Annotated in this window: 61 protein-coding genes, 2 tRNA genes and 1 pseudogene (1 of these 64 running past the window's edge); 40 read left to right on the top strand and 24 right to left on the bottom strand. The window is 64.6% G+C overall.

Annotation, left to right across the window (positions count from 1 at the left end; translation table 11 throughout):
• The 3 genes from BMX43_RS02325 to BMX43_RS02315 form a co-directional block, all read right to left on the bottom strand.
• Positions 1–883: the 5' portion of an LLM class flavin-dependent oxidoreductase gene (locus tag BMX43_RS02325; RefSeq protein ID WP_091296195.1), read on the bottom strand. Its footprint begins 140 nt before the window's first position; 883 of the gene's 1,023 nt are visible here — the first part of the coding sequence; its start codon is at positions 881–883; its stop codon lies beyond the left edge, outside the window.
• 119 nt (positions 884–1,002) lie between these two features.
• Positions 1,003–1,899: a DMT family transporter gene (locus BMX43_RS02320; RefSeq protein ID WP_091296193.1), complete on the bottom strand. Its 897-nt coding sequence runs from the start codon at positions 1,897–1,899 to the stop codon at positions 1,003–1,005.
• A complete protein-coding gene (locus BMX43_RS02315; RefSeq protein ID WP_091296191.1) occupies positions 1,896–2,777 on the bottom strand; it encodes a LysR family transcriptional regulator in 882 nt (293 codons plus the stop codon). Before BMX43_RS02315 ends, BMX43_RS02320 begins: the two co-directional genes overlap by 4 nt.
• Before the next feature lie 341 nt (positions 2,778–3,118).
• Between BMX43_RS02315 and ffh the strand changes: the two genes are divergently transcribed.
• The 11 genes from ffh (at position 3,119) to rpmE (ending at position 10,473) form a co-directional block, all read left to right on the top strand.
• On the top strand, positions 3,119–4,627 hold the full coding sequence (gene ffh, locus BMX43_RS02310) for a signal recognition particle protein (RefSeq protein ID WP_091296189.1): 1,509 nt from the start codon (positions 3,119–3,121) through the stop codon (positions 4,625–4,627).
• A gap of 148 nt (positions 4,628–4,775) precedes the next feature.
• On the top strand, positions 4,776–5,309 hold the full coding sequence (locus tag BMX43_RS02305; protein WP_091296187.1) for a GNAT family N-acetyltransferase: 534 nt from the start codon (positions 4,776–4,778) through the stop codon (positions 5,307–5,309).
• The gene (locus tag BMX43_RS02300; RefSeq protein WP_091296185.1) at positions 5,306–5,602 is read left to right on the top strand and encodes a chorismate mutase; all 297 of its coding nucleotides are present in this window, start codon (positions 5,306–5,308) and stop codon (positions 5,600–5,602) included. Before BMX43_RS02305 ends, BMX43_RS02300 begins: the two co-directional genes overlap by 4 nt.
• A gap of 57 nt (positions 5,603–5,659) precedes the next feature.
• Positions 5,660–6,013 (top strand): 30S ribosomal protein S16, encoded by a 354-nt coding sequence (gene rpsP, locus BMX43_RS02295; protein ID WP_091296183.1) that lies wholly within the window; start codon positions 5,660–5,662, stop codon positions 6,011–6,013.
• Positions 6,014–6,025: 12 nt separating this feature from the next.
• Positions 6,026–6,658 carry a 5,6-dimethylbenzimidazole synthase gene (bluB, locus tag BMX43_RS02290; protein ID WP_091296181.1) on the top strand — a complete coding sequence of 211 codons (633 nt, stop codon included), beginning with the start codon at positions 6,026–6,028 and terminating at the stop codon, positions 6,656–6,658.
• Positions 6,655–7,164, top strand: a complete 510-nt coding sequence (gene rimM, locus BMX43_RS02285; protein WP_175481999.1) for a ribosome maturation factor RimM — start codon at positions 6,655–6,657, stop codon at positions 7,162–7,164. The genes bluB and rimM overlap by 4 nt, the downstream gene beginning before the upstream one ends.
• A gap of 9 nt (positions 7,165–7,173) precedes the next feature.
• Positions 7,174–8,145 (top strand): hypothetical protein, encoded by a 972-nt coding sequence (locus BMX43_RS02280; RefSeq protein ID WP_139201511.1) that lies wholly within the window; start codon positions 7,174–7,176, stop codon positions 8,143–8,145.
• Entirely contained in the window at positions 8,129–8,962 is an 834-nt protein-coding gene (locus tag BMX43_RS02275; protein ID WP_091296176.1) for a hypothetical protein, read from the top strand. The genes BMX43_RS02280 and BMX43_RS02275 overlap by 17 nt, the downstream gene beginning before the upstream one ends.
• 9 nt (positions 8,963–8,971) lie before the next feature.
• On the top strand, positions 8,972–9,817 hold the full coding sequence (gene trmD / locus BMX43_RS02270) for a tRNA (guanosine(37)-N1)-methyltransferase TrmD (RefSeq protein ID WP_091296174.1): 846 nt from the start codon (positions 8,972–8,974) through the stop codon (positions 9,815–9,817).
• Positions 9,818–9,865: 48 nt separating this feature from the next.
• The gene (gene rplS / locus BMX43_RS02265; protein ID WP_091296172.1) at positions 9,866–10,240 is read left to right on the top strand and encodes a 50S ribosomal protein L19; all 375 of its coding nucleotides are present in this window, start codon (positions 9,866–9,868) and stop codon (positions 10,238–10,240) included.
• 11 nt (positions 10,241–10,251) lie between these two features.
• Complete coding sequence (gene rpmE / locus BMX43_RS02260; RefSeq protein WP_091296170.1) at positions 10,252–10,473, top strand: 50S ribosomal protein L31; 222 nt, start codon at positions 10,252–10,254, stop codon at positions 10,471–10,473.
• A 212-nt stretch (positions 10,474–10,685) separates the two neighbouring features.
• Here rpmE and BMX43_RS02255 read toward each other — a convergent pair whose 3' ends face one another.
• Positions 10,686–11,966: a glycosyltransferase family 4 protein gene (locus BMX43_RS02255; RefSeq protein ID WP_091296168.1), complete on the bottom strand. Its 1,281-nt coding sequence runs from the start codon at positions 11,964–11,966 to the stop codon at positions 10,686–10,688.
• A gap of 197 nt (positions 11,967–12,163) precedes the next feature.
• Here BMX43_RS02255 and BMX43_RS02250 point away from each other — a divergent pair, with 197 nt between their 5' ends.
• On the top strand, positions 12,164–12,973 hold the full coding sequence (locus tag BMX43_RS02250) for a division plane positioning ATPase MipZ (RefSeq protein ID WP_091296166.1): 810 nt from the start codon (positions 12,164–12,166) through the stop codon (positions 12,971–12,973).
• Here the strand turns inward: BMX43_RS02250 and BMX43_RS19690 are convergent.
• Positions 12,942–13,103, bottom strand: coding sequence for a hypothetical protein (locus BMX43_RS19690; RefSeq protein ID WP_175481998.1), 162 nt, complete (start codon positions 13,101–13,103; stop codon positions 12,942–12,944). The two genes, BMX43_RS02250 and BMX43_RS19690, sit on opposite strands and share 32 nt — an antisense overlap.
• Positions 13,104–13,288: 185 nt before the next feature.
• On the opposite strand from BMX43_RS19690, the gene BMX43_RS02245 reads away from it, so the two are divergent.
• The gene (locus BMX43_RS02245; RefSeq protein WP_091297089.1) at positions 13,289–14,800 is read left to right on the top strand and encodes a malonate--CoA ligase; all 1,512 of its coding nucleotides are present in this window, start codon (positions 13,289–13,291) and stop codon (positions 14,798–14,800) included.
• A gap of 85 nt (positions 14,801–14,885) precedes the next feature.
• On the opposite strand, the gene BMX43_RS02240 is transcribed toward BMX43_RS02245, so the two are convergent.
• On the bottom strand, positions 14,886–15,218 hold the full coding sequence (locus BMX43_RS02240) for an ArsR/SmtB family transcription factor (protein WP_091296163.1): 333 nt from the start codon (positions 15,216–15,218) through the stop codon (positions 14,886–14,888).
• A gap of 215 nt (positions 15,219–15,433) precedes the next feature.
• Here BMX43_RS02240 and BMX43_RS02235 point away from each other — a divergent pair, with 215 nt between their 5' ends.
• The 5 genes from BMX43_RS02235 (at position 15,434) to BMX43_RS02215 (ending at position 18,018) form a co-directional block, all read left to right on the top strand.
• Positions 15,434–15,796 (top strand): AtpZ/AtpI family protein, encoded by a 363-nt coding sequence (locus tag BMX43_RS02235; RefSeq protein ID WP_091296160.1) that lies wholly within the window; start codon positions 15,434–15,436, stop codon positions 15,794–15,796.
• Positions 15,780–16,562, top strand: a complete 783-nt coding sequence (locus tag BMX43_RS02230; protein WP_245749344.1) for a F0F1 ATP synthase subunit A — start codon at positions 15,780–15,782, stop codon at positions 16,560–16,562. The genes BMX43_RS02235 and BMX43_RS02230 overlap by 17 nt, the downstream gene beginning before the upstream one ends.
• Positions 16,563–16,607: 45 nt before the next feature.
• Entirely contained in the window at positions 16,608–16,853 is a 246-nt protein-coding gene (locus BMX43_RS02225; RefSeq protein WP_091296151.1) for a F0F1 ATP synthase subunit C, read from the top strand.
• A gap of 78 nt (positions 16,854–16,931) precedes the next feature.
• A complete protein-coding gene (locus BMX43_RS02220) occupies positions 16,932–17,465 on the top strand; it encodes a F0F1 ATP synthase subunit B' (RefSeq protein WP_091296147.1) in 534 nt (177 codons plus the stop codon).
• 4 nt (positions 17,466–17,469) lie between these two features.
• A complete protein-coding gene (locus BMX43_RS02215; RefSeq protein ID WP_091296144.1) occupies positions 17,470–18,018 on the top strand; it encodes a F0F1 ATP synthase subunit B in 549 nt (182 codons plus the stop codon).
• A 56-nt stretch (positions 18,019–18,074) separates the two neighbouring features.
• On the opposite strand, the gene BMX43_RS02210 is transcribed toward BMX43_RS02215, so the two are convergent.
• The 3 genes from BMX43_RS02210 to BMX43_RS02200 form a co-directional block, all read right to left on the bottom strand.
• The gene (locus tag BMX43_RS02210; RefSeq protein WP_091296141.1) at positions 18,075–18,842 is read right to left on the bottom strand and encodes a FadR/GntR family transcriptional regulator; all 768 of its coding nucleotides are present in this window, start codon (positions 18,840–18,842) and stop codon (positions 18,075–18,077) included.
• A 109-nt stretch (positions 18,843–18,951) separates the two neighbouring features.
• Positions 18,952–19,599, bottom strand: a complete 648-nt coding sequence (locus BMX43_RS02205) for a YiaD family glycine zipper/OmpA-like lipoprotein (protein WP_091296138.1) — start codon at positions 19,597–19,599, stop codon at positions 18,952–18,954.
• Positions 19,600–19,709: 110 nt separating this feature from the next.
• On the bottom strand, positions 19,710–20,567 hold the full coding sequence (locus BMX43_RS02200; RefSeq protein ID WP_091296133.1) for a methylated-DNA--[protein]-cysteine S-methyltransferase: 858 nt from the start codon (positions 20,565–20,567) through the stop codon (positions 19,710–19,712).
• A 103-nt stretch (positions 20,568–20,670) separates the two neighbouring features.
• Between BMX43_RS02200 and nth the strand changes: the two genes are divergently transcribed.
• Together nth and BMX43_RS02190 are read left to right on the top strand one after the other, a co-directional pair.
• On the top strand, positions 20,671–21,315 hold the full coding sequence (gene nth / locus BMX43_RS02195; protein ID WP_091296129.1) for an endonuclease III: 645 nt from the start codon (positions 20,671–20,673) through the stop codon (positions 21,313–21,315).
• Positions 21,312–22,295 carry an adenosine kinase gene (locus tag BMX43_RS02190; protein ID WP_091296125.1) on the top strand — a complete coding sequence of 328 codons (984 nt, stop codon included), beginning with the start codon at positions 21,312–21,314 and terminating at the stop codon, positions 22,293–22,295. Before nth ends, BMX43_RS02190 begins: the two co-directional genes overlap by 4 nt.
• 216 nt (positions 22,296–22,511) lie before the next feature.
• Here BMX43_RS02190 and BMX43_RS02185 read toward each other — a convergent pair whose 3' ends face one another.
• Positions 22,512–23,150 (bottom strand): ribonuclease T2 family protein, encoded by a 639-nt coding sequence (locus BMX43_RS02185; RefSeq protein WP_091296121.1) that lies wholly within the window; start codon positions 23,148–23,150, stop codon positions 22,512–22,514.
• Between the two features lie 127 nt (positions 23,151–23,277).
• On the opposite strand from BMX43_RS02185, the gene BMX43_RS02180 reads away from it, so the two are divergent.
• On the top strand, positions 23,278–24,033 hold the full coding sequence (locus tag BMX43_RS02180) for a DUF1013 domain-containing protein (RefSeq protein ID WP_091296120.1): 756 nt from the start codon (positions 23,278–23,280) through the stop codon (positions 24,031–24,033).
• Between the two features lie 185 nt (positions 24,034–24,218).
• Complete coding sequence (locus BMX43_RS02175; protein WP_091296118.1) at positions 24,219–26,585, top strand: Hint domain-containing protein; 2,367 nt, start codon at positions 24,219–24,221, stop codon at positions 26,583–26,585.
• Between the two features lie 21 nt (positions 26,586–26,606).
• Here the strand turns inward: BMX43_RS02175 and chrA are convergent, their stop codons facing one another.
• The 3 genes from chrA to BMX43_RS02160 all read right to left on the bottom strand — a co-directional run bounded on the left by chrA (position 26,607) and on the right by BMX43_RS02160 (position 29,890).
• Positions 26,607–27,956, bottom strand: coding sequence for a chromate efflux transporter (chrA, locus tag BMX43_RS02170; RefSeq protein ID WP_091296116.1), 1,350 nt, complete (start codon positions 27,954–27,956; stop codon positions 26,607–26,609).
• 80 nt (positions 27,957–28,036) lie between these two features.
• Positions 28,037–28,942, bottom strand: coding sequence for an SGNH/GDSL hydrolase family protein (locus tag BMX43_RS19685; RefSeq protein WP_091296113.1), 906 nt, complete (start codon positions 28,940–28,942; stop codon positions 28,037–28,039).
• 99 nt (positions 28,943–29,041) lie between these two features.
• Positions 29,042–29,890 carry a hypothetical protein gene (locus BMX43_RS02160; protein WP_091296109.1) on the bottom strand — a complete coding sequence of 283 codons (849 nt, stop codon included), beginning with the start codon at positions 29,888–29,890 and terminating at the stop codon, positions 29,042–29,044.
• Between the two features lie 188 nt (positions 29,891–30,078).
• Between BMX43_RS02160 and BMX43_RS02155 the strand changes: the two genes are divergently transcribed.
• Positions 30,079–30,864, top strand: a complete 786-nt coding sequence (locus tag BMX43_RS02155; RefSeq protein ID WP_139201510.1) for a hypothetical protein — start codon at positions 30,079–30,081, stop codon at positions 30,862–30,864.
• Between the two features lie 44 nt (positions 30,865–30,908).
• On the opposite strand, the gene BMX43_RS02150 is transcribed toward BMX43_RS02155, so the two are convergent.
• Positions 30,909–30,983, bottom strand: a tRNA-Thr gene (locus BMX43_RS02150).
• 112 nt (positions 30,984–31,095) lie between these two features.
• Here BMX43_RS02150 and BMX43_RS02145 point away from each other — a divergent pair.
• From BMX43_RS02145 to BMX43_RS02115, 7 genes are all read left to right on the top strand, one after another.
• Positions 31,096–31,293 carry a hypothetical protein gene (locus BMX43_RS02145; RefSeq protein WP_091296103.1) on the top strand — a complete coding sequence of 66 codons (198 nt, stop codon included), beginning with the start codon at positions 31,096–31,098 and terminating at the stop codon, positions 31,291–31,293.
• A 9-nt stretch (positions 31,294–31,302) separates the two neighbouring features.
• Positions 31,303–32,571 (top strand): UDP-N-acetylglucosamine 1-carboxyvinyltransferase, encoded by a 1,269-nt coding sequence (gene murA, locus BMX43_RS02140; RefSeq protein ID WP_091296101.1) that lies wholly within the window; start codon positions 31,303–31,305, stop codon positions 32,569–32,571.
• A 37-nt stretch (positions 32,572–32,608) separates the two neighbouring features.
• On the top strand, positions 32,609–33,523 hold the full coding sequence (locus BMX43_RS02135) for a GIY-YIG nuclease family protein (RefSeq protein WP_091296098.1): 915 nt from the start codon (positions 32,609–32,611) through the stop codon (positions 33,521–33,523).
• The gene (locus BMX43_RS02130) at positions 33,516–33,992 is read left to right on the top strand and encodes a DUF2948 family protein (protein WP_091296095.1); all 477 of its coding nucleotides are present in this window, start codon (positions 33,516–33,518) and stop codon (positions 33,990–33,992) included. The genes BMX43_RS02135 and BMX43_RS02130 overlap by 8 nt, the downstream gene beginning before the upstream one ends.
• Positions 33,993–34,274: 282 nt before the next feature.
• Positions 34,275–35,588, top strand: coding sequence for a histidinol dehydrogenase (gene hisD, locus BMX43_RS02125; protein ID WP_091296092.1), 1,314 nt, complete (start codon positions 34,275–34,277; stop codon positions 35,586–35,588).
• Positions 35,581–36,060, top strand: coding sequence for a UPF0262 family protein (locus BMX43_RS02120; protein WP_425431766.1), 480 nt, complete (start codon positions 35,581–35,583; stop codon positions 36,058–36,060). The genes hisD and BMX43_RS02120 overlap by 8 nt, the downstream gene beginning before the upstream one ends.
• Positions 36,061–36,062: 2 nt before the next feature.
• On the top strand, positions 36,063–36,560 hold the full coding sequence (locus BMX43_RS02115; protein WP_281243104.1) for an arsenate-mycothiol transferase ArsC: 498 nt from the start codon (positions 36,063–36,065) through the stop codon (positions 36,558–36,560).
• Here the strand turns inward: BMX43_RS02115 and BMX43_RS02110 are convergent.
• Positions 36,539–36,964 carry a winged helix-turn-helix transcriptional regulator gene (locus BMX43_RS02110; RefSeq protein WP_091296084.1) on the bottom strand — a complete coding sequence of 142 codons (426 nt, stop codon included), beginning with the start codon at positions 36,962–36,964 and terminating at the stop codon, positions 36,539–36,541. The genes BMX43_RS02115 and BMX43_RS02110 overlap by 22 nt on opposite strands.
• Positions 36,965–37,055: 91 nt before the next feature.
• Here BMX43_RS02110 and BMX43_RS02105 point away from each other — a divergent pair, with 91 nt between their 5' ends.
• From BMX43_RS02105 to BMX43_RS02065, 9 genes are all read left to right on the top strand, one after another.
• Positions 37,056–37,901: an SDR family oxidoreductase gene (locus tag BMX43_RS02105; RefSeq protein WP_091296081.1), complete on the top strand. Its 846-nt coding sequence runs from the start codon at positions 37,056–37,058 to the stop codon at positions 37,899–37,901.
• A gap of 91 nt (positions 37,902–37,992) precedes the next feature.
• Positions 37,993–38,391 (top strand): ketosteroid isomerase-related protein, encoded by a 399-nt coding sequence (locus BMX43_RS02100; protein WP_091296077.1) that lies wholly within the window; start codon positions 37,993–37,995, stop codon positions 38,389–38,391.
• Positions 38,388–38,972, top strand: a complete 585-nt coding sequence (locus BMX43_RS02095; RefSeq protein WP_091296074.1) for a GNAT family N-acetyltransferase — start codon at positions 38,388–38,390, stop codon at positions 38,970–38,972. Before BMX43_RS02100 ends, BMX43_RS02095 begins: the two co-directional genes overlap by 4 nt.
• Positions 38,973–39,338: 366 nt before the next feature.
• Positions 39,339–40,220 (top strand): carbon-nitrogen hydrolase family protein, encoded by an 882-nt coding sequence (locus BMX43_RS02090; RefSeq protein ID WP_091296072.1) that lies wholly within the window; start codon positions 39,339–39,341, stop codon positions 40,218–40,220.
• Positions 40,221–40,325: 105 nt separating this feature from the next.
• Positions 40,326–40,544 (top strand): translation initiation factor IF-1, encoded by a 219-nt coding sequence (infA, locus tag BMX43_RS02085; RefSeq protein ID WP_054301515.1) that lies wholly within the window; start codon positions 40,326–40,328, stop codon positions 40,542–40,544.
• Position 40,545: 1 nt separating this feature from the next.
• Positions 40,546–41,124 carry a Maf family protein gene (locus BMX43_RS02080; RefSeq protein ID WP_091296070.1) on the top strand — a complete coding sequence of 193 codons (579 nt, stop codon included), beginning with the start codon at positions 40,546–40,548 and terminating at the stop codon, positions 41,122–41,124.
• On the top strand, positions 41,121–42,173 hold the full coding sequence (locus BMX43_RS02075) for a ribonuclease E/G (protein ID WP_091296067.1): 1,053 nt from the start codon (positions 41,121–41,123) through the stop codon (positions 42,171–42,173). Before BMX43_RS02080 ends, BMX43_RS02075 begins: the two co-directional genes overlap by 4 nt.
• Entirely contained in the window at positions 42,170–42,352 is a 183-nt protein-coding gene (locus BMX43_RS02070) for a DNA gyrase inhibitor YacG (protein WP_091296063.1), read from the top strand. The genes BMX43_RS02075 and BMX43_RS02070 overlap by 4 nt, the downstream gene beginning before the upstream one ends.
• Positions 42,353–42,430: 78 nt before the next feature.
• Positions 42,431–42,506, top strand: a tRNA-Phe gene (locus BMX43_RS02065).
• A 174-nt stretch (positions 42,507–42,680) separates the two neighbouring features.
• Here the strand turns inward: BMX43_RS02065 and BMX43_RS02060 are convergent.
• Entirely contained in the window at positions 42,681–45,281 is a 2,601-nt protein-coding gene (locus BMX43_RS02060; RefSeq protein ID WP_091296059.1) for a DEAD/DEAH box helicase, read from the bottom strand.
• Positions 45,281–47,080 carry a site-specific DNA-methyltransferase gene (locus BMX43_RS02055; RefSeq protein WP_091296055.1) on the bottom strand — a complete coding sequence of 600 codons (1,800 nt, stop codon included), beginning with the start codon at positions 47,078–47,080 and terminating at the stop codon, positions 45,281–45,283. Before BMX43_RS02055 ends, BMX43_RS02060 begins: the two co-directional genes overlap by 1 nt.
• Before the next feature lie 297 nt (positions 47,081–47,377).
• Here BMX43_RS02055 and BMX43_RS02050 point away from each other — a divergent pair, with 297 nt between their 5' ends.
• Entirely contained in the window at positions 47,378–47,830 is a 453-nt protein-coding gene (locus tag BMX43_RS02050) for a hypothetical protein (RefSeq protein WP_139201509.1), read from the top strand.
• Between the two features lie 45 nt (positions 47,831–47,875).
• On the opposite strand, the gene BMX43_RS02045 is transcribed toward BMX43_RS02050, so the two are convergent.
• The 7 genes and pseudogenes from BMX43_RS02045 to BMX43_RS02015 form a co-directional block, all read right to left on the bottom strand.
• Positions 47,876–48,325, bottom strand: coding sequence for a hypothetical protein (locus BMX43_RS02045; protein WP_139201508.1), 450 nt, complete (start codon positions 48,323–48,325; stop codon positions 47,876–47,878).
• 30 nt (positions 48,326–48,355) lie between these two features.
• A complete protein-coding gene (locus tag BMX43_RS02040; RefSeq protein ID WP_091296045.1) occupies positions 48,356–49,702 on the bottom strand; it encodes an RNA-dependent RNA polymerase family protein in 1,347 nt (448 codons plus the stop codon).
• Positions 49,702–50,007: a winged helix domain-containing protein gene (locus tag BMX43_RS02035; protein WP_091296041.1), complete on the bottom strand. Its 306-nt coding sequence runs from the start codon at positions 50,005–50,007 to the stop codon at positions 49,702–49,704. Before BMX43_RS02035 ends, BMX43_RS02040 begins: the two co-directional genes overlap by 1 nt.
• Positions 50,000–50,242 carry a hypothetical protein gene (locus tag BMX43_RS02030; protein ID WP_139201507.1) on the bottom strand — a complete coding sequence of 81 codons (243 nt, stop codon included), beginning with the start codon at positions 50,240–50,242 and terminating at the stop codon, positions 50,000–50,002. Before BMX43_RS02030 ends, BMX43_RS02035 begins: the two co-directional genes overlap by 8 nt.
• Positions 50,243–50,500: 258 nt before the next feature.
• The gene (locus BMX43_RS19415; protein WP_139201506.1) at positions 50,501–51,208 is read right to left on the bottom strand and encodes a hypothetical protein; all 708 of its coding nucleotides are present in this window, start codon (positions 51,206–51,208) and stop codon (positions 50,501–50,503) included.
• A complete protein-coding gene (locus BMX43_RS02020; protein ID WP_091296032.1) occupies positions 51,205–52,404 on the bottom strand; it encodes a tyrosine-type recombinase/integrase in 1,200 nt (399 codons plus the stop codon). Before BMX43_RS02020 ends, BMX43_RS19415 begins: the two co-directional genes overlap by 4 nt.
• A 454-nt stretch (positions 52,405–52,858) precedes the next feature.
• Positions 52,859–54,039: pseudogene (locus BMX43_RS02015) on the bottom strand (IS3 family transposase).
• Positions 54,040–54,085 lie beyond the last annotated feature (46 nt).

Here is a 54,085-nt window from a genome sequence, read left to right as displayed (position 1 = left end):
CAGCGATCTTTTGCGCCACGGTTTCCGGGCTGCCGACATATTGGCTGCCGCGCGCCACCTCGTGCAGGAAGCCGTCCTTGGTGATCGGTGCCCAGCCGCGTTCGCGGCCCAGCCGGTCATGCAGCGCCTTGTAGCCGGTGAAGGCCGCCTCGCGCGCCGCCTCGTCGGTATCGGCGACCAGACCGGGGGAATGCACGCCCAGCGGTTTCGGTGTGCCGCCGATCTGGTGATAGGCGTCGTGATACAGGTCCACGAACGGGCGGAAGCGCCGCGCCTCGCCGCCGATGATGGCCAGCATCATCGGCATGTCATGGCGCACCGCCCGCACCACCGATTCCGGGCTGCCGCCCACGCCGATCCAGGCGGCGATGCCCTGCGGCCCGGCAGGCGGATAGACCGCGCCGACCTTGACCGGGGGGCGATGCGTGCCCTGCCATTTCACCGCGCCGCCGCGGTTGACCGTGGCGAACAGATCCAGCTTTTCCTCGAACAGCGTTTCGTAATCGTCCAGCGCATAGCCGAACAGCGGATAGCTTTCGGTAAAAGACCCACGGCCCAGAATCACCTCGCCCCGCCCGCCCGACAGCGCGTTCAGCGTGCTGAACCGCTGATACAGCCGGATCGGATCATCGGTGGACAGCACGGTGACGCCGGTGCCCAGCTTGATGCGGCGGGTCTGTGCCGCGATATGCGCCAGCAGGATTTCCGGCGCGGAAATGGCGAAATCATCGCGGTGATGTTCGCCCAAAGCGATCACATCGACGCCCACCTGATCGGCCAGCACCCCCTGTGCCACCACATTGCGCAACACCTCGTCCTGCGGCAGCAGCTTGCCCGCCGCATCGCGTGTCACGTCGCCAAAGGTATCGAGACCGAATTCCATGATGCCTCTCCTGTTCTGTTGACGCGAACCTAAGCATCGGGGCCCGGCTTGTCGCCCTGCATCGGGGCACAGTGACTGCGCAAAACCGATGGGGCAAAACCGACGGGGCAAAGCCGCCGTCAGCCCTCGTCCTTCAGCAGCAGAAACAGCGCGAAGCCGGTCAGCGCCACGCCGATCAGCACCCGAGGGCCCGGCACGCCATGGCCCAGCGCGAGTTCCCACAGCAACACCCAGCTTGGCACCAGATAGGTATAGGCCATGACCTTGGCCGCAGGCAGCCGCAGCGAGGCGTATTGCAGCAGAACGAAGGTGGCGGCGCTGGCGGCAACGGCGACATAGATCAGGCAGATCCAGACGATGGCGGGCAGGGCGGCCCAATCGGTGGCCCACATGTCGCGCCAGCCATAGGCCAGCAGCAGGGCAAACCCCGCCACCATCATGCCGAAGGTGAACACCACGGCAGGCTCGCCCCGGTTCAGGCGGCGCACCATCGGGGTGTAAAGCGCATGGGCGACGCAGCCCACGAAATAGATCGCCTCGCCGCGCCCGATCTCCAGCCGCAGGGCGGCGGCCGGATCGCCGCGAAAGATCACCCATGCCGCGCCAAAAGCGCCGATCAGCAGGGCCAGCCCCATGCGCGGCGAGGTGATCTGGCGCAGTACCAGCCAGCCGAACCCTGCCGTCATCAGGGGCGCAAGGGTAAAGACGGCGGCGGCAGAGACGGCAGAGGCGGTTTTCAGCCCCTCGAACATCAGCACGAAATAGATGGCCAGCAGGGCCGCCAGCACGCCATAGCGCCACGGCGCGCGCAGGGCGGATCGGGGGATGCCGGTGGTGGCAAAGGCCACGGCGCCGACCAGCGCCCCGGCCAGCGCAAAGCGTGGCACGGTCAGCGCGGCGGGCGCGATCAGCGGCGCGGCCATCCGGCCCAGCGAAAACGACCCGGCCACCAGCGCCGAAAACACCAGCATGGCCAGATGCCCGCGCTGCGGCGGCGTCAGGCCGACTGCGGTCATACTGTCGTCCAGCCCGCCGCTGCTGCCTTCAGATGGGCAAGGAAGCTTTGCACCTTGACCGTGCGGTGCAGATCGACATGGGTGACCAGCCACAGCGGCGGCGCCCAGTCTTCGCGCGGCGGCATGACCTCGACCAGATCGGGGTCTTCGGCGGCGATGTAATGCGACAGAAAGCCGATGCCCGCGCCTGCCTTCACCGCTGCCTCCAGCACGGCGGGTTCGGTGGCGCGATAGGTGATCTGCTCCATCGGTACAGTATCGCGCAGCCAGCGGTGGAACGGCGCCCGGCTCAGCGCACTGTCGGCGCCGACAAAGCGGTGACCCGCGAAATCCTGCGGCCCGTCGGGCTTGCCATGCGCCGCGATATAGCCGCGCGAGGCGTAAAGCCCGGTGCGGATGCGGATCAGCGGCTGCACCACATTGTCGGGTTCCTCGGGTATGGCCCCGGCGCGGATCGCCACATGCGCCTCGCCATAATCCAGCCGGAACAGGCGCATGTCGGTCAGGAACCGCACGATCAATCCGGGATGCGCCGCCTGAAACCCCGTCAGCACCGGGGTCAGCAGGCCCGAGACGCCCGAGATCGAGGTGACGACAAGCTCACCCGTCACGGTTTCGCCCTGGCCCTTGATGCGGCTGGCCAGCTGGCTGAACTGGTCTTCGGTGGCCTGTGCCACGCCCAGCAGATCGCGCCCCGCCTCGGTCGGGGTGTAGCCGCGCGCGTGGCGCTGAAACAGCCGCGTGCCCAGCCGCCGTTCCAGCGCGTCGATATGGCGGATCACCGTCGCGTGGTGGACCCCCAGCACCTCGGCGGCCCCTGAAACCGTGCCCAGCCGCGCAACCTGAAAGGCGGTGCGGATTTCATCCCAGTTTTCCATCCTGCGCTCCTGTCTGCAGGGGGCAGCTTACCCGCCCCACCGGCGGCGGCAAGGCCGCTTGGCGGGCTTGTGAAGCGGAGCGGCCTGCGGCCGCGCGCCCTGTCTCGCCGCCCCGGCAGGGCCGGGGCCGCTCGGGGTTTTGGGTATTTGGGCAAAGAAGAAAGGGGCTGGCGTTGACTCGGGGCGCGAATTGGCCTAAGCGGGCCAGCAATTCCCCCGGAGGCACCTGCTTCCGGTCCCATCGCTTTTGCGGGGATCGCCATCCGTCAGCGCGTTGCGCCCACGGGTGTCGCTTCGCATTGGCATAACCCCGGGCCGCTGGGCCGCACAAGGAGAAGACCATGTTCGAGTCGCTCTCAGAACGCCTTGGCGGTGTGTTCGACCGTCTGACCAAGCAGGGTGCGCTGAGCGAGGCCGATGTGGACACCGCGCTGCGCGAAGTGCGCGTGGCGCTGCTGGAGGCCGATGTCTCGTTGCCGGTGGCGCGCGATTTCGTCAAGGCGGTCAAGGGGAAAGCCACCGGGCAGTCGGTGACGCGGTCGGTGACGCCGGGCCAGCAGGTGGTGAAGATCGTCCATGACGAACTGGTGCGCATGCTGGCGGGCGATGGCCCGGCGGATGCGCTGAAGATCGACAACCCGCCCGCTGCGGTGCTGATGGTCGGTCTGCAGGGGTCGGGGAAAACCACCACCACGGCCAAGCTGGCCAAGCGCCTGAAAGAAAAGAACGGCAAGCGGGTTCTGCTCGCCTCGCTCGACACCAACCGCCCGGCGGCGATGGAGCAGTTGGCGATTCTGGCGGGCCAGATCGGGGTGGACAGCCTGCCGATCGTAAAGGGCGAATCTGCGGTGCAGATCGCCAAGCGCGCCAAGACGCAGGCGGCGATGGGCGGCTATGACGTGCTGTTCCTGGATACCGCAGGCCGGTTGCACATCGACGAAGTGCTGATGGATGAAGTGCAATCCGTGCGCGACATCGCCCAGCCGCGCGAAACGCTGCTGGTGGTGGACGGTCTGACCGGGCAGGACGCCGTGAACGTGGCGACCGAGTTCGAGGCCAAGGTCGGCATTACCGGCGTGGTGCTGACGCGGATGGATGGCGACGGGCGCGGCGGTGCCGCCCTGTCGATGCGCGCGGTCACCGGCAAGCCGATCCGTTTCGTCGGCCTTGGCGAGAAGATGGACGCGCTGGAAACCTTCGAGCCGGAGCGCGTGGCGGGCCGGATCCTCGGCATGGGCGACATCGTGGCGCTGGTCGAAAAGGCGCGCGAGACCTTCGAGGCCGAACAGGCCGAACGCATGGCCAAGCGCTTTGCCAAGGGCCTGTTCAACATGAACGACCTGCGCGGCCAGCTGGAGCAGATGCTCAAGATGGGCGGGATGCAGGGGCTGATGGGGATGCTGCCCGGCATGGGCAAGATGGCCAAGGCCGCCGAAGAGGCAGGCTTTGACGACCGGATGCTGCGCCGCCAGATCGCGCTGATCAACTCGATGACCAAGAAGGAACGGGCCAACCCCGACCTGCTGCAGGCCAGCCGTAAGAAGCGCATCGCGCAGGGCGCGGGGCTGGAGGTGCAGGAGCTGAACCGTCTGCTGAAACAGCACAAGCAGATGGCCGACATGATGAAGAAGATGGGCAAGGGCGGCATGATGAAGCAAGCCGTCAAGGCCATGATGGGCAAATCCGGGATGCCGGATCTGAAGAACATGAGCCCCGAACAGCTGGAAGATGCCGCCAAGGCGATGAAATCCGGCATGGGGGGCATGGGCGGGATGCCCGGTCTGGGCGGCGGTCTGCCGCGCGGGATGAGCCTGCCGTCCGGCCTGTCGGGGTTGATGAAGAAAAAATGATCCGTCGCGGCGCGCATAGGTCTGTGGCGGGGCAGGGGCCCCAAGCCAACCTTCTCCCCTTCGGGGAGCGGGCGTGCCTTGCCATGGCCGCTGGCGCAACGCCACCCTCTCCCCTCGGGGGAGAGGGCAGGGTGAGGGGGCGCATCGCATGACCATCGCCCTGTCCCCGACGCCGGTGCTGGAAACCGACCGCCTGATCCTGCGCGCGCCGCAGCGCGGTGACATGCCCCATTGGGAGGCCTGCGCCATGTCCGAGCGTGCCCGCTATATCGGCGGGCCGCTGGATGCACAGCAGGCCTGGCGCAGCCTGTGCCACCTGACGGGCCATTGGGTGCATCGCGGCTATGGCATGTTCATCTGGCATCTGAAAACCGATCCGACGCCGCTGGGCATGACCGGGCCATGGTTCCCGGAAACCTGGCCGGAGCAAGAGATCGGCTGGACGGTCTGGACCCCGGCCGCCGAAGGCAAGGGCTTTGCGCATGAGGCGGCGCTGGCCACCCGCCGCTTTGCCTATGATGTGCTGGGGTGGAAAACCGCCGTCAGCTATATCCACCCCGACAATGCGCGCTCCATCGCGCTGGCCGAACGGCTGGGCGCGCGGCTTGACCGCCAGGCCACGCCGGTGGGCACCGACCCCTGCCTTGTCTATCGCCACCCCGCCCCGGAGGCCCTTGCATGACCGACGTCGCGACCCGCGCCAGCGCCCTGCTGAAAGAACACCGCGAAAGCATCGACCGGCTCGATGCGATCCTCGTCTATACGCTGGCCGAACGCTTCAAGCACACGCAGGCGGTGGGGCGGCTGAAGGCCGAACATGATCTTCCGCCCTCTGATCCCGCCCGCGAATCGCGACAGATCGAACGGCTGGAGTGGCTGTCGAAAGAGGCGGATCTCGATCCCGAATTCGCCCGCAAATTCCTGACCTTCATCATTTCCGAAGTCATCAGGCATCACGAGAATCTGCAGAAATAACCAACCCGCAGGGCGCACATCGCCCACCCTGCACCCCGGACTTAAAGGAGAACACCCATGTCCATGAAAATCCGTCTCGCCCGTGGCGGCTCCAAGAAGCGCCCGCACTATGCCATCGTTGCCTCCGACTCGCGCATGCCGCGCGACGGCCGCTTCCTCGAAAAGCTGGGCACCTATAACCCGCTGCTCGCCAAGGACAGCGAAGACCGCATCAAGATGGATGCCGAGCGCGTGAAATACTGGCTGTCGCAAGGCGCCCAGCCGACCGACCGCGTGGCCCGCTTCCTCGAAGCTGCTGGCCTGACCGAGAAGAAAGTGCGCAACAACCCGAAAGCCGCCGTGCCGGGCAAAGCCATGGCCGAGCGTGCGAAGAAGAAAGCCGCCCGCGCTGCCGCCCCGGCGGAAGAGTGATCGCGGGCTGCCATGAACGGCAGCTACGGCCCTGATTTCAGGGCGGAATTACGGGATCTGATGCGGTGGCGGCGCGATGTGCGCCGCTTCCGCACCGACCCGGTCGAGGCAGCGGTGCTGAACCGCTGCCTTCATGCATTTGCGCTGGCGCCTTCGGTGGGCCTGTCGGAACCCTGGCGGCTGATCCGGGTGGAAACGGCCGACGCGCGCGCGGCGGCGATTGCCAATTTCGAGGCGGCCAATGCCACGGCGCTGGCCGGCTATGACGATGAAAAGGCCCGGCTTTATGCGGGGCTGAAACTGTCGGGGATGCGCGAGGCGCCGGTGCATCTGGCGGTGTTCTGTGATGAGGCCACGCCGAAAGGCGCCGGTCTTGGGGCGCAGACCATGGCCGAGACGCGGGCCTATTCCGTGGTGGGGGCGATCTCGCTGCTGTGGCTGGCGGCGCGGGCCGAAGGGCTTGGGCTGGGCTGGGTGTCGATCCTCGATCCCGTCCGGCTGGCGCGCGACCTTGCGGTGCCGGACAACTGGCACCTGATCGGCTATCTTTGCCTCGGCTGGCCGGAAGAATGTTCCGACACGCCGGACCTGGAACGCGCCGGTTGGGAAACCCGCGCCCCTGACCTGATCATGGAGATCCGTTGACGATGACCGAGCGTATCTGTGTGGGCGCAATTGCCGGGTCTTTCGGCGTGCAGGGTGAGGTGCGGCTGAAAAGCTTCTGCGCCGAGCCGACGGCGATTGCCGATTACGGCCCGCTTTATACCGAGGATGGTAGCCGCAGCTTCAAGGTGAAGCTGACGCGCCCGGTGGCGGGCGGGCTGGGGGCCCGGCTGACCGGCATCGCCACCAAGGAAGAGGCGGATGCGCTGAAAGGCACCAACCTTTACGCCGACAAGACCCGCCTGCCGAAACTGCCAGATGACGAATTCTATCACGCCGACCTGATCGGGCTGGAGGTGTGGGATACCGGCGGCGTGCTGCTGGGGCGCGTGACGGATGTGCAGAATCACGGGGCGGGCGATCTGCTGGAAATCAGCGGGCCGGGTCTCAAATCCGCCCTGCTTTTGCCCTTCACGCTGGCCAATGTGCCGACGGTCGATCTGGCGGCCGGGCGGTTGGTTGCCGATCTGCCCGAGGGGCTGGAATAAGGATTGGACGTGCCGGACCGCTGCGGGCCAGTCTGGCGGGAAGAGGGGGCAGAAACCGGGATGCAAGGCATGGTCACACGGATGCGGCTGCTGCAAGGGGCTGCGGCGCTGCTTTATCTCGGGCCGCTGCTGGCGGGCTTGGGTGGGTTCGGCTGGTCGGTCGTGCCGGTGTTCACCGCGATCTTCCTGCTCTGGCTGGTGGTCATCCGCCCGCAGGACTGGCCGCAGCAGGCCGCCGGCTGGGCGCGACCCGAGGCCTGGTTGGCGCTGCTGATGCGGGCGCTGGTGCAGGTGGTGCTGGTGTCGGTCTGTTTCGGCATCGGTCGCGGCATTGGCGGCGCCGCGGGGCTGCTGCCCGCCATGCCGGTCGGCCTGCCATTGGGCCTTTCATTCGCGGCCATTCCACTGGCGCGGCTGGTCTGGAAACCGACAGTGATGGCAGAGATGGACAGCTTTCTGGACGATGCGCTGCAACAGGTCGAAGGTCTGCAGCCGCCGCCCTTGCAACGCGATCCTGCGCTGGCACTGCGGCTGACTGCACCGCTGGCTGACCTGCCCGAAACCGTGCCGCAGGCCGAGATCGAGGCGCATTTCGCCGCGCTGAAACAGCATCTTCTGCCCGAGGACATTTACGAGGCGCTGGATGCCCGCCTGCAATCCCCCGATGCGCCCCGCGCCCTGCGCCGCACCTTCATCCTGCTGGCCACCGCGCAGCGTTGCAACGAGGCCTGCCGCGGTCGCGCCGCGCCGGTACGGGCGCTGCAGGTGGCGGGCGAGGATGCGTCGCTGGTGGAACTCGTCGCGCGCCGCTGCCTGACCCTGCTGGAAAGCGATGTCGATGCCTGGGGCGATTGCCCAAATCCCACGGCCCTGGGCGCCGTCGCCGCCCGGATGCCGCCGCGCGCCGCCGAGGCGATCCATGCGCTGATCGTGCGGACCCGCGACCTTGCGCCGCTGAACGGTTATGATCCCGAAGGCTGAGCCGCCCCGACTGGTGATCCATGCCGGGTTCCACAAGACCGGCACCACCAGCGTACAGGCTGCGCTTGCCGCCCATGCCCCACTGCTGCGCCCCTATGCTCTGGCGCTTGTGCTGCGTGGCGCGGACCTGGCTCTGCGCATGGCGGCGCAAGAGGCGCGGCGGCTGTCGCTGCGCCCTGCAGGCCCGGCACGGGCGCGGCTGGAAACCTGCCTCCGGCTCTGGGCCGAGGCGTTGGTTCTGGCGCCCGGGCAGGGGCTGATCCTGTCGGCCGAGGATTTCGCGGGCCACATGCCCGGCCATCCCGGCATTGCCAGCTATGCCGCAGCACCCTGCATCGCCGCCACGCTGGCCAAAGTGCTGCGCGCCCGCTTTCCCGGCGCCGATCTGCGCTTTGTCTATGGCACCCGCGCGCCGGGGCCGTGGCTCCGCTCGTTGCACTGGCAGCAGGCCAAGCGCCATGACATGACCGAAAGCGCCGCCGAGTTCGCGGCCCGTCTGGCCGATGCCGTGCACCCCGCCCGGATCCTGGCCGAAATCGCGCCCCACGCCCCCGTCACTGCCGCCGCGCTGGAAGATCACGCCCCCCGCCGCCTTGGCCCGGTAGAGGCGCTGTATGACGCGGCGGGCCTGCCCGATGCCCTGCGCGCCAGCCTCGCCCCGCTGCCCGCCGCCAATGCCGCCCCCGCCGATCTGGCCGCAGCCTTCGTCGCCCTGAACCGCACCGTGATGGACCCTGCCGCCCGCGATGCCGCAAAGGCCGCCCTGCTGGCCAAGGCGCGCCAAACTCCCTTTGCCCCGCCGCCCGCCATCGCATAGAAGCCCGCCATGACCGACGCATCCGACCCCACTGCCAAGCCGAAATCCCATGGCCGCCTGACCATCTCGGCCAGCCTGCAACCGCGCGACCTGATGGAGCGGCCTCGGGTGCGCGGCGCGTGGTGTGCCAAGATCATCACCCTGTTCCCCGATGCCTTCCCCGGCACGCTGGGCCTGTCGCTGACCGGCAAGGCGCTGGACATGGGGCTGTGGTCGCTGGAAACGCTCGACCTGCGCCCCTTCGGCGACGGGCGGCACAAGAATGTCGATGACAACCCGTCGGGCGGTGGCGCGGGCATGGTGCTGCGCGCCGATATCGTGGCCAAGGCGCTGGATCAGGCTGCCATCGGCACCCCGCCCGACCGCAAACGCTGGCCCGTGGTGTTCCTGTCACCGCGCGGCACCCCCTTCACCCAGGCCAAGGCGCAGGAATGGGCCGAGGCCGACGGGCTGACCCTGCTCTGCGGTCGGTTTGAAGGCGTGGATCAGCGCGTGATCGACGCCTATCAGATCGAAGAGGTTTCCTTGGGCGATTTCGTCCTCACCGGGGGGGAAATCGCGGCTCAGGCCTTGATCGACGCGACGGTCCGCCTTATACACCGCGTGCTTGGGAATCATGTGTCCACCGAGGAAGAATCTTTCTCGGATGGACTTCTTGAATTTCCGCAATACACAAGACCGACCGACTGGCAGGGCCATACGATCCCGGAAGTGCTTCTTTCCGGCCATCATGGCAAGATCGCTGCCTGGCGGAAGGTTGAGGCCGAAAGGCTGACGAAGGAACGCAGGCCTGATCTCTGGCGGGCTTACTGTGCCAAACACGGTAGGGACCCGAATGAAGACCGAGAGCTCTGAGGCGGCATCATCTTTGCGGGGCAACCGCAAGCTCAGAAAGGAACTGCGATGAATCTGATCGCGCAACTCGAGGCCGAGCAAATCGCCGCCCTCGGCAAGAAGATCCCGGATTTCAAGGCCGGCGACACCGTTCGCGTCGGCTACAAAGTGACCGAAGGCACCCGTTCGCGCGTGCAGGCCTATGAAGGCGTCGTGATCGGCCGCAAGGGTGGCATGACCATCTCCGCCTCGTTCACCGTGCGCAAGATCTCGTTCGGCGAAGGCGTGGAACGCGTGTTCCCGCTCTACTCGACCAACATCGACTCGATCGAGGTCGTGCGTCGTGGCCGCGTCCGTCGCGCCAAGCTGTACTACCTCCGTGCGCGCCGCGGCAAATCTGCCCGCATCGCGGAAGATACGAACTACAAAGCGAAATCCGAGTAAGGAACGGCGCGATGAAACAAGGCATTCACCCCGAATATCACTTCATCGAAGTGAAAATGACCGACGGCACCTTCTTCAAGACCCGCACCACCTGGGGCAAGGAAGGCGATACCATGTCGCTCGATATCGACCCGCTGTCGCACCCGGCATGGACCGGCCAGACCGCCAAGCTGATGGACACCGGCGGTCGCGTGTCGAAGTTCAAGAACAAATACGCCGGTCTGGGTTTCTGATCCAAACCGCCGCTGTTCCGAAAGGCGCGCCCCCGTGGCGCGCCTTTTGCATTGTGGGCAGGCAAGAAAAATTGTGGGCAGGCAAGAAAAATTGTGGGCAGGCAAGAAAAGATGCGTATGTGAGCCAAGGTGAAGGGCAAGCCGCGCGATCTGCTTTCACCTTGGCTCACATACGCATCTGCCCGTCTCAGCCGTGCCATGCGCCTGCCGGATCAGAACAGCCGCGGCAGCGCCTCGGCATACAGCCGGGTGATCGTTTCGGCCTTGGCCTGCCAGGTGTATTGCTCCAGCACCCGGCGATAGCCGGTCTCGGCCTGTTGCGTCAGCCGCGCGCGATCCGCCAGCACCGCGCCGATCTGTGCCCGCAGCGCCTCGATCAGCCCGGCGCGCCCGCCGCTGACCGGCAGCTTGTAACCCACCGCCGCATCCACCAGTTCAGACGGGCCTGCATGGTCGGCCACCACCGGCACGCAGCGACAGGCCATCGCCTCCAGCACCACGCCACCGCCGAATTCGCGGATCGAAGGGAAGGTGAACAGATCTGCGCCCGCGAAGATCTCGCGCACCTTGCGATGATCCACCCAGCCGTGAAAACGCACCGCCGCACCCAGCCCCTGCGCCGCCACATAGTCGCGCAGCCGCTGCTCTTCCGGCCCGGTGCCAGCGATATCCAGCACCATTTGCCCGGTGGCCAGATAGGGCAGGGCGGCCTCCAGCACCATGTCGCAGCCCTTATAGGGCACCAGTCGCCCGACGAAACAGGCACGCAACACCTGCGAAGGCACACGCGGCGGCGGCTCGGGAAAGCGCGCAAGGTCGATGCCGTTTTCCGCCATCAGCCGGGTCTTGCCTTGATAGGCTGCCGGAATGTCCCCCTGCGTGTCGCGCGATCCGCACAGGATCAGATCGCTGGCCGCCAGCATTGCGCGGTAGCCGGGTTGCAGCTTGTAGGCCTGCCGCAGCGGCATCAGAAACTCCCGCTCGCGCCGCTGCGCCCCGGCAAAGCCCTTGGGCCAGGGCGCCCCGCCATTCAGCGGCCCCAGCACGAAGCCGACCCCCGCCTGCCGACAGCGCGGCGCCAGTGTGCTGACCGCCGTCGGCGTCAGCGGGGTGATGCGGTGCACGATGTCAAAGGCCCCCGCCTCGATCTGCGGGCCAAAGCGCCGCCAGACCTGCCGCTCGAAATACCGATAGGTCAATGAGGACAGCGCGGTCAGCGCCTGCCAGGCGCCCTTTTCCCCCAGCCGCAGCGCCTTGGCCATCCGCCAGACCCGCCCGTCAATCGCCTCGGTATCAATCGCGGTGAACTCCTGCCCCTCGATCAGACCGGCGCGCAGAAAGGCCTCGCGGTTGCGCAACTGCGTCACGATATGCGCCTGATGCCGCGCTGCCAGCGCCCGCGCCATGGACCAGCCGACCAGTGGCACACTCACCCATTCCGGGTTGGCCGCCTCGGCAATCAGCAATAGCCGCACAGACCTTGGTGCCGTCATTCTGCCCTCCCTGGCATCGCGTCCCCCTGACCTGCCGCATCCCCTGTCCGTGCGGCAAGCAGATTCGCCCGGCCCCAGCGTTTCCGCCCGCTTGCGCGGCGCCGCTGCCCAAGTGGCAGGCACCCGCGCCCGTGCCCTCTTGCGCGCGGCCGCGTCAGAGGGTAGCGCGAAGGCAGAACAGACGGGGACAGGCCGCCATGGCGCATATCATCGTTGTCGGTAACGAAAAGGGCGGGTCGGGCAAATCCACGACCTGTATGCATGTGGGCACCGCACTGGCCCGCATGGGCCATCGCGTCGGCGCGCTGGATCTGGATCTGCGCCAGCGCAGTTTCGGGCGCTATGTCGAAAACCGCCGCGCCTGGCTTGCCAAGAACAACGTCTCGCTGCCCTCGCCCGATTACCGCGAATTGCCCGAGGTCGATCCCGCCACGCTGCAACCGGGCGAAAATCCTTTCGATCACCGCCTGTCCGCCGCGATCGGCGAATTGGACCCGGTCAGCGATTTCATCGTGATCGACTGCCCCGGCTCGCACACAAGGCTCAGCCAGGTTGCCCACAGCCTTGCCGATACGCTGATCACGCCGCTGAATGACAGTTTCGTGGATTTCGACCTGCTGGCCCGCATCGACCCCGACACCAACAAGGTGAAGGGCCCTTCGATCTATTCCGAAATGGTGTGGAATGCGCGGCAATTGCGCGCACAGGCCGGGTTGAAGCCCATCGACTGGATCGTGTTGCGCAACCGCCTTGGCGCCCAGCAGATGCACAACAAGAAAAAGGTCGGCGCCGCGCTGGAAGATCTGTCGAAACGCATCGGCTTCCGCGTCGCCCCCGGCTTTACCGAGCGCGTGATCTTCCGCGAGCTGTTCCCGCGCGGCCTGACCTTGCTGGACCTGCGCGATACCGGCGTCGATCAGCTCAACCTGTCGAACATTGCCGCCCGACAGGAAGTGCGCGATCTGATTGCCGAGCTCAGACTGCCTGGTGTGAGCGTGAATTTTTGAACGGCGTCGCGCGGCACCCGGCACGGTAACGGCTGTTCATCTTGCGCAGATGCAGGTCGAACAACTCCTCCTCCGCGCTGGTGCCGGGGGTTTTGCGCAGGCGGCTCATCAGACGGGTCACGAAGCTCATGGGGTTCTCCTCGGTCTTGCAAGCACAGGTTGACAAGCAACCGGGGCCAAAATGCGGCAGCGCCACGGCCCCTTAGCGCCGAAATTGCCAACCCTGTCACCATCCTGTTTCCACTTGCGAAACGCAGCGGCTTGAGCGTGCCCGCCTTGCATGGCAATCAGTCCCCAGCCGCCCCGGAGGATGCCATGCCCAACACCCTGTTCGATGCCCTGTTCGCCCCGCTTGCCGGTCGCAGCTCTGCCTTCCTGATCCTGCCCGACGGGTCCGAACTCAGCGGCGATGCCTTCCTGCGGCTGGTGGCCCGGCAGGCCCATGCGCTGCGCGCGGCGGGGCTGGGGGTGGGCGACCGCATCGCCGTGCAGATCGCCAAATCGCCCGAGGCGCTGGCCAGCTATGGCGCCGCCGTGGCGCTGGGGGCGATCTTCCTGCCGCTGAACACCGCCTATACCGCGGATGAGGTTGATTATTTCCTCGGCAATGCCACACCGAAAATCTTCCTCTGCGACGCCGCGAAACGCGCCACACTGGAACCTGTCGCCACCCGCCACGGCGCCACGGTCCTGACGCTGAACGCCGATGGCAGCGGCACGCTGTCCGAGGCCGCCGCAAACCAGCCCGACACCATCACCCCCGCCGAACGCGGGCCAGAGGATCTGGCGGCCTTCCTCTATACCTCCGGCACCACCGGGCGGTCGAAGGGCGCGATGCTGACCCATCGCAACCTTCTCTCCAATGCCGAGGTTCTGGTGGACCTGTGGCGCTTCACCGCCGATGACGTGCTGCTGCACGCCCTGCCGATCTTCCACACCCACGGGTTGTTCGTCGCCTCCAATATCAGCCTGCTGACCGGCGGCACGATGATCTTCCTGCCGGGCTTCGATGTGGAAACCGTGCTGCGCCTGCTGCCGCGCGCCACCACTATGATGGGCGTGCCCACCTTCTATACCCGCCTGCTCGATGACCCCCGGTTTGACCGCGCCGCAGCCCGGCACATGCGGCTGTTCATCTCCGGCTCCGCCCCCTTGCTGGCCGAAACGCATCAGCAGTTCGAATCCCGCACCGGCCACCGGATTCTCGAACGCTACGGCATGACCGAAACCAACATGAGCACCTCCAACCCCTACGAGGGCGAGCGCCGCGCGGGCACCGTGGGCTTCCCCCTGCCGGGCGTCGAATTGCGCATCCTGACGCCCGAGGGTGCGCCGGTCGCGCAAGGCGAGGTTGGCGTGATCGAGGTGCGCGGCCCCAATGTCTTCAAGGGCTATTGGCAGATGCCCGAGAAGACGCGCGAGGAGTTGCGCGAAGATGGCTGGTTCGTCACCGGCGATCTGGGGTGCAGGGATGCCGACGGCTATGTGGTGATCGTCGGCCGCGCCAAGGATCTGGTGATCTCGGGCGGTTTCAACGTCTACCCGAAAGAGGTGGAACTGCTGCTGGACGAGGTGCCGGGCGTGCTGGAAAGCGCGGTGATCGGCCTGCCGCATCCCGATTTCGGCGAGGCGGTCTTTGCCGTCCTTGTGCCGCAAAAGGGCGTCACCCTTGATCCCGATGCCGCACTGGCCGCGATCCGCGACAAGCTCGCCCGCTTCAAGCAGCCGAAAGCCGCCGTGGTCCTGCCCGATCTGCCGCGCAACACCATGGGCAAAGTGCAAAAGAACCTGCTGCGCGACGCCTACAAGACCCGCTTCACGGGCTGACCTGGCAATAGTTCTTTCATCTTGGCCCAAATATCCTGCGGGGGTCCGGGGGCGCAAAGCCCCCGGTCCGCCCCAAGCCACAGGCTCAGCCCTCGCCGTCCTGCAACTCCACCGCCAGAAACCGCTCCAGCGCGTCCAGATCCACCGGCTCGAACTGCCCGAAGCCCTGCATCCAGACCGAGGCCGCCTTCAGCGCATCCGGCTCCAGCTTGCACCAGATCACCCGCCCGCGCTTCTCGCGGCTGATCAGCCCGGCCTCGGCCAGCACCTGCAGATGTTTGGAAATCGCGGCCAGCGACATCTGGAACGGCTCGGCCACATCGGTCACCGCCATGTCATCCTCCAGCAACATGCCAAGGATGGTGCGCCGCGTCGGATCGGCCAGGGCGGCGAAAATGGGGCTCAGCGGGTCGGTCATCCGCCATCCTTGGCAGCGCGCCCCGGCATCGTCAACCGGATGGTTGAATATGTCTCACGCCGCCGTGAGGGCGCTAACAGCCCCGCCGCCCCGAAGGCTAATTTGAAAAATTTCATGATTTCAATGTGTTGAAGGCAGTTTCTGCAGGCGCAAGCACCTTGACTCACAGCCCCCCCTTCCGTAGGTTCGCCGCGACTGTTCAGGGGACCCAGATCATGGCGGACGAACCCGATCCCGAGCGGCTTCGCGCATTGGATGCGCGGCTGTCGCAGGTGAAGGGCGCCAAGACCAAGGCCTCCGATGCAGGCACAGATTTCTCGCAGGGCGAACAGGCCTGGCGGATGGTGATAGAGCTGGTTTCGGGGATGGTCCTCGGTCTCGGCATTGGCTACGGGTTGGACTGGTTGTTCGACACGCTGCCCATCTTCCTGCTGGTCTTCGGTCTGCTGGGCTTTATCGCCGGGATCAAGACCATGATGGGCACCGCCCGCGACATGGCTGAAAAACAGGCGAAGGCCCAAGGGGCACAGACGCAGGCGGGGCACCCGCCGGAACCGAAGGATGACAGACGTGGCTGAGACCGGCTTTGCAATTCACCCGATGGATCAATTCGTCGTCTCGCGGTGGTTCTGCCACGATGACGCCGGAACCGTGATCAATGAATGCACGGCTGACATCCAGTGGTATGAAATCACCAATGTCACCGTCTGGATCGGCCTGACCGTTCTGGCCATCATCGCGCTGATGGTGTTCGGTTCGCGTGGCCGCGCCATCATCCCGTCGCGCGTCCAGTCCGTGGTCGAACTGATCTACGGCTTCATCTACAAGATGGTCGAAGACGTGACCGGCCATGACGGGGTGAAATACTTCCCCTATGTCATGACGCTGTTCCTCTTCATCCTTTTCGCCAACCTGCTTGGCCTGCTGCCGATGAGCTTCACCTCCACCAGCCATGTCGCCGTCACCGTGACGCTGGCGCTGCTGGTGTTCCTCGGGGTCACCATTCTCGGCCTGATCCGCAACGGCATCGGCTTCCTCGGCATGTTCTGGGTGTCCTCGGCGCCGCTGGCGCTGCGCCCGGTGCTGGCAATCATCGAAGTCATCTCGTACTTCGTGCGCCCGGTCAGCCACTCCATTCGTCTTGCCGGCAACCTGATGGCAGGCCACGCCGTGATGAAAGTGTTCGCGGGCTTCGCCTCGATGGCGGTGATCTCGCCGGTGGCCATTGGTGCCGTGACCGCGATCTATGGCCTCGAACTGCTCGTGGCCGTCGTGCAAGCATATGTTTTCACCATTCTGACCTGCGTCTACCTGAAAGACGCGGTGGGCGGCGCCCACCACTAAGGTCCGGACTACCAACCTAAATTCGAATTCCAAAGGAGACGAACAATGGAAGCTGAAGTCGCACAACTCGCGCTTATGGGCAAATACATCGGCGCCGGTCTGGCTGCCATCGGTCTGGGCGGCGCTGGTATCGGCGTGGGCAACATCGCTGGCAACTTCCTCGCCGGCGCCCTGCGCAACCCCTCGGCCGCTGCCTCGCAGACCGCCAACCTCTTCGTCGGCATCGCGTTTGCCGAAGCTCTGGGCATCTTCTCGTTCCTGATCGCCCTGCTGCTGATGTTCGCCGTCTGATCCTGACGCGCCTGAGCTTCTCGGCCGGCGGGGCGCAACGCCCCCCGGCCAAGTGTTTGATGGACGTGAGGAAACAACATGGCGACCGAAGCGCATGAAGCGGCGGCCGCGGCGACCCACGCCGTCGGTATGCCGCAGCTCGACATCTCGACCTGGGCCAACCAGATCTTCTGGCTCCTTGTCGCGCTTGTCGTGATCTATTTCGTGCTGTCGCGCGTGGCCCTTCCCCGGATCGGGGCAGTTCTGGCCGAGCGCAGCGGCACCATCACCAACGACCTTGCTGCGGCTGAAGAGCTGAAGCAAAAGGCGGTCGCCGCCGAGAAGGCCTATAACGACGCGCTGGCCAAGGCCCGCGCCGAGGCGGCCAAGATCGTGGCGCAGGCCAAGGCCGAAATCCAGGCGGATCTCGACATTGCCACCGCCAAGGCCGATGCCGAAATCGCGGCGAAAGCGGCGCAATCGGAAGCCCGCATCGGGGAAATCCGGGCCGGTGCGCTGGAAAGCGTCACCGAAGTGGCGAAAGACACCGCGCTGGAGCTGGTCTCCGTGCTGGGTGGTCAGGTCGATGCCGAAACCGTGTCGGCGGCCGTTGCCGCCCGGCTGAAAGGGTAAGCCCATGAACAAGCTGATCCTGATTGCCGCTGCCCTGATGGCGAGCCCGGCCCTTGCGGCCTCCGGCCCGTTCGTCTCGCTGCACAACACGAACTTCATCGTGCTGATCGCCTTCTTGGTGTTCATCGGTATTCTGCTGGTTGCCAAGGTTCCCGCCAAGCTGGGCTCCATGCTGGATGGCCGCGCCACCCAGATCAAGGCCGAGCTGGAAGAAGCCCGTCTGCTGCGCGAAGAGGCCAAGGCGATCCTTGCCTCCTATGAGCGCAAGCAGAAGGAAATGCTGGAGCAATCCGAACGCATCGTCGCCGGTGCCAAGGAAGAGGCCATGGCTGCCGCAGCGCAGGCCAAGGAAGCCCTCAAGGTTTCCATCGCCCGCCGTCTGGCCGCTGCCGAAGAGCGCATCGCCTCTGCCGAAGCGGGCGCCGTGCGCGAAGTGCGCGAACGCGCGGTGGATGTGGCAATCTCTGCCGCGTCCGAGATCCTGTCGAAGCAGCTCAACGCCGCTGCGACGATCGACGCCGCAATTGCCCAGGTGGATGCCAAGCTGCACTGAGCAGACTGGCGCGACACACAAAAAAGCCCCGGCACCGCGCCGGGGCTTTTTGCGTTTCAGCGATTGCGCTCGTGTTCGATGCGCAGCCGGGCCACCGCCTCGTTGCGTTCGGCCTTGGCCTGTTCGGCCAGCGCGTCCTCGACATAATCCATATGTGCCGCAATCGCCGCCCGCGCGGCCGCCGGATCGCGCGCCTGCAGCGCGGCGTTGATGGCGCGGTGCTGGTCCAGCAGATGATCGCGCGTCATGCGGTTCTTGAACATCATCGCGCGGTTGTAGAACACGCCCTGCCGCAGCAGATCGAACATCGACCGCATCATGTGCAGCATCACCACATTATGGCTCGCCTCGATGATCGCCATGTGGAATTGCGCATCCAGCGCCGACTCGTCGCTGGGGTCGCGCTTCTGATGCGCCGCCTCCATCTTGGCGAAGATCGTGGCGATCACTTCCAGATCGGTATCCGATCCCAGCCGCGCGGCGCGTTCCGCCGCCAACCCTTCCAGATCGCGGCGGAAATCCAGATAATCATATACCGCCTCGTCATGCGCCGCGAACAGCTCGATCAGCGCGGGCGAGAAGGCAGACCCCAGCACCTCGGCGATGAACACACCCGATCCGGGGCGGCTGACCACCAGCCCCTTCTGCTCCAGCGCCTCCAGCGCCTCGCGCAGCGACGGGCGCGACACGCCCAGCCGCTCGGCCAGATCGCGTTCCGCCGGCAGGCGTTCGCCGGGCCGCAGGATGCCGCGCAGGATCAGCAGCTCGATCTGCCGCGCGACACTTTGCGCCAGACGCTCGGAGGTGACTTTTTCAAACGGCATGGGTTCCTCGGCTCCTCTGGTCAGAAATTATGACCAAAGCCGGGGCGGGGCAATGAAAAAGGGGGGGGCGCAGCACCGCGCCCCCCCTTTGATGTTCCGTGCCCCCCGATCAGTTCGGGATGATGGTGATCTCCACCCGGCGGTTCTGCGCCCGGCCTTCCACCGTCAGGTTCGACGCAATCGGCTGATCCTCGCCCCGGCCATAGGCCGCAATGCGCGAGGGCGCCACGCCGCCCTGCATCAGAACGGCGGCCACCGATTGCGCCCGGCGTTCCGACAGATCCTGGTTATAGGCGGCGGTGCCGCTGTTGTCGGTATGGCCCACCACCTGCACCCGGCTGTTGGGATAGCGGGTCAGGTTGGCCGCCACGGCGCGGATATCGCCCTGCAGGTCATAGCGCAGCGTCGCGCTGTCGGTGGCGAACAGGATGTCCTGCGGCATGGTCACCACCAGCGAATTGCCGGTATTGGTCACGGTGGACGACCCGCTCATCTGCTGGCGCAGTTCCGCCGCCTGCTTGTCCAGCGAATTGCCGATGGCGCCGCCGATCGCAGCCCCTGCCGCCGCTCCAAGAACCGCCTTGGCCAGTTTGTCATCGCCGCCAGAGTTGGCACCGGCCACGCCGCCGATGATCGCCCCAAAGGTCGCAGCCCCCTTGGCGCGGGCATTGGGGTCTTCATATTGGTAGGGATCGACGCAGCCCGCCAGAAAGGCGAAGCCGGTCAGACCGAGGATCAGGGAAGCCTTGGAAAACATGATATGGAGCCTCATTGAAATGCCACCCGCTGCGGAGTGTTCGGCGCAGGTTATAGCAGCAACGCGCGAAAGCGAAAATCGTTGCATCGGTCCGCGCAGATTTCCGCCCATCACGTTCCTGTGCTGGCCTGCGGCATGTCCGCCTCTTGCCGCGCCGCCTCCCAGGCCAGCATGGCGCGTTTCACCGGCAGGCCCCAGTGATAGCCGCCAAGCCCGCCCGATTTGCGCAAGGCGCGGTGGCAGGGGATCAGAAAGCTGACCGGGTTGCGCCCCACCGCCGTGCCCACCGCCCGCACCGCCTGCGGATGGCCCACCGCCTGCGCCAGTTCCGAATAGGTGGTCACATGGCCCGAGGGGATGCGCAGCAGCGCCTCCCAGACCTTGATCTGAAACGGCGCGCCGATCATGTGCAGCACCGTCTCGCCGCCGCCAAACGCCGCCCCGGCCAGCGGCGCCACTGCCGCCGCATCCTCGTGATAGCACGCCTTGGGCCAGCGCCCCCGCAGATCGGCCAGCGCCGCCTCGCGCCCGGTTTCCTCGGTGAAGGCCAGCCCGCACAGCCCGCGATCCGTGGCCATGATCAGCGCCTCGCCAAACGGCGAGGGGGCCAGCCCCCAGCGGATCTCCAGCCCCGCACCGCCCTTGGCGTAATCGCCCGGGCTCATCGCCTCCCAGCGCAGGAACAGATCATGCAGCCGCCCGCCGCCCGACAACCCGGTGGACAGCGCCGTATCCAGCACGGTGAACCGTTCGGCCAACAGGCGCTTGGCATGATCCAGCGTCAGATATTGCTGATAGCGCTTTGGGCTGACCCCCACCCATTGCGAGAACACCCGCTGAAAATGCGCCGGGCTCATCCCCATCCGCGCCGCCAGCCCGTCCAGCGTCAGGCCCGGCCCGCCGCTGTCGATCTCGTCCAGCGCACGGGCGATGACACGGTAATGATAGGCGGGGGAAATCTCGGTCATGGCAGGCTCCTTTGCGCCACATTAGGCGGCAAAACCGCGCGCCGCGACCCGGATGTTGCGGCTTCGCTTGCGCCGCGTCCCCGGCTTTGGCAAGAGGCTGCCCATGGCACGCCAGCTCGACTATCACACGATCCGCGCGATCTTCACCCGGTTTCAGGCCCAAGAGCCGGAACCGAAGGGAGAGCTTTACCACACCAACGCCTATACCCTGCTGGTCGCCGTCGCCCTGTCGGCACAGGCCACCGATGCCGGGGTGAACAAGGCCACCCGCCCGCTGTTCGCCAGCGTGGACACGCCGCAGAAGATGCTGGATCTGGGGCTGGAGGGGCTGACCGAGGCGATCAAGACCATCGGCCTGTTCCGGCAAAAGGCGAAGAACGTCATCCGCCTGTCGGAGATTCTGGTAGAACAGTATGGCGGCGAGGTGCCCAGCTCGCGCGCCGCCCTGCAATCGCTGCCCGGCGTGGGGCGCAAGACGGCGAATGTCGTGCTGAACATGTGGTGGCATGTGCCGGCGCAGGCGGTGGATACCCATATCTTCCGCCTTGGCAACCGCACCGGCATCTGCCCCGGCAAGGATGTCGAAACCGTCGAGCGTGCCATCGAAGACCATATCCCCGCCGAATTTCAGCAGCACGCCCATCACTGGATGATCCTGCACGGGCGCTACATCTGCACCGCCCGCAAACCCCGCTGCGCGGATTGCCTGATCCGCGATCTCTGCCCCTTTGAGGAAAAGACCGAATGAAGAAGTATGAAGTGGTCGGCATCGGCAATGCCATCGTCGATGTGTTCGCGCAGGCCGATGACAGTTTTCTGGAGATGATGGGGATCGAAAAGGGCATCATGCAACTGGTCGAACGCGAACGGGGCGAACTGCTTTACGCCGCGATGCGCGACCGGGTGCAGGCGCCCGGCGGCTCGGTCGCCAATACGCTGGCGGGCCTTGGCAATCTGGGCCTGCGCACCGCCTTTATCGGCCGGGTGCATGACGATGCGCTGGGGCGGTTCTATGCGAAAGCCATGGCGGATGAAGGCACCGATTTCCCCAATGCGCCGGTGGCGGGGGGCGAGTTGCCCACCTCGCGCTCGATGATCTTCGTGGCGCCGGATGGCGAACGCTCGATGAACACCTATCTGGGCATCTCGTCGGAGCTTGGCCCCGACGACGTGTCGGAACAAGTGGCAGGCGAGGCGGCGATCCTGTTCCTCGAAGGCTATCTGTACGACAAGCCCAAGGGGAAAGAGGCGTTTGAACGCGCCGCGAAGCTTTGCCGTCAGGCGGGCGGCAAGGCCGGGATCGCGCTGTCCGATCCGTTCTGTGTCGATCGCCACCGCGCCGATTTCCGCCGTCTGGTCTGCGATCTGGATTATGTGATCGGCAACCAGCACGAATGGGAAAGCCTGTATCAGACCGATCTGGATTCGGCGCTGGCGCAGGCGGCGCAGGATGCGGGGCAGGTGGTCTGCACCCGGTCGGGCGACGAGGTGATCCTGCTGCGCGGCGCGGAACGCGCCGTGGTGCCGGTGCGCCGCGTGGTGCCGGTCGATGCCACCGGCGCGGGCGACCAGTTCGCCGCCGGGTTCATCTATGGCATGGCAACGGGCCAGAGCCTGGAGATTTCGGGCCGCATGGGCTGCGTCGCCGCCGCCGAGGTGATCAGCCATTTCGGCGCCCGCCCCGAAGCCGAACTCAAGCGCCTGTTCCGCGCCGAAGGCCTGATCTGATCGGGGCCGCCGCCCGCCTCAGGCCCCTTTGGGGCCATCGGCGGGCGGCATTGCCATGGCGGGCGTCTGGCCCGCCGCACCTGCTGACCCGTGGCGCGGGTGGATCTGTCGCATGGGTATTTAGGCAAAGAAGAAGGAACGGCGGGCGGCGCGTGCTGCGTTCTCTTTTGCGCAAATACCCATGCGACGCCGCCGCCGGGGGCGGTGCCGGACGGCCTAGCGCAGCGGTTCCAGCACCGCATCCTTCAGGCGGCAGTCGCGGATCACGTCAGCGCCGCAGCGGCGGGGGTCAAGGTCTTTGGTCAGACACAGCCGCACTTCCTGAATCATGCCGTCACGGCAGGTGACGGTGATCTGGTCGGGCCTCAGCCCCGGATTGGCCTCCAGAAACGCGCCCTCCACCACCTCGGCGGGCACTTTCAGCGTCTTGGTGATCTTCGGGAACACGGCGGGGATCGTCACCCGGGCAAAGGCGCGGCGCATCGTGGCGTAATAGTCTGGCGCATCCAGCCCGGCGCAGCGGCCATGTTTCTTCCACTGATACCAGGCCAGCCCCGCGCCGCCCATGATGTCGGCCATGGCCGCACTTTCCGCCCGCGAGGGATCGCGCGCCGTGGTGCGGCAATAGCTGGGCCAGCCGCGCTCGTTCTGCGGCCACAGCCCGTGCAGCGTGAAGGCCCGCCCGGCGCCCGCGTCACATTCCGGCTCTCCACGCGCGTCGCCCTCTTGCGCGCACCAGTTGGGCGACCAGCTCAGCGCCATCACGTAGTAGTCGAAATCCCCGGCCCGCTCGCCCTCGGCCAGCGCCGCCGTTCCGATCAAGGCTGCGAGAGCGGCCCCAGCAATCACACGCATTTTCTCTTCCCCTCGCGGTGGAAAACCCCTATAAGCCCGGCTGAATTCCCTAAAATGTGGAAGTCGCGGCCCACCCGGCCGCAGCCGTTTTCCCGGCCCGGGAGAGATTTGTAAAGGAGAGATCCTGATGTCGAAACCGCTTATGGCCAAGGCCACCGCCGTCTGGCTGGTGGACAATACGACGCTCACCTTCCGTCAGGTCGCGGACTTCTGCGGGATGCACGAGCTTGAGGTGCAGGGCATCGCCGACGGTGATGTGGCAACCGGGGTGAAGGGCTTCGATCCGGTCGCCAACAACCAGCTTGACCCGATCGAGATCGAGAAGGGCCAGAAAGACCCGTTCTACAAGCTGAAGCTGAAGTTCAACGCCGCTGCCGTGGGCGAAGAAAAGCGCCGCGGCCCGCGCTATACCCCGCTGTCCAAGCGGCAGGATCGCCCGGCCGCCATCCTGTGGCTGGTGAAGTTCCACCCTGAACTCAGCGACGGCGCCATCGGCAAGCTGGTCGGCACCACCAAGCCCACTATCGCCTCGATCCGCGAGCGGACGCATTGGAACATCCAGAACATCGCGCCGATTGATCCGGTGGCGCTGGGTCTGTGCCGTCAGTCGGAACTGGATACCGCCGTGCAGGCGGCTGCCCGCAAGAAGGCGGCCGAAGGCGGCGTGATGTCGGATGACGAGCGGCGCAAGCTGGTGTCCACCGAACAGTCGCTGGGCATGACGGAAGAACCGAAAATGCCTGGGTCGCTGGCCGGTCTGGAAGCCTTCACCCGCATCGAGAAGGATGAGGAAGAAAGCCCCGCCGATTTCTCGGATGCGGACAGCTTCTTCAACCTGCCGCATGGCGATGACGACGACGAGGAAGACGACGACCACCGCTGATCTTCCATACGCTCCAAAACCCCGGCCCTGTGCCGGGGTTTCCATTTGTGGCCGGATTGCCCTGAATGGCGCCGATTATCCGCGCCCCGCCACAATCGGCTTAATTTCGCCGCAAAGCCGCCCTATCCTCGCCCCCGAGCAGTAACGCACCGGAGAGAACTCCGGGCAAACCGGGCAGGCAGGACGTGGCGACTTATTACGGTGGCAGCGGCAATAATTATATCAACGCGGGCAGTGGCTCCGATTCGCTGTTTGGTGGCGACGGTGACGATTCCCTTGATGGCAATGGTGGAACCGATACCCTGATCGGTGGCACCGGCGCCGATACGCTGGATGGCGGCAGCGGCAGCAGCGATGTGGCCGATTACGCCACCTCTGGCGCGGCGGTGAATGTCAGCCTGACCACCGGCTCCGGCACGGGCGGCGATGCGCAGGGCGATGTGCTGCTGAACATCGAACGGCTCGTGGGGTCCGGTTTTGACGACACGCTGACCGGCAACAGCAGCAGCAACATGCTGACCGGCGGGCTGGGCGACGATCTGCTCGACGGGGCGGCGGGCACCGATTCGCTCTATGGCGGCGATGGCAATGACACGCTGCGCGGCGGCACCGGATCGGATGTGCTGTCGGGCGGGGCGGGCATCGACACTGCCGAATATGCCACCGCAACATCGGGGGTCAACGCCTCGCTGGCGGCGGCCGAAGGCACGTCGGGCGACGCCAATGGCGACAGCTATACCGGCATCGAAAACCTGACCGGCAGCGCCTATGCCGATACGCTGACCGGCGACAGCGGCGCCAACGTGCTGACCGGCGGCGCGGGCAATGACAGCCTGTCGGGCGGCACGGGCGACGATACGCTGGTGGGGGGCAGCGGCGCCGATACGCTGATCGGCGGCGAGGATATGGATTTCATCGATTACAGCGCCTCGGGCGCTGCGGTGAACATCAACCTCGGCGCGGGCACCGCCACCGGCGGCGATGCCACGGGCGATGTGCTGCAAGGCGTCGATGGCATCATCGGCTCGATCTACAACGACACGCTCATCGGCTTTGACGATCAGGGTCTGTCGGGTGACGTTTACACCAACATCTTCTACGGCGCGGCGGGCAACGATTACATCGACGGGCGCGGCTCGAATGACAGCCTGTTTGGCGGCGCCGACAACGATACCGTGCTGGGCGGCACCGGCACCGACAGCCTGTTTGGCGGCACCGGCAATGACAGCCTCGACGGCGGCGCCGACAATGACAGCCTCGATGGCGGCGACGGGCTGGATACGCTTTATGGCGGCACGGGCAATGACAGCCTGTTCGGCGGTCTGGGCGAAGACAGCCTGTTCGGCGGCGACGGCACCGACAGCCTCAGCGGCGGCGATGGCAATGACAGCCTGTTCGGCGGGATCGGCAACGACACGCTGCTGGGCGGGGCGGGCAATGACAGTCTGGACGGCGGCGATGCCAATGACAGCCTGGATGGCGGCGACGGGGCCGACACGCTCACTGGCGGGGCAGGGGCCGATACCCTGCTGGGGGGCTTGGGCGATGACAGCCTGTCCGGCGGCGATCTGAACGATTCGCTCTATGGTGGCGATGGCAATGACACGCTCGGCGGCGATACCGGCAATGACCAGTTGTTCGGCGGCATCGGCACCGATGCGATCTATGGCGGCGACGGCAGCGACTCGCTGTATGGCGGCGATGGCGACGATTCGATCTATGGCGGCGACGGGGCCGATTACCTGACTGGCGGCGCCGGCTCGGATTACTTCTTTGCCGGGCTGGGCGACACGATCAACGGCGAAGAGGACGGCAACGAGATCGACGTGATCGACCTCACCGGCCTTGGCCCGCACAACATCATCCGCGATCCGCTGAACCCCGAAAACGGCATCATCCAGTTCCTCGACATTTACGGCAATGTCTCGGGCACCATCACCTTCACCAATATCGAAACGGTGGTGTCCTGCTTTACCCCCGGCACGCTGATCGTGACCGACCGGGGCGAAGTGCCGGTCGAATCGCTGCGCGTCGGCGACATGGTGCTGACCCGCGACAACGGCGCCCAGCCGATCCGCTGGATCGGCCAGCGTCGGCTGGGCATCGGCGAATTGCTGGTCGATCCGTCGCTGCAACCGATCCGCATCACCAAGGGTGCGCTGGGCGCGGGCCTGCCGGAACGCGACATGCTGCTGTCGCGCCAGCACCGGATGCTGATCACCGGCGCCCGGCCCGAACTGATGTTCGGCCATGACGAGGTGCTGGTGCGTGCGCTGCACCTGCTGCCCCTGCCCGGCGTTGAAGAGGCGCTGCTGCCCGAGGTCACCTATCTGCACATCCTGTTCGACCGGCACGAACTCGTGCTGGCCGATGGGGCATGGAGCGAAAGCTTCCAGCCCGGCGAGCGCAGCCTTGGCCGGATGGATGACGAAATCCGCCAAGAACTGTTCAAGATCTTCCCCGAACTCGCCACCGACCCGCTGCCGCCAAGGTTCGAGGCGGCGCGGATGACGCTGAAACAGCACGAGGCGCGGGTGCTTTTGCGCCCCTGATCGCGGTCGCGCGGGGGTGGCTCAGGCCAGCCCCGCCAGATGCAGCGCCAGCCCTGCCGCAGCGGCGCCCGCCAGCACGGTGCCCATGCCCAGCCGCAACCGGAACACCGCCAGCAGCGCCAAAGCCGAAAGCACCGCCGCCGCCGGGTTCAGCGTGGCCCAGACCGGCACTTCCATCTGCACCGGCCCCCAGTGGCGCAGCGTTACCTCGGCGAACAGCACATGCAGTGCGAACCAGATCGCCAGATTCAGCACCACGCCCACCACCGCCGCCGTCACCGCCGCCAGCGCGGCAGACAGGCCCTTGGCATGGCGCAGCCGCTCAATATGCGGCGCCCCGAGGAAGATCCAGGCAAAGCACGGCGCGAAGGTGACCCAGGTGGTCAGCAACCCGCCCAGCACCCCGGCCCCCAGCCCGCCCGCCTCGCGGTAGGCGCCCAGAAACCCCACGAATTGCAGCACCATGATCAGCGGCCCCGGCGTGGTTTCCGCCATGCCCAGCCCGTCCAGCATCTCGCCCGGGCGCAGCCAGCCGTAATGGCCCACCGCTTCTTGCGCCACATAGGCCAGCACCGCATAGGCGCCGCCAAAGGTGACCACTGCCATCTGGCTAAAGAACAGCGCGATATCGGCAAACACGCTGCCCGGCGCGGCCAGCAACACCGCCGCGACCGGCACAAGCCACAGCGCCAGCGCCACCAGCCCCGCCCACAACGCCCCGCGCCGTGCTGCCAGCGGCAACAGCGCCGTTTCCTGCCCCAGCAAGGTGTCGGCATCGGCCACCGCCCGCGCCCCGCCGCCATGTCCGCCCGCCGCAAACCCGGCAAACCCCGCCCGCGCGCCCAGCCATCCCAGCGCCGCCGCGGCCAGCACGATCAACGGAAAGGGCAGCCCAAGGAAAAAGATCGCCACGAAAGATGCCGCCGCCAGCCCCCGCATCACCCCGCTGCGCAGCGCCCGCTTGCCGATCCGCAGCACCGCCTGCAACACGATCGCCAGCACGGCGGCCTTCAATCCGAAGAACAGCCCCGCCACCGGCCCCAGATCGCCATACAGCGCATAAAGCACGCTCAGCCCCATGATCGCGCAGAGGCCCGGCAGGATGAACAACACCCCGGCAATCACCCCGCCGCGCGTGCCATGCAGCAGCCAGCCGATATAGGTCGCCAGTTGCTGCGCCTCCGGCCCCGGCAATACCATGCAGAAATTCAGCGCGTGCAGAAACCGCCCGTCGCCCAGCCAGCGCTTTTCCTCCACCAGAATACGGTGCATCACCGCAATCTGCCCGGCAGGCCCGCCAAAGGACAAAAGCGCGATCCGCGCCCAGACACGGGTCGCCTCGGCAAGGGTCGGATAGGGCATGTCAGGCATCGGCGTCTCCCTGTGGTTCCGCTGATCCTATAGCCCGTTCAGAACGCCAGGATAACAGGAAAGCCGCAAACGCCCGGCTTTCAGCGCCGCGCAGCCAGCGTCGCCACGAATTGCTGCGCCACAATCGCATAGCCCGCCGCATTCAGATGCAGATGATCGAAGCGCAGGCTGGACGGAATATCCCCCCGCGCGATGTCGGCCGCGTCCTGTGCGCTGCCATCGCCCGCCTGCTGCAACGCCGCCACCAGCGGCACGAAGCGCGGCCCATAGATCGCCGCCAGCCGCGCGTTGACCGCGCGCCGCGCCGCCACCTGCCCGGGCCGATCCTCGACCGAGGGGAGGATCTCGCCCACCAGAAAGCGGTCATGCCCCAGCGCATCCACCATCGCGGCAATATCGGCCATCACCTGATCCGCATCGCGGATATTGTTGCGCCCGGCCCAGATCCATGTTTCCGCCTCGCGCCGCGCAAAGGCATCGGCAGGCAGGAACACCACCGGGTCCGGTACGGTGACAGCCGCACCCGGGGCTGCACGCGTAAAGCTCCACCGCCCGGCCGCATCGGTGGCCAGAATCCCCGCCACCCCGGCCAGACTGCCCTCCAGGCTGCCCCGGCTGCGCCCGGCCATCCAGAGCACATCGACAGAACGGTCCAGCACCGCCACCGGCACAGGCTGCGCCGGAATCTCTCCCCCCGCCACGCGGATCACCAGCGGCACCCCGCCCTGACGCGCCGCGATCTGGGTCGAATCCTGCCCGCCCCAGCCCAGATTGAAGGCCACACAATCGCCGATCATCCGGCAGGCCACCGCCGGATAGCTTTGCGATTCGTCTGTCACCCCCTTGCCCCGGGTCAGACTGTCGCCCCAGGCGGCAATCTCCAGCGGGGCGGCAACTGCCGCTTCCCCCAGCAGGGGCATGACAGCACAAGCCAGCCGCAACACGATCTGACCCAACGCGCCGCCGATCCGATGAATCAATCGCATCCCGTGATATCCTTGTCAGAACAGGCCCATGCCGCCGCCGCAGATCATTCCCCGTTTCCCGCCGCACCGGAATCGCAAAAGGAACCGATCACGCGAACGTCACTCGTCGTCCAGATCCCGGCGAACCGGGCCCAGCGTTCTGGCCACGATCGCCTTGCGGCGCGGATTGCCGCTGGTCAGCGTGTGCATCGTGCGGATATAGCGCCGCGATTGCCGCCGCGCGCGGATGCGGCGATAGAATTCCGCCTCGGTAAAGCTGTCATCGGCAAGGCTCTGGATCATCCAGCTCAGCACGCCCATTTTCGCCAGCGCCGTCGGCAGGCCGTGCTGCAGGAAGGGCACATTCACGGCGCGGTACGATCCGGGATGCAACCGGGACACATGCCCCCAATCCTCCGGGAAATATCGGTCCACCAGAATAAGCACGCGCGGCGTGTTGACAAAATTCCCCTTCGCATCGCCGTAGCGGCCCACAAATTCGCCACGCGGCGCCGCCTTGAACCGGGTTTCCCAAGGCACCAGCGTCGGGTTCATCGTGGATTGCGGGTTCATCGCAACCACATCTGTCGCCCCCATCGTATCGGCATAGGTCAGCGCCCCAAACCCGCCCATCGAGCCGCCATAGGCGATGACCCGGGTAAACCCCGCAAGCCAGGGCCGCAGGCTGACAAAGGCTTCTGCCAGATCGGGCTTCAGATACCAGTCGGGGATCTTGGGCTTCACGCACAGCGTGGAAATGCGCCGCTTGCGCAGCGCCTCGCTGCCCCAGCCCGCGCGGTATTTCTCGGGCCGTGGCCCGCGCGGATTGGCATTCTCGAAGGTGACAAAGATCTTGTCCTGATCGAAGACATGCGCTTCGAGGAAATAATTCTCCGTCTCCAGAACAAGGTTCAGCGAAACCTCGGCATTGGCCGGAAGATCGGACAGTCGGGGGGCAAATGCGGGCATAAGAACCTTCACTCAATCACTGAACCCATCCGTAGCGGCGGGGGGCGGGTGTTGCAAGGCGGCTCTGCCCGCAGGTTGAAGCGGCGCACCGGGGTTTCGTGCGGCGCCTGTCGTAGCCCATTTCGCCGCCGCATCTGTTGCCGGAGGCCGTGCCGCAGCGCATCCTGTACCCGGAAAGGGGGGCAGAAATGTCCGTTCGGTCGATTCGCCTGATCCTCGTCGCGGCAGGGGCGATCTATGCCGCACTTGCCTTTGGCTTTGCCGGGCGGCAGGGCTGGGCTGCGGCGCTTTGGCCCTGGCCCGACACGCCGCTGTCCTTCACCTTCATCGGCGCGATCTGTGGCGCGCTGGGCACCGGGGCGCTGTGGTCCGGGCTGGTCGCCGGTCAGGTGCGCGCCGTCGCCGGGTCGCTGGTGGCGCTGGTGGGGATCTATGGCAGCGCGGGCCTGTATCTGGCCGGGTTGACCCTCGCAGGGCAGGGGGCCTATGCCCCGCATGCCGGGGTTGCCGCAGGCACTGCCATCGCCTCTGCCGCCCTGCTGGTGCAGGTGCTGCGCCTTGCCGCGCCCGATCCCGACCCGCGCCCCCTGTCACCGCTGGTGCGCCTCTCGACCGGCGTCTTCGCCCTTGCGCTGGCCTTGGCGGGCGCCGCCCTTGTCGCGCGCCTGCCCACCGTGTTCCCCTGGCCGCTGTCGCCGCACTCCTCCACCCTGTTCGGGCTGATCTTTCTGGGCCTCTCGCTGGTCTATGCGCAGGTCTGCCTTGGCGGATCGCGCGCGGCGGCCATCGTCGCCCTGTCAGGGTTTCTGGCCTATGACCTGATCCTGCTGCCGCCGTTCCTGCACCACTTCGACCGCGTCCCCCCGGATCACCTGACCTCGCTCACCCTCTACACCGCCGTGCTGATCTACAGCGCGGGTTTGGCGATCTGGTTCCTGTCCGGCACATTGCGCACAGGCGCGCGCAGCACATGACCGCAAGTCAGCCGGGTGATCCATCTGATTTTCCAAGGGAAAAATGGTGCTGCAAGAGAGGATTGAACTCTCGACCTCTCCCTTACCAAGGGAGTGCTCTACCACTGAGCTACTGCAGCGCCGGGGCGCTTCGGCGTATCCTTGCCGGGCGTGGCGGCTGATTAGACGTAATCTCCGACCTGTGCAAGCGCAATCTGGACCCTTTTTTGCACCTGCGTTACACACAGCCCCATGAGCGATCCTGACGACCTCCCCTCCCGTTCCGCTGGCCCCGGACCGAAACCCGCCCGCAAGGCGCCGGGCGGCGAGAATACGCGCGAAGACCGGCTGAAAGCCGCGCTGAAGGCCAATATGGCCCGGCGCAAGGCTCAGGCGAGGGCGCGCGCCGAAGGGGCAGCAGGCAATGAAACCGATAAAAGCGAAAAGTGAGGCGGGCAGATGGATTCGATTCTGGTCAAGGGCGGCGGTGAACTGAACGGGGTGATTCCGATTGCGGGCGCGAAAAACGCCTGCCTCACGCTGATGCCCGCCACATTGCTGACGGAAGAACCGCTGACGCTGACCAACGCGCCGCGCCTGTCCGATATCCGCACCATGACGCAACTGCTGCAATCGCTCGGCTGCGAAATCGCCGATCTGCAAGGCGGCAAGGTGCTGGCCATGTCCAGCCACCGGATCCACAATCACACTGCCGATTATGACATCGTGCGCAAGATGCGCGCCTCGATCCTCGTGCTTGGCCCGATGCTGGCGCGCGACGGTCATGCCGTGGTGTCGCTGCCCGGCGGCTGCGCCATCGGCGCCCGCCCGGTGGACCTGCACCTGAAGGCGCTGGAGGCGATGGGGGCCGAACTGGACCTGCGCGACGGCTATGTCCATGCCAAGGCCCCCGGCGGACGGCTGAAAGGCGCAGTGGTCGAATTTCCGCTGGTCTCGGTCGGCGCCACCGAAAACGCCCTGCTGGCCGCCACACTGGCCAAAGGCACCACGGTGCTGAAAAACGCCGCGCGCGAACCCGAAATCGTTGATCTGGCGCAATGCCTGCGCCGCATGGGCGCGCAGATCGAAGGCGAGGGCACCTCCACCATCACCATTCAGGGCGTCGATCGCCTCGGCGGCGCCACCCATCCGGTGGTCACCGACCGCATCGAACTCGGCACCTATATGCTCGCCCCGGCGATCTGCGGCGGCGAGGTGGAATGCCTCGGCGGTCGCCTCGATCTGGTCGGCGCCTTCGCCGAAAAGCTGGACGAGGCCGGGATTTCCGTCACCGAAACCGAACGCGGCCTGAAGGTCGCGCGCAAGAATGGCCGGGTGAAGGCGGTGAATGTCACGACCGAGCCGTTCCCCGGCTTCCCGACCGACCTGCAGGCGCAGATGATGGCGCTGCTCTGCACCGCTGACGGCACGTCGGTGCTGGAAGAAAAGATCTTCGAGAACCGCTTCATGCACGCGCCCGAACTGATCCGCATGGGCGCCCGGATCGAGGTGCATGGCGGCCATGCCACCGTCACCGGCGTGGACCGCCTGAAAGGCGCCCCCGTCATGGCCACCGACCTGCGCGCCTCGGTCTCGCTGATCCTTGCAGCGCTTGCCGCCGAAGGCGAAACCGTGGTCAGCCGGGTCTACCACCTCGACCGCGGTTATGAACATGTCGAAGACAAGCTCGGCGCCTGCGGGGCAAAGATCGAACGGATCCGCGCCTGATGGAGTATTGCGCCATTCCCAGCGTGCGGGGCAAGATATGAACACGCGCGGGCGGTCTCTGGAGCTGTTTTTCGTCGATGGCAACCCCGAAGGAATGCTCACGGCTGAGGTTTTCAACTGGACGGGGCATGTCTTGCGCATCCCGCGCCAGCAGATTGCAGAGGGCCTAAAGCGGGCAGAGGCGTCTTTTACAGGCGTCTATCTTCTGCTGGGTGAAAGGCAGGACGGAGGCCCTTTCGCTTATATCGGCGAAAGCGAGGATGTCGCCAGCCGCCTGCGTCAGCACGACGTGAAGAAGGATTGGTGGACACGTGTCGTGATCATCACTTCCGCCGCCAATAACCTGCACAAGGCGCATGTGAAATATCTTGAGTCGCGGCTGGTCGAACGGGCGCGAGAAGTGGCGAACACAGAACTGGAAAATGCGAACACCCCGCCGCGCAGCAGTCTTTCCGAGGCGGCGCGGGCAAATATGGAGTCCTTTCTGGACACATTGAATACTGTCCTTCCAGCCATCCGTGTTGATATGTTCCTCGAGCGCGCGCGTCGCGATCTGGGCAACGCACCTGTTGCCATTGGTCCCGGCCCGGCCCCGGTTCAGTTCCAGTTGGTATCCCCACGGGTCGGCCTTTCTGCCCACGCCTTGCTTCAGGAAGGTGAATTTGTCGTGCAGGCTGGCTCAACAGCCCGCGCAGAGTGGGCGGGTGTCGACTATGCCACCTATCGCCAACTCTATGTCGAACTCAGGGCATCAGGTGTCCTCTTACCTCTGGGCGACCTTTGTATCTTTGCCAAGAACTATGCCTTTCCCAGCGCAAGCGCGGCTTCTTCAGTGGTACTGGGGCGATCTTCAAGTGGCCCCAAAGAATGGCGCCATGTCCCAAGTGGAAAGAGCTACAAGGATTGGGAAGCGCAGTTGCTGAATGAACAGGAGCCATCTCCCCATGAGTGACGCACGATTCGAAGACGGAACCGAGGCGCCGCTCTATCTCGGGGCCGAGGATGCCGAGGATCTGAAGGTCATCGCGGCCCTGCTGCAGGATGCAGTCTTCCCGATCACCGAAATGAGCTGGAACCGCCACCGCCACGAATTCGCCCTGCTGCTCAACCGTTTCCGCTGGGAAGACCGTGCCGCGGCTGACAGCGCCGGGCGCGGCTATGAACGGGTGCGCGCCATCCTGCTGCTGCGCGGCGTGCTGTCCGTGCGCAGCCAGGGCATCGACCGCAGCGACCGCGACACCATCCTGTCGCTGCTCGATGTACAGTTCGTGCCGGGCGCAGAGGGCAGCGGCGAGGTGATCCTCACCCTCGCCGGGGACGGCGCCATCGCCCTGCAGGTCGAAGCGCTGGAAGCCACCCTGCGCGATGTGACCCGCCCCTACCTCGCCCCCTCGGGCAAGGCCCCCGAACACGGCGTCTGATCACGGCCCCTGACCCCAAACCCTCCCGCCACCCAGCGCCGCGCCCTGCGGGCGCAGCGCCGGGCCGTTGGGCGGGGCAGGGGCTTTGCCCCTCTTGGCCTGCGGCCAATTCACCCCAGGATATTTAAGAACAGAAAATGAAGAAAAGCGCCGCCCCCTTCATTTTCTGTTCTTAAATATCCCGGGGTCCGGGGCAGAGCCCCGGTTCTGTCCTCGCCGCGCTTGAGACGCCGGGGCTTGCAGGCTAAGGAAACCGCACAGCTTTTGCCAAAGGATGCCGCCATGCCCCATTTCCTTGCCACCACGGATGCCGGGTTCGAGGCTGCCTTCACTGCACTTCTGGGCATGAAGCGGGAAGACAGCCCCGATGTGGACAGCGCCGTTGCCGCCATCATTGCCGATGTGCGCGCGCGGGGCGATGCGGCGGTGATTGACCTGACCGCGCGGTTTGACCGGCTGGCGCTGACGCCCGAAACCCTCGCCTTCTCGCCCGATGAAATCGCGGCCGAGGTGGCCAAGGTCGGGCCGGAAGATCGCGCCGCGCTGGAACTGGCCGCCGCGCGCATCCGCGCCTATCACGAACGGCAACTGCCCGAAAATGCGCTGTGGCAGGATGCCTCGGGCGCCACGCTCGGCTGGCGCTGGACGCCGGTTTCGGCGGCGGGGCTCTATGTGCCGGGCGGGCTGGCCTCTTATCCGTCTTCCGTGCTGATGAACGCCATTCCCGCCAAGGTCGCGGGGGTGGAGCGTCTGGCCATCGCCTGCCCGACGCCGGGCGGCGTGGTCAATCCGCTGGTGCTGCTGGCGGCGCAGATCGCCGGGGTGGATGTGATCTATCGCATCGGCGGGGCGCAGGCGATTGCGGCGCTGGCCTATGGCACCGAAAGCATCGCGCCGGTGGACAAGATCACCGGCCCCGGCAACGCTTTCGTCGCCGCCGCCAAGCGCCGCGTCTTCGGCAAGGTCGGCATCGACATGATCGCCGGCCCTTCGGAAATCCTCGTCATCGCCGATGCCGACAATGACCCCGACTGGATCGCGCTCGACCTGCTGTCCCAGGCCGAACATGACGAATCGGCGCAATCGATTCTCGTCACCCCCGATGCCGCCTTTGCCGATGCGGTGGTGGCCGCCGTCGAAAAGCGGCTGAAGACGCTGGAACGCCGCGCCATCGCCGGGGCCAGCTGGCGCGATTTCGGCGCCGTCATCCTGACCCGCGATCTGGCCGAGGCCGCGCGCCTGTCCAACCGCGTGGCACCCGAACATCTGGAGCTTTGCGTCGCCGACCCCGAGGCGCTGGCCGAACAGATCACCCATGCCGGGGCGATTTTCCTCGGTGGCTGGACGCCCGAGGCGATCGGCGATTACGTCGGCGGCCCGAATCATGTGCTGCCCACGGCACGCTCGGCGCGTTTTTCCTCGGGTCTGTCGGTGTTGGACTTCCTCAAACGCACCACGCTTGCCAAGATGACGCCCGAGGCGATGGCGGCCATCGGTCCGGCCGCCGAACGTCTCGCCATTTCGGAAAGCCTTGAGGCGCATGGACTTTCGGTTCGCGCGCGTCTGGCCCGGCTCAACGGAGGCCAAATTGAGTAACCGCATCTGCCATATCGAGATCGACGAAAGCGGCCTCAAGGCGGCAACTCCGCAGATCGAACAGGAACGCCGCGTGGCGATCTTCGATCTGCTGGAGGAGAACAGCTTTGGCCTGCCCGCCCGCGAAGGCCGCGCGGTGCCGCCCGGCCCCTACCGGCTGGCGCTGGCGATCCGCGAGGGGCGGCTGGTCTTCGACATCTCGCAGGAAACCGGCGACAAGCTGGGCGAGTTCCATCTGTCCCTTGGCCCGTTCCGGCAGGTGGTGAAGGATTACTTCCAGATCTGCGAAAGCTATTTCGACGCGGTCAAACGTCTGCCGCCCGGCCAGATCGAAGCAATCGACATGGCGCGCCGGGGCATCCATAATGAAGGCGCCCGCGTGTTGCAGGAGCGGCTGGAAGGCAAGGCTGACGTGGATATGGATACCGCACGCCGTTTGTTCACCCTGATCTGCGTCCTGCACTGGGGCTGAGCTTGAACGGCTTTCCGTCCTCTGTGCTGTTCTGCTGCGACCACAACGCCGTGCGCTCGCCCATGGCCGAAGCGCTGATGAAAAAGCTCTATGGCCAGCGCGCCTATGTGCAATCGGCGGGCGTGCGCAATGATATGGAGGTGGATGGCTTCTCGGTCGCCGTCTGCCGCGAGCTGGGGATCGAACTCAGCCGCCATCGGTCCCGCTCGTTCGAGGAAATGGCCGAATGGGGCGATGACCTCAGCCAGTATGATCTGATCATCGCGCTGTCGCCCGCCAGCCAGAAACAGGCGCTGGACCTGACGCGCTTCTATCATCTGGATGTCGAATTCTGGCCGATCCTCGATCCCACCGCGATCGGCGAAACCCGCGATGCGAAACTGGCCGCCTATCGTCAGGCGCGCGATCAGATCCGCGACCGGCTGCTTGCCCGCTTCGGCCCGCCCATCCCCGAATCCACTCCCGAATCCGCCCCGGATCACGTCACCGACAAGGCCTGATCGGCGTCCAGATCGGCGGCCTGATCTCCTCCCGCGCGATGCGCCAGGATCTGCGGCAGTGCCGCCTCGATCCAGCCGGTCAGCGCGGCCACGCGCGCCGCCGCGTCCTGCCCCAGCGGGGTCAGGCTATAGTCCACATGCGGCGGCACCACGTCATGCGCCACCCGCTTCACCAGCCCGTCACCCTCCAGCGCCTGCAAGGTCTGCGCCAGCATCCGCTCGCTCACCCCGCCGATCCGCCGCCGCAGCGCGCTGAACCGATGCGTCCCTGACGCCAGCACCAGCAGCACCAGCGTGCCCCAGCGGCTCGTCATATGCTGCAACACCTGCCGCGAGGGGCATTGCGCCGCCAGCACATCGGGCACCTGTGTCATCTGTGCAATTTCGTGGGGGGCCATCTGCATCTCCGCCGAATACTAACAAAAATGTATGTACTTCCCTTTCGTAAGTAAAGGCGTATCTCTGCCCCAGACCACGGGACAACAGGAGAGACCCATGACCATTGCCCTCACCGGCGCCACAGGCCAGCTTGGCCGCCTTGCCATCGCCGCCCTGAAAGCCCGCGCCCCGCAGGCCGATCTGATCGCGCTGGTCCGCGATCCCGCCCGCGCCACCGATCTTGGCGTGCCCGCCCGCGCCTTCGATTACACCAAACCCGAAACCCTCGCCCCGGCGCTGGCGGGCGTCGAAACGCTGGTGTTGATTTCTTCCAGCGATTTCAACGATCGCGCCGCGCAGCACGCCAATGTCATCGCCGCCGCCAAAGCCGCAGGCGTCGGGCGCATCGTCTATACCTCGCTGCTCAAGGGCGATGCCTCGCCCATGCTGCTGGCCGCCGACCATGTCGCCACCGAAGCCGCACTGCGCGCTTCGGGCGTGGCTTTCACCCTGCTGCGCAATGGCTGGTATACCGAGAATTACCTCGGCGCACTTGCTGCCGCCATCGAGCATGGCGCGGTGATCGGTGCCAACCCCGCAGGCCGCGTCGCCTCGGCCAGCCGCGCCGATTACGCCGAAGCCATCGCCGTGGTGGCTGCCGAGCCGGGCCACGCGGGCAAGACCTACGAACTCGCCGGGGATACCGCCTATACCATGGCCGAATTTGCCGCCGAACTGGCCGCGCAATCGGGCAAGACGGTGGGCTATGTCGCGCTGCCGCAGGCCGATTATGCCAAGGCGCTGGAAGGCTTCGGCCTGCCCGCCGGTTTCGCCGCCGTCCTCGCCGACAGCGATGCCCGCGCCAATGACGGTGCGCTGTTCGATGACAGCCGCACGCTGTCGCATCTGATCGGTCGCCCCACCACGCCGCTTGCCGCCGCCATGGCCGCAGCCCTGGCCTAAGGGTCGCAAACGCGCCGCCATTTGTCTGCATGGGCATTGGCGGCGCGCCCGCGCCATGGCACACCTGCATCGCAAGAGACAGGAGCCGCCCATGACCCGCGCCACGATCGAAGCCTATTACGCCGCCTTCAACGCCGGTGACGCCGCCGCCATGCTGGCCTGCGTGACCGATGACATCGAACACCGCGTGAACGAGGGCGCCATCCGTTTCGGCAAAGAGAAATTCGCCGAATTCTGCTCGCACATGGGCGTCAGCTACCGCGAAACCCTGAAAGACATGGTGATCTTCGTCAACGAAGACGCCACACGCGGCGCCGCCGAATTTGTGGTGCATGGCGAATATCTGCAAACCGACCCCGGCCTGCCCGAGGCGAAGGGCCAGCGCTACATCCTGCCCGCCGGCGCGTTCTTCGATCTGAAAGACGGCAAGATCGCCCGCGTCACCACCTTCTACAACCTCAACGATTGGGTTGCGCAGGTTTCCGCATGATCGAGACCCGCACCCTCACCGGGGCCGCACTCGATGCCGCGCTCGATGATGTGGCGCGGCTGCGCATCGCGGTGTTCCGCGATTGGCCCTATCTCTATGACGGCACGCTGGAATACGAACGGGACTATCTGCAAACCTACCGCGACAGCCCCGGCGCCATTCTCGTCGGCGCCTTTGACGGGGACCGGCTGGTCGGCGCCGCCACCGGCACCCCGATGGAGGATCACGCCGAAGATTTCGCCGCGCCGCTGAAACCCTGCGGCGTGCCGCTCGACCGGATCTTCTATTGCGCCGAATCCGTGCTGCTGCCCGAATACCGGGGCAGGGGCCTTGGCCACCGCTTCTTCGACCTGCGCGAGGCCCATGCCCGCGCGCTGGGCCGCAGCCATGTCGCCTTCTGTTCGGTGCTGCGCCCCGCCGACCACCCGGCCCGCCCCGCCAGCTACCGCAGCAACGATGCCTTCTGGACAAAACGCGGCTACGCCCCGCTGCCCGGCGTGCTGGCCGAGTTTTCCTGGACCGATGTCGGCGACAGCGCCGAAAGCCGCAAACCGCTGCAATTCTGGATGCGCGCGCTCTGATCTCCCCCTCACCCCGACCCTCTCCCCCAAGGGGAGAGGGAGCCACCCCCCCCCCGCACAACGCCCCCCTCTCCCCGCGGGGGAGAAGGCAGCGTGAGGGGGCGCCGCCCGCCCTCACCACCCCGCACAACGCCACCCTCTCCCCGCGGGGGAGAGGGCAGGGTGAGGGGGCGCCGCCCGGCCCCACCACCCCGCACAACGCCACCCTCTCCCCTCGGGGGAGAGGGCAGGGTGAGGGGGTGCCGCCCGCCCAAACCCACCTCACCCCGACGCAAAACGCAGCACAGGGGGTGTACAGGCGGTGTACGCCTTGCGCACCGATGTCACCCCGTGAAATCCTCGCCCAAACCCCCGCAGGACCGCCCCATGAAAATCGCCGCCGCCGCCTATCCGCTCGACTACTTCGCCGATTTCGCCGCCTATGCCGCCAAGCTCACCACCTGGGTGGCCGAGGCCGCCGGGCAGGGCGCCGAACTGCTGGTCTTCCCCGAATATGGCGCGATGGAGCTGGGCAGCCTCGGGGGGCGCGCCATCGCGGCGGATCTGGAGGCCTGCCTGCACGAGGTCGCGCGCTGGAAGCCGCAGGTGGATGCGCTGCACAAGTCATTGGCTGCGCAGCATAATCTTTACATCCTCGGCGCCTCCGGCCCGGTGTTCCTGCCCGGCGCCAACCGCCCGGTCAACCGCGCCACCTTCTATGGCCCGACCGGCATCCTCGGCCACCAAGACAAGCAGATCATGACCCGCTTTGAACGCGAAATCTGGTTTGTCGAACCGGGCCAAGGGCTTAGCCTGTTCGATACCCCCCTGGGCAAGATCGGCGTGGTGATCTGCTATGACAGCGAATTTCCGCTCCTCTCCCGCGCGCTGGTCGAGGCGGGCGCCGAAATCCTGCTCGCCCCCTCCTGCACAGATTCTTTCCGCGGCTTCACCCGCGTCCGGGTCGGCTCCATGGCGCGGGCCCTTGAAAATCAATGCGTTGTCGTCCATTCGCCCACCGTCGGCCTGTGCGATTTCTGCCCCGCCGTCGACGAAAACGTCGGCGCCGCCGCCATCTACGGCCCCCCCGACGCGGGTTTCCCCGACACTGGCATTTTTGTGCAAACCCCGCTCAACCAGCCCGGCTGGGCCTATGCCGACATCTCGCTGGACGCCATCGCCGAGGTGCGCCGCAACGGCGGCGTGCTGAACCACCTGCACTGGGATGAACAACCCGCCCGCGTTGCAACCGGCGTCACCCGCTGCTAGATTCCCGGAAATGCCGCGATTTTCCCCTTGAAAATAGGGAAAAACAGGCGCATCTACCCGGCGATGCCTGCGCTCGGACGCGGGCGAAACCCATTTGGAGTGAACATGGCCAAGGAAGAACTGCTCGAATTCCCCGGTGTCGTGAAGGAACTCCTGCCGAACGCGACATTCAAGGTCGAGCTGGAAAACGGCCATGAATTGATCGCGACGATGGCAGGCAAGATGCGCAAGAACCGCATCCGCGTTCTGGCTGGCGACAAGGTGCAGGTGGAAATGACCCCCTACGACCTGTCGAAGGGCCGCATCAACTACCGCTTCAAGTAAATTGCGCTTCATTCTCGGTTCCGCAAGCCCGCGCCGGAAGGATCTTCTGGCGCAGCTTGGCGTCGTGCCTGACGCGATCCTGCCCCCCGACATCGACGAAGACCCCAAGCCGCGCGAACTGCCGCGCCCCTATTGCTTGCGGTTGGCGCGTGAAAAGGCGCAAGCGGTTGTGGCGGCGCCCGAGGATATCGTGCTTTGCGCCGATACCACCGTCGCGCTGGGCCGCCGCATCCTCGGCAAACCGCGCGACGCGGGCGAGGCGGCGGCGTTTCTGACCCTGCTGGGCGGGCGGCGCCATCAGGTGATCACCGCTGTCGCGGTGCGCCGGGGCGACCGGCTCTGGACCCGCGAAGTCGTCACCGATGTGAAGATGAAGCGCCTGTCGGATGCCGAGTTGAACGCCTATCTCGCCTCGCACGAATGGGACGGCAAGGCCGGAGCCTATGCAATTCAAGGGCTTGCCGGGGCGTTCATCCCGTGGATCTCTGGCTCTTTCACCGGCGTCGTGGGGCTACCCGTCGCCGAAACCGCCGCGCTGCTGGCTGCGGCGGGCTATCCGCTTTACCGAGGTGACGTATGAAAGGCCGCGTGATTGCGCTGGATCAGATCGGCGGCCGCGATGCGGCGGCCCTGATCGTTGACGGGGTGCTGCTGGACATCGTGGTGGACCCGGCGGGCGAGGCGCCGCTGCCCGGCGCCATCCTGCGCGGCATCGTCGATCGCCCGATGAAGGGGCAGGGCGGGGTCTTCGTCAAGCTGCCCGGCGGCCAGTCGGGCTTTTTGCGGCAGGTCTCGGGCCTTGCCCCCGGCCAGCCGGTTCTGGTGCAACTGTCCGGCGCCGCCGAACCCGGCAAGGCGCTGCCCGTCACCACGCGGCTGCTGTTCAAGGGCCGCTACGCGATCATCACCCCCGGCGCGCCCGGTCGCAACATCAGCCGCCGCATCCGTGACGAGGATATGCGTAACGCGCTGGAATCGCTGGCCGAAGCCGGAATGGAAGGGGCGCCCGCCGATCTGGGTCTGATCCTGCGTTCCGCCTGCGCCGAGGCGGACGAGGCCGATATTGCCGATGACATCCTCGCCATGCGCGACCTGTCGGTCGCCGTGCTGTCGGATATCGAAGGCGGGCCGGAACTGCTGGTGGACGGGGCTTCCGCCCATGAAACCGCCTGGCGCGACTGGACGGACCCGGCCCCCGATGACGTGGCCGAAGGCGAGGGCGCCTTCGAGGCGCATGGCGTCGAGGAACTGATCGACGCGCTGCTCAGCCCGCGCGTGCCCCTGCCCGGCGGCGCGCATATGTATGTTGAGCCGACCCGCGCGCTGGTCGCGGTGGACGTGAACACCGGCAACGACACCACGCCCGCCGCCAGCCTGAAGGCCAATATCGCCGCCGCCCGCGATCTGCCGCGCCAGTTGCGGCTGCGCGGCCTTGGCGGGCAGGTCGTCGTCGATTTCGCGCCGATGCCGAAGAAAGACCGGGCCGTGCTGGATCAGGTGCTGCGCGCCGCCTTCAAGGGCGAATCTTCGGAAACCAGCCTGTCCGGCTGGACCAATCTCGGCCTGTATGAGCTGGTGCGCAAACGCGACCGCCTGCCGCTGGCGGAGCTTCTGGGGGTGCGGGAATGAGCTGCCCGATCTGCCAGAAGGAAACCGATGCGAAATACCGCCCCTTCTGCTCGCGCCGCTGCGCCGATATCGACCTCGGGCGCTGGCTGAAGGGAAGCTATGTCATCCCCGGCCCGGCGCTGGAAGAGGAAGAGGCCGCCCACATCGTCGATCCCCGACAAGAAACGCCTAAGCACTGATTTTTTTCCCAAAACCCTCTGGACAGCCCCCGCGCCCTCGCTTAATACCGCCCCACCAAACAGCCGCAGGCTGGCAGTGCCCGGATAGCTCAGTTGGTAGAGCAGCGGATTGAAAATCCGCGTGTCGCTGGTTCGATTCCGGCTCCGGGCACCATTTAAATCAAAAAAATCATTCTAAAACAAGCGCTTAGCGATAAGGCGCTTTTGCCGATCCACCTTTCAGTGCTCGTAAAGGTGGGTAAGGGCTTTTCTCCTGCCCTAAATCGCGAATCCCTGCACCGAGTTGCACGAACGCTCCGTGGCGTAAGCGGAACCCGGCGCAGTCACTTCACCCGGCGATGAGGGCCGGTAGGCGCGTTGGCACGTTTTCCATCAGCACCAAAGCGCACTCGACTGTTTCGCCCGTCATGGCGATTTGCAGTTGGCCTGCGGGAACCGCCTGATCCCACGAGAAGTTCTTGGTCAGGAAGTCCAAAACCTCGCGCTTATAGTCGGTATCCGGGTTTTGGAGGTGGTCGCCCTTGGTTTCCAGCATCACGATGCGACCGTTGCCGCCCGTGCAACCCGTTGCAAAGATGAAATCAGGGTAGATGCGCCCGCGTTTCCAGCCTTGCACGCCGTAGTTGGTCTTGGCGACGTTGCGATGCCACCACTTCACGGCGGCTTCACCATCAAGGTGGACGGCAACGCCTTGTTCGTCGGTGTTCACTTCGTTGCGGAAGACTGGCGAGAACAGGCTGCGTTTCAGCGGTCCACCATCTCCACCCGTCATATGGGGCGCAAGTTCGGGTTCCAAGGTCGTTATCGCCTCGGGCATCACCCAGTTGTTCTCGTCTAGGCGTAGCCGGAACTGGATGCGGCCAGCCTTAACCCCAGCCTTGAACAAAGCCTCCGCCCGCACTGTGCGTTCTTTGTCGAGCGCAAGCCGCAGGGCATCCACTATGACGCCAGACGCAGCCCCCAGCTTCTTGTCGTCAAAACCGCGCACTTTCAGCACTTCCACTATGCGCCCGAGTATCGACCGGGCGACAAACGGGTTAGGCACAAGGTCAGAGATGACGCGCACCGCATAGGTCGGATCAAAACGCAGGGTTTCCGACGCGGCTGCGATTTCCTCTTGTCGGAAGTAATCGGAACCTCCGTCTGTCAGGCTGATCCGCTGCAACTGCGATGCGGCTTGCAACGGGTTTTCAGGGATGGCTTGTGCAACAGTGCTCGGATCGTAGTCGCGCCAGTCGATGGCGGACAGGATGTCGGTCTCATAGTCTAGGTCGCGCAAGGCCCCGCCGTCATTACACAGCACCTTGGGCAGATAGACTTTCAGGCTCTTGAAGTCTGCCCGCCGCTCGATCCGGCGCGGGGTTCCGGGGGTTGCAGCCCCTGTGCCCGATGGCACCTCGATGACCAGATCGGCCAAGCCATCCTTTTCCAAACCCGCCTTGATGGCTTCCACAACTTCGCGCGTCCCGGCGTGATGCGTAATGACGTAGCATTCGTCCAAGGCTGGCACTTTGGTTTTCAGCGCGTAGGGCTGGCGCAAAGTGCGCCCGACAAGCTGCGTCATGGCGGACAGGTTCGACGCCGCCGCCAGAGAACACAGCACATAGGCAAAGGGGCAGTCCCAGCCTTCTTGCAGCGCCGCCTTGGTGACAATCACCCGCACGCGGTTTGCAGGTGAAAGCAGGTCTTGGTTCTCGGGCTGGCTCAGGTCGTTTTGTTCGGCGGTCTTGATGGCAATTTGCGCCTCGTCCAACCCTGCTTGTAGCAACCATTCCTTCACGTCCTCGGCGTGGATATGCACCCCGTCGCGCTGATCCTTGCCCGTCCGCTCCACCTGCACCAGCATAATGGGGCGGATATAGGCCAACTCGCCCTTATCGGCCCGGTAGGTGTCCGCCGCTGCCTGCAAGCCGTTAAGCCGGTCCAGCGCCGCCGTCAGCGTGCCGCGCCAATCCGTGCCCTGCCTTGGGTCTAGGTTCAGCGGCATCTTGATCATGTCTTCGGCGTGCAACTCGCGCCCCGTCACCTCCACCAGCAGGTTGGCATAGCGCGCGCCGCCGCCCTTGGCGGTCACATCCTTGGGCGTTGCGGTCAGTTCCAGCACGAAGAGCGGGTTGAAGTCGTAAAGCGTCTTGTGGGCAAGGTCCGACGTTGCTTTTTGCCCCTCGTCCATCACCACCACGGGGCGGATTTTCCGCAGCGCGTTGCCCAGACTGTCCTTCACCATCGGGAACATGCCCTGATAGCCGTCCAGATTGGGCACGGCCTTCAACTCTGCTGCATGTGCCGCCTGATCCCCCTCGGGTGGGAAGAACCCGTGCACATCGCCCCGGTCGCGGAACATTCTCAACTGTTCGTTGGCCGAGCGCACCGACGCCTGCAACATCAGCACCATGACGCACAGATGCGTTTCCACATCCCGCGCGTCTAGCCGGTCGCCCTTTTCCATAACCTTCACCCGGCCCGCCGCCGCGCGGTCCAGCGCCTGCCGATAGGGGTGCTGACGGTCTTTCAGCCGCTTGAGCGTCTGGGTGTAAATCGCCTCGTTTGGCACCACCCAGAGCACAAAGCCCACGTTCTTGCCCAGATACCGCCCCATGATGCGGGACACGGCGTTCACGGCCAGCCATGTCTTGCCGCCGCCCGTTGGCACCTTGAAGGTCACATTGGGCACCGCCCGCCCTATACCGTCGAAACGCGGCGAGAAAGGCACCACCGTGCCATCCTTGAACTTCCGCACGGGCAACGGTTTGACCGCATTCAGGTTCTCCCAAGCCTTTGAGCAGAAATCCAAGGGCGGGATGGGCAGGTTCGGGTTCGCCGCGCGCAAGGCGTCGATCTGGTCGGCCTGCACCTTCTGCGCCTTCAACTCGTCCAGATAGGCGTCCAGCGTGCCCAGCACCCGTTCCTGATAGTCGAGCGTCCGCATCAACCCCGCTCCACCCGGTAAAGCGACTGTGGCAGCGGCGCGAACTCCACCCCCAAACCTTCACTGTCCAGCATCCGCTGACTGACATGTCGGGCGGGCGCAAAGACAAGGTGCTTCTTGTCGGGACGCAGGCCGTGGATGTGCCGCGCGAAGGAAAGGGTCAGCGCCGCGTCCGAGGTCTTGAGCCAATCCAGATCGGGCTTGTAAATCATCCACACGATATAGGCGCTGGCCTCGCCCAGATAGAAATCGGCGGCGTATAGAACGGCAGGGTCTGCCACTTCGGCAGTCGCCATGTGGTAAAGCACGGGGCCAAGCGCCTCGAAGGCGGGCAGGTCAACGCCTGTCAGGATGCGGTCAAGCTCCACAGGGTCGCCCAGCGTGCAATAGGTGAAGGTTCCACCCAAGCCCTCGGCCCGCTCGGCCACGGCCTTTTCGCCCGTCACCACAAGCTCGCCGTCTTTCACCTCTTTCTTGATCCGGTCGTATTCGTGGCCGTGCAGGTTTTCGATAGCCTGCACCTTGTGGACCAGATCGGCGGCCTTTTCGATGGTGCGCCAGTTCAGCTTTTCGCGGGCGAGTTCGGTTTTCTGGGTGCCGGTGAAGGCATAGCCGTTGATCACACGCCGCACCCGCTCTGCCGTCAGGCGGTCGGCATAGTCTTCCATTTCGCAGAGGATGAAACGGCGATTGCCACCATCCCATTTGTTTGCTGCAATTACAGCATGACCTGTTGTGCCAGTTCCCGAGAAAGAGTCCAACACAACACTATTTTTGCGGGTGGCGATTTCGATGACTCTGCGGACAAGATCAACAGGCTTTGGAGCATGAAAGCGCAGTTGGTCTTCCTGATAGTCAGAGAAAATGTCCATCAAAACTTTCTTGGAGTCTTCGGTCGTTCCGACTTCTGCCGCAGGCCACAAGGTCATCGGCACTAAGCCCTTCGCTTCCTCGGGGAATTGCTTGATTCGCGGCTTCCCATTTCCGCCCTTTGGCCAATAGACGAGATTTCGCTCTTTATATTTTTCGAACTCTGGTTCGGTCGCGCCCCAGCATCGCCCCTTTGGCGGGCGATGTTCAACTCCGGTCGGCGTGACGATAGTATATACTTGGTTTTCCCTGAAACCTTGCGCCGAGAACGGGATTGATGCCCATGGACCGCGCGGATCGTTGTCTGGGTTTGCGTAGCCGCCTTCTTTTGGCAGAAGGCGGTTTCGTCTGAGTTTCCAAGTGTCTTTGAGCGCTTTAGAGTAGACTAAAACGTGATCAAAACTCGGGGAGAAAACCGCGCGATTCTCTCTGGATGTCCGTTTCTGCCAAACAATTTGGCCAATCGAACAATCCTCCCCGAAAATCTCATCCAGTATCGCTCTAGCACGGTGGACTTCGTTGTCATCAAGAGTGATCCAAATGCTCCCGTCGTCCGACAGAAGCTCGTGAAGCAGGCGTAAGCGGGGCCACATCATGGCGCACCATTTGTCGTGGCGCAGTCCGTCCTCAATACCAATGGGGTTGGAGTTCAACCACTCCTTGATCATCGGGGCATTCACGTTGTCATTATATGACCAATCCTCCTCCCCGGTGTTGTAGGGCGGGTCAATAAAGATGCAGTCCACCTTGCCCGAATACATCGGCAACAGGGCTTTGAGCGCGTGGAGGTTGTCGCCCTGGATGATAAGGTTGCCGTCAAGGCGCGGCTCGCCAATCCCCTTGTCTGCCTGCACGACCAAGGGCCGGAACGGCACCGCAAGGTGATGGTTCCACACAAATTCCTTGCCCTTGAACACAAGCTCCGTCATCGCAAAACCCCCGGCTGACTGCCTTCCCCTTAGACCAGACGACCCCGCCCACCGGCAAGCCGCAAATCACCCCAAAGGCGACCACAGCGGGCGTCAGGGCCGCGTTCGCGCCCCGCCTCGCCCTTTCCCCCACGCACCCGACAGGCCGCGTGCAGCGCCACCCAAAGCACTTTGCAACGGGTTGCACAGACACTGCACCGGTTTGAAACGGGTTGCACGGGCGCGGCACCGGCTTTCCTCTTGAGATACCGCGCGGATGCGTTACCCCTTGGTCAACAATCTTTTGGAGTTCCGCCCATGAATCGTTTTGCCGCTGTCTGCTGTCTTGCGTTGATCCCCTCGGGCGCGTGGTCACAAACCGTCAGCGACGCAGCTTTGGCTGAGTGCCAAGCGGATGGGAAGGCCTTTACCTCGGTCAAAGAATGCCTGCCCGAAACAGAGTTGGCGCTTCAAATGCTGACTGCCGTTGCTTCACCCGAGCTTTATGGCGATGCCGGTGCCGCAATAGTTTCGGCCTGTGCCGAAGTGAATGAAATGTCGCCACAGCGTTGGGCCTGTGTTCGCAACGCTATCAGTGATGCGGTCGAACTTCTTGAAATGGTCGGATCAGCCGACAAAATTGCCGATGCCCGGTTCAAAGGCGTGAGTGACCCCGCCATTCTGGAAAAGCTCAAGGTCAAGGAAGACGCAGTGCAAGCTACGTTTGGCGACCACATGTGGGGCGGGACAATGTTTTACAAGCTAAAGTAAGGTTGGGAAGATGAATGAAAGCGCCCCGTTTCGGGACGCTCTCGGTCACTTCTGCACGACGATGACTTCGCGCCGCCCACCAAGTGCCAGTACGAGGCCAAGGATGGTGAAGATAATGCCGAAAATCACGCCAAAGAAGGTTCCGGCCCCCGTCATCAAAGCTGCGCCCAGACCTGCGCCGATGGCCGCTGCCGCCTGATCGCCTTGCGCGGATGCTGAGACAACCTCGCTTGCCGCGCGACCTGACAAAAGCAGGGTCGAGACAGGCAGTGCGAAAAAGCTGATGCCCAAGAGCAGGAACCCACGCCCAAGCGCACGTCGGATGGTGGGTGCAAAAAAGCCAAGGGCAGCAACACCGGCCACGATAATCAGCATCACAATGGCCGGGGCACTTGAACCCTCGGTCTGAAAGGCGGCCAAGGCAGGGGAAAGAACGAGCGCACAAATGACGCCAAACACAGCGCCGAAAATTGTGCGGAAAATGGCAGAAATCACTTTATTTTCCGTATGTTGTCTGTCTCTGGCTCACTCTGCCGCCTTTAGTCCGGTCATGCAATTGTTATTCCGATGCTTTGGCAAACGATACCCCTGCAATAGGCGGGCAATCACCGCGCCTTCGGTCGTGGTCGGCGGATCGAAGACATGGGCGTGCAGGTCGGACAAGAGGGCGTTATGCCTGCCATCGAGCCGGAAGCCTGCCAATTTGGCATAGCGTTCAAGGTGAGCTTCCACGTCCGCCGCCGCGCTGAACCCGCTGCGAAAGCTCCGCAGTGCCTGCCACGTGGCCAAGGCAAAGGTCAGGTCGTCCAGCGTTTCGTCATCTTCCAGATCGACAAGCCGCCCTTCCAGCTTAGACAAAGCGGACGCGGCGATGCCGATACCCGCGTGGTCGGGGTCGAACTCATAGGACAGAAAGTCGAGTGGTTCCGTCCCCGGCCCCGCATAGACAGCGGGGCACAGGTTCAGCGGGCCTGCGGGGCAATCGCGCTGGAAATACGCGACCAAGGATTCAATCACCGTTTGCCTCGTGGTAGGGTCTTTCGCGGCAACGGCAAGGTTGTCTGTGCAGATTAGCACCAGCGCACCCTCGGGCATGGGCATATCGTTCAACAGCCATGCGAGGATAAGGTTGGAGGCTGGCGAGCCTTGCAGCAGGCCCCGTGGCCCGCTTTCACTGTGAGAAAGCATAGGAATACCAGAGAGGCGTTGATTGTCCGTCGTCCCTTTCTGGGGTTCCCATTCTTCGAATGTCATGTTGCGCGTGTCGAGCGCGCGGCGGATCACCTCCTTTGGCAGTGGCAGTTGATAAAGGCTGTCGGGGTTGATGCTCTGGAAGCAGTCCACGATGTCGAGCTTCGCAAGATAGGTCAGCCCCGCTTTTTGGGCTTCCTTGAGACGGCGGGCAGCTTCATCCCGGCCCCGGCCCGTCACCCCGTAAATATGGTCGTTCGGCACAAACGCCGCCTTGAGCGCACCGGCAATCACATAGTGCAAAGCTTTCAGGTCGGGCGGCAGCGCACAGATCGGGCGATAGCCGCCGGTCTTCTTGGCGTGCTTGTGCCACCGGATGGGCCGGTAGCCCTCGCGCCAAGGGTTTACAGTGGCGGCAAGGGCTTCGGCGGCCTGTCGGTCCGCTTCCCCGCGCAAAGCCGCCAGCGCCCCGCAGAAGCGCGCGGCAGCGGCGGCCAGATACTGCCTAATGTAGGGCTGCACTCGCTTGCCGCAAGCCTGCTTTTCACGCAGCCCGTTGGCCAGCATGGTGCGCGCGGCATGGGCAATGCCAACGTCGCGCTTCCATTGCTTTGCGGCGGCGGATTTTGCACCCCGTTGCACGGGATGGCGTTCTGGGGTGGGGCGGGCCGTGCCGGTCATCAGAAAGAGACTCCCGCGACCTTCTCCACCTTCGAAAGAAGGACGTAGCGTGCATGGGTGCCGGGATAGGCCCCGCCATGCTTTTCCCGTTCGGTCATGATGATCAGGCCACGGCGGCGCAGCTTGTGAATGTTGCTGACCCAGCGCGGGGCGGGGTCGTCGTAAAACGTGCAACCCGTTGCACCGCCCCGGATCAGGGCGTCGAGCGTGTCACGCTCCCGGCTGTGGCGAAGGGACACGTTGAAAGCCGCACCCTCGGGGTTGGTGACGCGATAAGTTGTCACTGGGAGGAGCCGCTCAGTCATTGTCCACCCCATGCGTTTCGGGTTTGCTGAACATCGTTTGCGCCTTCCCGTAGGCCAAAAGAAACGGCCAAAAGATGGTGAAAAGCGCAAAGACCGACTTCGGGAACTCACCGTTTTCAAGCGCCTTTTTCACAAGGCAGTCGCGGCTATCCGGGTCGGAAAGCATGATGAGCCAGAACGTCTGGCGACCGGCGAAAAGGTAAAGCGCCGTTCCAACGAACGTCATAAGCATCATGTCCACCTCCATCACTTCGCAGGAGCTTGCAGGCTGACAACGTGTTGGTTCAGCATCTCACTGTCCCAAAAGGTGCGCCGTCCAATGCGAATAGGCTGGGGGACGCTGCCTTCACCGATCCAACGCCAAAGCGTGGACTGCCCGATGCCATAGAAGGCTGCGGTGTCGCGGGCTGAAACAAGTCTCTGTGTCATTTTTGGGTCCTCGATTCGTCTCGTGTGAACCCAATTTGTCTCGTCGTTTTGGGACGCGCTAACGTCAACGTCCCAAGTTCTTTTTCCACCTCCGATAGCGGTTACGCAAACTGTCGATTTCCCGTTTCTTCTTAGCTCCCGCCGCATTGTCGGGTATGTGGGGCAGGTTCGGGTAAAGCACCCTTTTTGCCGCGTCTCGCTCGCTTAACTTGTTTCCAGATTTTTCTGCCGCCTCAATCACCTCTTTCATCATGGGGAAATGCCGCTTGTCTTCAGGATGTAGAAGCTCGGCGTGCGCTTTGCTTTTGAGCCGATTGCTTTTCATGCGTATGGCTACATCGAGGCCACGCTTAGCGTTTAGGAAGCCTTGGTCTCGCAGCAGTGCGATTGTTTGGTTCTGCCCACCCTGCCATGCGGCAGTTACAAGCCGCGATATCTCGGCCTGTTTCTCGGGCGGCAAAGAGCGCATCAATTCCCTTACCGTCTCAAGTCGGCTAAGTCCGGCCCGCGCGAAGCCCCCAACCGATGGCAGCTTGCCGCCGCCTTTGCCGACAAGGGGACCTAACATGCGCTCGACTTCTTGCGCCACGGCAACGAACGGATCAGGCGTCGGGCGTAGCCGCTTGCGCACATAGACTTTATCGGTGCCATCGGGGTGGAAATCACCAAGACCTGCAAAGCCCATCGGCTCTTCTTGGTCCCTCGCTGAGTTTGCTTTGCGCTCGGCAAGTGCGCTTTTCTGCTTATGTCCGTGCCACTCGTCATCCGTCATCTTTTTGCAACCAGTTGCACGACTTCTCCTGACGCCTTACCAGAAACGAACTGTCCCCACCGCTCCATGAGCGCCCGGCGTTTATCGAGGTGGTCGAAATCGCGGGTGTAAGACCGTGAGACGCGGTTCCCTGTGGCATGTGCGAGCATGGTTTCTGCGACTTCATGGGGGGCATCTGCAACCTCGGCCAGCCAAATGCGTAGGCTTGACCGGAAGCCGTGCGGGCGCTCCTTCATTCCGCGTCGCGCCATAATCTGAGACATGGTCATGTCGGACATGACGCCCTTTCGAATGCTGGGGAACAGAAAGCCATCGCGCGAAAACTTCCGCGCCTCCGCGATGACTGCCTGTGCCTCTGACGACAGAGGAACGCGGAAATCCGGGGTCTTGTCTTTGAGACCCTTCATCGCTTCGCCGGGGATGGTCCACACATCGCCGGACATCTGGCCTTCTTGGAGATGCCGCACTGCGTCTGATCGGACGCCGGTCAAGATGAGCAGCCTCAATCCAAGGTGGGCAAGGCTGCCCTCACTCAGGCTGGCGTAAAAATCTGGCACATCGCGCCACGGTAAGGCCGGAATATGCACTGTTTTGTGTCTGGTTTTGCCAAGAAGAGCCTTGGCCTTGTCAACGACCTGCATGTCCACAGGCAAGCCCAAAGCAGCCGCGTGTTTGATGCATATGCCGATTCTCTTAAGTGCTTTGTCTGCTGTTTCCGCCTTTGTGTGCCAAATCGGCGCGAGAGTGTCCCGAATATCTATCTGGTCAATTTCTGAAACCGGCACGTTGCCCAACTTCGGAAGCACGTGAACTTTTAGCGGACTTAGCCATCTGCCATTCACGCCGTCACCCTTTAAAGTCGGCTTCAAACCCTCGAAGGTGTCACTGACAATATCCTTGAACAGGTGCAGGTTGCGTGCGGCTTCCCGCTTCTGGCGTTCGCGGTCCTTGATCGGGTCAATGTTGTCTCTGACTTTGGCCCGCGCATCCTCAGCTTTGCGCCGCGCTTCTGCGAGCGAAACTGCCGGATATGCGCCCAGCCCCATTTCACGCCGTCTTCCATGTATAGTGACGCGAAGCACCCATTGCGCCCCGCCATCTTCACGCTTGAAGAGCCAGAGGTTTCCGCCGTCAGCGTGTTTCCCCGGAGGCGCTGACGCTACGCCTTTGGCCGTCAAACGATTTGTTGCACGCATTTTCAATCCACCTTTCTATCCCCTTTTCTTCATGCGACTTTGCGAGACAAAATGATACCCAGAAAGAGGACGCGAGACACGCAAAGCCGTGCGTTCATTGGGGTGGAAGAGGACGCGAGACTCCATGAAATACCATGAAATTTCAACTGGTTGCTGGCTCCGGGCACCACTTCAAACATCCTGAAAGCTTGAACAAACTGAATGACGGGTTTCCCGCGTTCGATGGATGTTTTTGTTCTGGGCTACTTCTGGGCTACATTTCGCAGATGGTGACTGTGTCAGGCTGCCGGGTATGAGATGGGACGCTCGGGAAAGATTCTCGTCGCTTTATGAAGATGCCAACAGCGGTTTTTGAAAAACCTGCGTATAGCCCCGATGTGGCTCGAACCGCGAGCGTTGCCCAGGAGAAGACATGGGTACTCCTCCCCGTTTTAACGGGGCGCAGAAGTAGACTTCAGGCAGCCATCTTCAGTTTCTGGGCGGGTGTGATGCCGCCGATGCCCATGTTGGGGCGCTCATTGTTGTAAGTCCATAGCCAGTCAGTTGCGATCTCCTGCGCCTCCTCGACGACTTCGTCGATGACGCAGAACTCGTCGCCCGTATCAAGGCACAGTCACCGCGGTAACAACCGGCCGGTTACAGCCATTCATGCCGGACGGTCCTGTTGTAACGCTCGACATAAGCGTTCTGCTGGGGCTTTCCGGGCTGGATGTGGTTCAGGGCAATGCCCTGCTTCTCGGCCCAGATCATCAGCGTGGAGCTGATGTATTCCGGGCCATTGTCCACCCTGATCGCCAGCGGCTTCCCGCGCCACTCAATGATCTGGTTCAGCGACCGGACTACGCGCTCAGCCGGGAGCGAGAAGTCGACTTCGATCCCCAAACCTTCGCGGTTGAAGTCGTCCAACAGGTTCAGAAGCCGGAACTGGCGGTCGTCGGCCAAGCGATCAGCCATGTTCGTCGGGAAAACAGTCCCCCGGACTGTTTTCTCATCCTCCTCACTCCATTGACCAGACCGTGTTCGGGGCCGCTGGGACGCTGAGTTCATCGGGCTTGTCGCGCTTGATCCTTCGCCTGGGCTTGATCCGCAGGTTCAGTTCCAGCTCGCAATAGATCCGATGAACGCGCTTATGGTTCCACGGGTGCCCCTGGGCATTACGCATGTGCAGGAAGCATAGCCCGAAGCCCCAGGTCCGGTGTGCCTTGGTCAGCCCTTCAAGAAGGTCTGCGATGAACTCATTCTCGGCATCGCGCTTCGGGCTGTAGCGAAAGCAGGTCTCGCTGACACCAAATGCCCGACAGGCCAGCGCGATGCTGACCCCCTTCGTCGCCACTGCCTTCTCGGCCAGCTCGCGGCGTTGAGCTGGCCGCGTCATTTTTTTCCAAGAGCTTCCTTGAGCAGTTCGGCCTGCATGCTCAGGTCGGCAAACATGCGCTTCAGCCGCCGGTTCTCGTCTTCCAGCGCCTTCATCTGGCTCATCATCGACGCATCCATGCCGCCATACTTTGAGCGCCATTTGTAGAAGCTCGCCGTGCTGATCCCATGCTCCCGGCACAGTTCAGGCACGGCCACGCCGCTTTCGGCCTGACGAAGCACAGCCATGATCTGCGGTTCCGTAAAACGGCTCTTTCTCATTCGAACCTCCTCAGCTCACGCTACGAGAAAATTCTACCTATGCAGC

The organism is Gemmobacter aquatilis, assembly GCF_900110025.1.
In the GTDB taxonomy this organism is placed as follows: domain Bacteria; phylum Pseudomonadota; class Alphaproteobacteria; order Rhodobacterales; family Rhodobacteraceae; genus Gemmobacter; species Gemmobacter aquatilis.
This window is presented reverse-complemented; position numbering and strand designations above follow the sequence as displayed.

Coding starts and splice junctions, on each gene's coding strand:
- BMX43_RS02130 (WP_091296095.1), top strand. CDS start 33,516: ATGAGTGACGCACGATTCGAAGACGGAACCGAGGCGCCGCTCTATCTC.
- nth (WP_091296129.1), top strand. CDS start 20,671: ATGGCACGCCAGCTCGACTATCACACGATCCGCGCGATCTTCACCCGG.
- BMX43_RS02050 (WP_139201509.1), top strand. CDS start 47,378: ATGAATCGTTTTGCCGCTGTCTGCTGTCTTGCGTTGATCCCCTCGGGC.
- BMX43_RS02105 (WP_091296081.1), top strand. CDS start 37,056: ATGACCATTGCCCTCACCGGCGCCACAGGCCAGCTTGGCCGCCTTGCC.
- BMX43_RS02055 (WP_091296055.1), bottom strand. CDS start 47,080: ATGACGGAGCTTGTGTTCAAGGGCAAGGAATTTGTGTGGAACCATCAC.
- BMX43_RS02060 (WP_091296059.1), bottom strand. CDS start 45,281: ATGCGGACGCTCGACTATCAGGAACGGGTGCTGGGCACGCTGGACGCC.
- BMX43_RS02095 (WP_091296074.1), top strand. CDS start 38,388: ATGATCGAGACCCGCACCCTCACCGGGGCCGCACTCGATGCCGCGCTC.
- rpmE (WP_091296170.1), top strand. CDS start 10,252: ATGAAACAAGGCATTCACCCCGAATATCACTTCATCGAAGTGAAAATG.
- BMX43_RS02110 (WP_091296084.1), bottom strand. CDS start 36,964: ATGCAGATGGCCCCCCACGAAATTGCACAGATGACACAGGTGCCCGAT.
- BMX43_RS02180 (WP_091296120.1), top strand. CDS start 23,278: ATGTCGAAACCGCTTATGGCCAAGGCCACCGCCGTCTGGCTGGTGGAC.
- hisD (WP_091296092.1), top strand. CDS start 34,275: ATGCCCCATTTCCTTGCCACCACGGATGCCGGGTTCGAGGCTGCCTTC.
- BMX43_RS02225 (WP_091296151.1), top strand. CDS start 16,608: ATGGAAGCTGAAGTCGCACAACTCGCGCTTATGGGCAAATACATCGGC.
- BMX43_RS02275 (WP_091296176.1), top strand. CDS start 8,129: ATGATCCCGAAGGCTGAGCCGCCCCGACTGGTGATCCATGCCGGGTTC.
- BMX43_RS02235 (WP_091296160.1), top strand. CDS start 15,434: ATGGCGGACGAACCCGATCCCGAGCGGCTTCGCGCATTGGATGCGCGG.
- BMX43_RS02160 (WP_091296109.1), bottom strand. CDS start 29,890: ATGCCCGCATTTGCCCCCCGACTGTCCGATCTTCCGGCCAATGCCGAG.
- BMX43_RS02320 (WP_091296193.1), bottom strand. CDS start 1,899: ATGACCGCAGTCGGCCTGACGCCGCCGCAGCGCGGGCATCTGGCCATG.
- BMX43_RS02100 (WP_091296077.1), top strand. CDS start 37,993: ATGACCCGCGCCACGATCGAAGCCTATTACGCCGCCTTCAACGCCGGT.
- BMX43_RS19690 (WP_175481998.1), bottom strand. CDS start 13,103: ATGAGCTTCGTGACCCGTCTGATGAGCCGCCTGCGCAAAACCCCCGGC.
- BMX43_RS02185 (WP_091296121.1), bottom strand. CDS start 23,150: ATGCGTGTGATTGCTGGGGCCGCTCTCGCAGCCTTGATCGGAACGGCG.
- BMX43_RS02255 (WP_091296168.1), bottom strand. CDS start 11,966: ATGACGGCACCAAGGTCTGTGCGGCTATTGCTGATTGCCGAGGCGGCC.
- BMX43_RS19685 (WP_091296113.1), bottom strand. CDS start 28,942: ATGCGATTGATTCATCGGATCGGCGGCGCGTTGGGTCAGATCGTGTTG.
- chrA (WP_091296116.1), bottom strand. CDS start 27,956: ATGCCTGACATGCCCTATCCGACCCTTGCCGAGGCGACCCGTGTCTGG.
- BMX43_RS02020 (WP_091296032.1), bottom strand. CDS start 52,404: ATGCGTGCAACAAATCGTTTGACGGCCAAAGGCGTAGCGTCAGCGCCT.
- BMX43_RS02205 (WP_091296138.1), bottom strand. CDS start 19,599: ATGTTTTCCAAGGCTTCCCTGATCCTCGGTCTGACCGGCTTCGCCTTT.
- rpsP (WP_091296183.1), top strand. CDS start 5,660: ATGTCCATGAAAATCCGTCTCGCCCGTGGCGGCTCCAAGAAGCGCCCG.
- BMX43_RS02250 (WP_091296166.1), top strand. CDS start 12,164: ATGGCGCATATCATCGTTGTCGGTAACGAAAAGGGCGGGTCGGGCAAA.
- BMX43_RS02070 (WP_091296063.1), top strand. CDS start 42,170: ATGAGCTGCCCGATCTGCCAGAAGGAAACCGATGCGAAATACCGCCCC.
- BMX43_RS02230 (WP_245749344.1), top strand. CDS start 15,780: ATGACAGACGTGGCTGAGACCGGCTTTGCAATTCACCCGATGGATCAA.
- infA (WP_054301515.1), top strand. CDS start 40,326: ATGGCCAAGGAAGAACTGCTCGAATTCCCCGGTGTCGTGAAGGAACTC.
- BMX43_RS02035 (WP_091296041.1), bottom strand. CDS start 50,007: ATGACTGAGCGGCTCCTCCCAGTGACAACTTATCGCGTCACCAACCCC.
- BMX43_RS19415 (WP_139201506.1), bottom strand. CDS start 51,208: ATGACGGATGACGAGTGGCACGGACATAAGCAGAAAAGCGCACTTGCC.
- BMX43_RS02135 (WP_091296098.1), top strand. CDS start 32,609: ATGAACACGCGCGGGCGGTCTCTGGAGCTGTTTTTCGTCGATGGCAAC.
- trmD (WP_091296174.1), top strand. CDS start 8,972: ATGACCGACGCATCCGACCCCACTGCCAAGCCGAAATCCCATGGCCGC.
- BMX43_RS02215 (WP_091296144.1), top strand. CDS start 17,470: ATGAACAAGCTGATCCTGATTGCCGCTGCCCTGATGGCGAGCCCGGCC.
- BMX43_RS02210 (WP_091296141.1), bottom strand. CDS start 18,842: ATGCCGTTTGAAAAAGTCACCTCCGAGCGTCTGGCGCAAAGTGTCGCG.
- rplS (WP_091296172.1), top strand. CDS start 9,866: ATGAATCTGATCGCGCAACTCGAGGCCGAGCAAATCGCCGCCCTCGGC.
- bluB (WP_091296181.1), top strand. CDS start 6,026: ATGAACGGCAGCTACGGCCCTGATTTCAGGGCGGAATTACGGGATCTG.
- murA (WP_091296101.1), top strand. CDS start 31,303: ATGGATTCGATTCTGGTCAAGGGCGGCGGTGAACTGAACGGGGTGATT.
- ffh (WP_091296189.1), top strand. CDS start 3,119: ATGTTCGAGTCGCTCTCAGAACGCCTTGGCGGTGTGTTCGACCGTCTG.
- BMX43_RS02040 (WP_091296045.1), bottom strand. CDS start 49,702: ATGACCGGCACGGCCCGCCCCACCCCAGAACGCCATCCCGTGCAACGG.
- BMX43_RS02030 (WP_139201507.1), bottom strand. CDS start 50,242: ATGATGCTTATGACGTTCGTTGGAACGGCGCTTTACCTTTTCGCCGGT.
- BMX43_RS02145 (WP_091296103.1), top strand. CDS start 31,096: ATGAGCGATCCTGACGACCTCCCCTCCCGTTCCGCTGGCCCCGGACCG.
- BMX43_RS02315 (WP_091296191.1), bottom strand. CDS start 2,777: ATGGAAAACTGGGATGAAATCCGCACCGCCTTTCAGGTTGCGCGGCTG.
- BMX43_RS02155 (WP_139201510.1), top strand. CDS start 30,079: ATGTCCGTTCGGTCGATTCGCCTGATCCTCGTCGCGGCAGGGGCGATC.
- BMX43_RS02245 (WP_091297089.1), top strand. CDS start 13,289: ATGCCCAACACCCTGTTCGATGCCCTGTTCGCCCCGCTTGCCGGTCGC.
- BMX43_RS02190 (WP_091296125.1), top strand. CDS start 21,312: ATGAAGAAGTATGAAGTGGTCGGCATCGGCAATGCCATCGTCGATGTG.
- BMX43_RS02305 (WP_091296187.1), top strand. CDS start 4,776: ATGACCATCGCCCTGTCCCCGACGCCGGTGCTGGAAACCGACCGCCTG.
- BMX43_RS02200 (WP_091296133.1), bottom strand. CDS start 20,567: ATGACCGAGATTTCCCCCGCCTATCATTACCGTGTCATCGCCCGTGCG.
- BMX43_RS02300 (WP_091296185.1), top strand. CDS start 5,306: ATGACCGACGTCGCGACCCGCGCCAGCGCCCTGCTGAAAGAACACCGC.
- BMX43_RS02240 (WP_091296163.1), bottom strand. CDS start 15,218: ATGACCGACCCGCTGAGCCCCATTTTCGCCGCCCTGGCCGATCCGACG.
- BMX43_RS02220 (WP_091296147.1), top strand. CDS start 16,932: ATGGCGACCGAAGCGCATGAAGCGGCGGCCGCGGCGACCCACGCCGTC.
- BMX43_RS02075 (WP_091296067.1), top strand. CDS start 41,121: ATGAAAGGCCGCGTGATTGCGCTGGATCAGATCGGCGGCCGCGATGCG.
- BMX43_RS02090 (WP_091296072.1), top strand. CDS start 39,339: ATGAAAATCGCCGCCGCCGCCTATCCGCTCGACTACTTCGCCGATTTC.